Here is a 57,671-nt window from a genome sequence, read left to right on the forward strand (position 1 = left end):
CTCCGCAATTGGAAGTGGTTTCCTCTCCAAAATAATCCAGGATCAATCGGTTCTTACAGGTTTTATTGTCCTTTATATAATGTAATACAGATAAAAGTTGGTCTTTTTTAAGCTGATTCTGTTTTTCCAGGTATTTTGCAACTCTGTTTATGGTTAGATTGTCTTCGCGAACTTCATTAAATAATATAGTAGCGTCGTTATTTTTTGATTTGTATTCGATAATTTCTTTCTCTTTTAGTTTTTCTAAAACAGCTGCAACCTGTGCCTCGGTATGATTTGATTTTTTTGCAATCAATGAGATATTAAAAGGGGTTTTCATTTCGTAAATCCCCGGGTATGTTCTCAAAATCGCCAGAATAATTTCTTCATCATTCGAATTCAGGCTTGTGTATCGAATCACTTCTTTTGATTCAATTAAAAACTGCATGGTGATCTTTTCAGAGAATTCCTGAGACATTGTAATGATGCCTTGTTGATTCAAAAACTGCAACGCATTATATGTTTTAAGGGTAGGGAAGTCGTACTTCTGGCAAAAATGATTGAGCTTAAAGGAAAACGAATCATCTAAACCTTCGCCGTAAGCAATCTGAAAATAGTTGCAAAGTTTAATATACATTGCATTCAGAAATTTTTTATCCGGCAGAATGCTTAAAAATTGTTGGTCAGTTTGATTGCTGTCTGAAGAATTAGTTAAAACAACCGAAAAAGCTTTTTCGCCATTTCGTCCCGCTCTTCCGGATTCCTGGTAGTAGTTTTCTATGTTCTCAGGCAATTGGGTATGAATAACTGTTTTTACATTGTCTTTGTCGATTCCCATTCCAAACGCATTAGTGGCTACAATAACCTGTACTTGTTCAGACATCCACAATTGCATGTTTTTATCTTTTTCTTTTGATGAAAGTCCCCCGTGATAATACGTCGCTTTGAACCCTAAAGATTGCAATTGCGTCGACATATTCAGACATGATTTTCTGTTTCGTACATATATAATAGAAGGCTGCGGATTTTTCTTTAGAATTTGTTCTACACGATACAATTTGTCTTCGACTTCGAAAACCATGTACGCGATATTTTTTCTTTCAAAAGATTGCTGAAAAAGTATGGGATCTTTTAACCCCAATTCCGTTTTAATATCTTCTATCACTCTTGGAGTTGCCGTTGCAGTCAAAGCTAGAAACGGAATCTTTGGAAAGTGTTTTTTAAGTTCTGAAATCTTCAGATAAGCCGGGCGAAAATCATGTCCCCATTGCGAAACACAGTGTGCTTCATCAATAGCAATTAAATTTATTGGAAGATTTTTAATACGTTCCAAGATCCAATCAGACTGAAGTCGTTCAGGAGAAAGGTATAAAAATTTATAATTGCCGTATTGGCAATTGTCCAGAAGATCTATGATTTCCTCTGTATGAATTCCTCCTGTAAGTGCAATTGCTTTTATATCTCGCTTTTGCAAATTCGCTACCTGATCTTTCATTAAGGCAACCAAAGGTGAAACCACTAAGCAGATACCTTTTTGCATCATTGCCGGAACCTGAAAACAGATTGATTTTCCGCCTCCGGTTGGGAGCAGGGCAAAAGTATCCTGACCGTCCAGAACCGATTGAATAATTTCTTCTTGTAACGGTCTGAAACTGTCGTGTTTCCAGTATTTTAAAAGAATTTCCTGAGCTTCCGGCATTGGTCTTATTTTAAAGTTAAAAAATTTAGAAATCAGTTTCTAGTTTTACAACTTTAAAACACGCCTAAATTTTATCTAAGATATAAAGAATTCTGTTCTCTACTGTATCTTTCGGTACTTCAATTAAGTCGTAACCGTATTTCTTGTAGGTTTCAACAAGATGTTTCTGGATTTTTAATGCTTGTTCAAAATTCTCATAGCGCTCTGTATCACATTCGTAAATTTCTTCCCAAGGAGGTAAAATAAAAGTTTTAGAATATTTAAAATCTTCACAAGCTTTTATAAAGTGCGCCGGATAATCATCGCCAATATAATCCATATAAGCAACAACATCTGGAATTCCGCGATCTATAAAAACTACCTCGTCAGGTTCTTCAAGAGCATCTTCAAATTGTTTAATGCGACCTTCCAGCAACATTTCGCTAAACAATAGAGGTTGTTCAAGAAACAATTGATCGATTCCTCGCTGTTGTGCTTCGAGTGTAACTTGTCTTGAAATTTCAGGATAACAACAGTAGCCACGCGCTACTAATTCGTTGATAAGAGTAGATTTTCCCGTTCCCGGGCCACCAATGAGAACTATGATTTGTTTTTGCACTTTCTTAAAATAAAGCGCAAATTTACCTAAACTTATTGTATTTAAAAAGATTATTTTGCCTTGAGCGAATGATTTCGCAATTATTGAACACATCACAAGTTTTTCGGACCTTTTATTTCATTCATTTTTTTTGTTTAAAATAAAAAAGCGGTCTCATTTTAATCTCTTTTTAAAGATTGCATTGACATGATCAAATGGTTTGTAATGTAAAAAATGGACTAATATGAGTCATGTGTTTTTAGTAGTAATTTTCTTTTATTTAAGTGTAATACTTAATTATTGTAAATATAATCCTATATTTGTAACTAAAAGATTCTCGGTATTTCCCTACTTAAAAATAAAAATCTCTTTTTTAAATTAATTTTTAATACTAATAGTATTGCAAAATGATAATCTAAACTATTTTATTATGATAAAAACAATTAATTTTTTTTTGCTATTGTTCTTAATTCTAACAGTAAGTTGTAGTAGCGATGATGATAACAACTCTCACTCAAATACGAATCAGGCTTATCCGGTAACTGTACAAAATAAATATCCTATAATATTAGTGCATGGCATGCTTGGATGGGGACGTAACGAAATGGACGGATTTCATTATTGGGGAGGAAAAGGTGATATTCAGGAAGACTTAAAAAAAGAAGGATATCAGGTATATACCGCCTCAATGGGGCCGATATCGAGTAATTGGGACCGAGCCATAGAACTTTATTATTATATCAAGGGAGGAACGGTAGATTATGGTGCTGTTCACTCGCAAAAATATGGACATAGTCGTTATGGCAAAACGTTTGCAGGAGTTTATCCGCGATGGGATGGGGTAAGTAAAGTACATTTAGTGGGCCATAGTATGGGTGGTCCAACTCCTCGTTACCTTATAGAACTTTTAGAAAATGGAGATGTTCAGGAAACTGCTTACGTTCCGGCAATTGGAGAGGCGCCAACGGCAGATTTGTTTAAAGGAGGAAAAAAATGGGTACACAGCCTTACAACTGTTGCCGGTGTACATAACGGGGCTTTGACAGCAGATTATTTTGAGTTTAGAGAAACATTAGAAAAAATGTTTTTTGGATTGGCAGGACTTGCAGGAGTGACAAATGAAAATTTTTACGACTTTGATTTAGAGCAATGGGGTATTAAGCGCAATGCCGGAGAGACAATTGTGACTTATTTTGAGAGAATAAAGGGTAATGATTTTTGGAACAGTCAGGACAATTGTATGTATGATCTTTCTGTAAAAGCATCTGATTTGCAAAATAAGAATGCAAAAGCATCTTCAAGTGTGTATTATGCTTCGTATAACATAGACGGCACCGAAGACGATAACAATGATTGTATCAGGAAACCTCTTAAGTCAATGATGGAAATGTTAAAACCAGATGCCATAAAAGTTGGTTCAACAACAATATCTCTTCCTTTTGGTTACATGGCTTGGAGGCCAAGTGATGGTTTGGTTAGTATTCCCTCTGCTCAATATCCCATAGGAGAGAAACATCAAATGATGGATCCTGTAAAAAGAATGCTGTCGCCAATGGGAACCTGGGACGTACATCCTACTATTATGGGCTTAGATCATATGAGTATTGTAATACCTGATGATAAGGCATCAACGTATAAATATTTATTAGATTTCTATTCACAAATCGCTCAGGATGTATCTTATTTACCTAGATAATTTGAAGTTTATGAATATAAAAAGAACAACCGTAAGGTTGTTTTTTGCTATTAGTGAAATGGGTTTGAATAAAATCAGATTCAAAATATTTATAAGAAGAGAATTTATTAGGCATTTTTAGGGAATAAAGTTCCTGTTGATGAATTCAATCTTTTGCTTTCTAAAGAAAAATGCAAAAGGATTTCTTCCGAAACTTCGGGGTCATAACTGCTAACTAGGAAGTGTGGGTTTGTTTGTGAATTATTTCAATGATTGCGATATATTTAAGATTTCCAGAATCTTGAAATTGGTTCTGTTAAAAGATAAATTGCTGAATTTTCAAAAAGCTTTAGAATGATTTCAAAAAAGTCGATCTCGAAATTTTGGGACACTTGTTATTAAAAAACAACCATAAATTTCTAAAATATTGCTGCAGCTGGACTGGACTAAAGTCCAGCCCTACAAAATAAATCGTTCCTCCGGAACTGAAATAAAAAGAGCCATGGGCTCGGCTAATATTACAGGGCTGGACTTTAGTCCAGTGCTCGAAAATGAATCATTTCCCGGAACTGAAATGAAAAAGAGCCATAGGCTCGGCTAATATTATAGGGTTGGACTTTAGTCCAGCGCTAGAAAATAAATGGTTCCTCCGGAGCTGAGATAATAAAGAGCCATTGGCTCGGCTAATATTACGGGGCTGGACTAGATTCCAGCGCTAGAAAATAAATGGTTCCTCCGGAGCTGAAATAATAAAGAGCCATTGGCTCGGCTAATATTACGGGGCTGGACTAGATTCCAGCGCTAGAAAATAAATGGTTCATCCGGAACTGAAATAAAAAAAGAGCCATAGGCTCGGCCAATATTGTAGGGCTGGACTTTAGTCCAGTTTATATAAGAAGATTATAATATTGACAATTTTATTTTATACATAATTGACTCTCTAGAAAAGTACATGATTTATGTACATTAAGAAAAGCAGAACTAAAATAAATGAACTAGAAGATCCGTATAAAATTCCCCAACCTGTATGGTTTAAATTAGTATTTCGGTTTTTGAAGAACAGTTTAATTACTAATCCAATTATTGCAGATATAAAACAAATGATTAGAACTGGATTAATATTATCCAGAATTTTTAATTTAACGATAATTACATATTGAATAATGAGCGTGACTATAAAAGAGATAGTTTTCATTTTTTGATTTAAGCTTGATTAGTCACAAAACAAGTATTTTCCAGAACCCGAAATTTTCTTCTCCGAAGGAATAATAATATGCGATTCAAATCTTTTTCCTTTCAAAACATCGTTTACAAAATCCAGAACATATTGTTGTCCCTGATGGAAAAGATAACCCGAGAATTCATGTCCGCCACCACAAAAAGTAATTAGTTCAATATCTTTATGTAAATCATTCATATGATTGTAAACCGCATAAGATCCAAAAAGAATCAGCCAGCCGGAAGCATTTGTTGGGCAGGAACGATGAGAACCCGCCGCATAAGGAACCGTATCATCATTATTTCCGTGTGCCAATAACATCGGAATCGCTTTTTCTTTTGTGATTAAATTGATATCCTGAATAGCGCCTGATCCGCCGATGAAACCAGCGTATTTAAAATTTTGAGGTAAGTTGCTTTTGTATAAATTCATCAGTTTATAATCCCAAAAAGAGGCGTGAAAACCAATTTCTGCACCGGCACTAATTCCTGAAATGAATATTTTAGAGCAATCAAGATTGTATTTATTGGCATTTTCGATCAAAAATGAAGTTGCCTGCCACATATCGCTCACGCCAATCTGGATAGCCTTTATTTTTTCGGTCAAAGTTCCTTTACAGCCAAAATCTTTTCCTTTCATATATAAACTGTACGAAATGCTGGCAACTGCATAACCGTTTTTCGCCATAAAGATTCCAAAGTCTTTTTCGTTTGTGCGTTCCCCACCGGAAAATCCTCCTCCAAAAGCAAAAATAATAAGCGGAGTTTTTTCATTGGTTTTCTTTTGAGGTAAATACAAATCTAAATCAAGTTTGATAGTATCATTCTGAAAATAAGTCATTGTTTTAATTTCCTGTGCTTGAGTATTGTGAAAAGTGAGAATTGTAAAAAGTAAAAAGATATTTTTTTTCATAATTAAGTGTTTTTTTTTGAATAGCGCAAAGCCGCAAGAACGCAAAGCCCAAAAAAAGCAAAACTTAAAAAACTTTGCGACTCTGTACCTTTTCGTGCATTTTTTGGGCAATGTTCTTCAAATATAAGAGGAAATTTTACAAAGAAATAAACTTGTAAAGCTTTTTTCTTTGCAGGTTTGAACCTCTGTAACTTTGCACCTTTAAAACAAAGTTTTAGAATAAAAAAAATCTAAAACCTAAAATCTGAAATCTGAAATCAAAAACGTATATTTGCCTTCTATTTTAATATACGAATGGAGAGCGATAAAGAAAAAAACAGTGCTGAATTTTACGAAAGATTAAAGGTCGAGTTAGATAACTCAAATACTTGGCCTGCAGAATATTTGTATAAATTTATAATGCCTTCAGTAGGCGATAATGTTGAGCGGGTTGAAAAAGCTTTTGACAGTATGGGCGCGGTGATTAAAACAACAAAATCTAAAACAGGTAAATTTACCAGTGTTTCTGTAGATGTTACAATGCATAGTGCTGATCACGTGATTAGCAAATACATTGAAGTTTCTACAATAGAAGGTATAGTTTCATTATAAGTTATGGTCGAAAAATATAAAAAAGAAGTCGCGAATGACGTTGTTTTTAATTTAGAATATAATTCTGAAAGACAACGTTTACTAATTCCGGAATATGGTCGTCATTTGCAAAAACTAATCGATCAGGCTACTATTATCGAAGATGCTGAAACGCGCAACAAAGCTGCGAAATACATCATTCAGGTTATGGGAAGTCTGAATCCGCATTTGCGTGACGTACCCGATTTTCAACATAAATTATGGGATCAGCTTTTTATCATGTCTGATTTTAAATTAAATGTAGAATCCCCATATCCAATTCCGTCGAGAGATGTATTACAATTAAAACCCGATGTTTTACAGTATCCGCAAAACTTCCCGAAATACAGATTTTATGGTAATAATATCAAATATATGATTGATGTTGCCAATAAGTGGGAAGATGGTGAAATGAAAAACGCATTGGTCCTCGTAATTGCCAACCACATGAAAAAATCGTATTTAAGCTGGAATAAAGACACCGTAAAAGACGATGTGATTTTTGAGCATTTATACGAATTGTCAGGAGGTAAAATCAATTTGTTGCAAAGTACAGAAGAGCTTTTGAATACGACAGATTTATTGCGTACCAACAAACGTATGTCGAATAAAATTACACCGGCCGGCCCGCCTAAAATCCAAAGTAATAAAAACAATAATAAAGGAGGGAAGCCAAAACCTTTTCAAAAAAACAATAATCAGAAGTAAAAAAAGTCGCTAAGTGTCTAAGGTGCTATGTTGCTAAGGTTTTTTTGCAAAGAGAAAAACTTAGAAGCTCATTAGCTTAGTAACTCAGAACCTAAAAAATAAACAATCAGAAATAAAAAAAGTTGCTAAGCAGCTAAGCTACTAAGAGAAAAAACTTAGGACCTCAGAACCTTAGTAACTCAGAAACTCTAAAAAAAGAATATGGGAATTTTTAAAATCGAGGGAGGAATTCCTTTAAAAGGAGAAATCACTCCGCAAGGAGCAAAGAATGAGGCATTACAAATTTTATGTGCCGTGCTTCTAACGGGTGATAAAGTTAGAATTAATAATATTCCCGATATTATTGACATTAATAAATTAATCACATTGTTGGGTAATTTAGGAGTAAAAATTCAACGAAATGAACCAGGTTCGATTACGTTTCAGGCCGATGAGGTTAATGTTGGATATTTAGAAACAGAAGCTTTCAAAAAAGAAGGCGGAGCATTACGTGGTTCTATTATGATTGTTGGACCGCTTTTGGCACGTTTCGGAAAAGGATATATTCCAAAACCGGGAGGAGATAAAATAGGTCGTCGTAGATTAGATACACACTTTGAAGGTTTTATTAACCTTGGAGCAAAATTCAGATACAACAGAGAAGATCACTTTTATGGAGTAGAATCTCCAAAAGAAGGGCTGAAAGGTACCGATATGTTGCTTGATGAAGCATCAGTAACCGGAACAGCAAATATTGTGATGGCGGCAGTTTTGGCAAAAGGAAAAACTACAGTTTACAACGCAGCTTGTGAACCTTACTTACAACAATTGTGTAAAATGTTGAACTCTATGGGAGCTAACATTACAGGCGTTGGATCGAACTTATTGACTATCGAAGGTGTTGAAAGCCTTGGAGGATGTGAGCACACAATTCTTCCGGATATGATCGAAATTGGTTCATGGATTGGTCTTGCAGCGATGACAAAAAGCGAAATCACAATCAAAAATGTAAGCTGGGACAACTTAGGTTTAATTCCAAATACATTTAGAAAATTAGGTATCACAATCGAAAAGCGTGGTGATGATATTTACATTCCTGCTCACAAAAATGGGTACGAAGTAAAAACAGATATTGACGGTTCTATCCTGACAATTGCAGATGCACCATGGCCGGGATTTACGCCTGACTTATTGAGTATTGTTTTGGTTGTGGCTACACAAGCAAAAGGCGATGTTTTGATTCACCAGAAAATGTTCGAAAGCCGTTTGTTCTTCGTAGATAAATTAATTGACATGGGAGCAAAAATTATGTTATGCGATCCGCACAGAGCGGTGGTTATGGGGCATAATTTTGAATCTCAACTAAAAGCAACCACAATGTCTTCTCCTGATATTCGTGCGGGGATTTCATTATTAATTGCAGCCTTGTCAGCAAAAGGTACAAGTACAATTCAGAATATTGAACAAATCGATCGTGGATACGAGCGTATCGATGAGCGTTTAAGAGCAATTGGAGCAAAAATTGTGAGAGCATAAAAAGTTTGCCACAAATTTCACCAATTACACCAATTCTTAATTTTTAAAATTCAATTACTCAAATTTTATTAAAAAAAATTAGTGTAATAATAAACAATCTTAGTTTTTGTGTAATTCGTGAAATTTGTGGCGAAAAAAAATAGTCTAAATGACAAATGAACAAAAAGCTATAAAAGCTACTATTTTTAGTATAGTTGGAAACACCTGCCTGGCCATTATAAAAGGCTTAGCAGGTTTTTTTGGCAATTCTTATGCCCTGATTGCAGATGCGATCGAATCAACGACGGATATTTTTTCGTCTTGTTTGGTTTTATTCGGAATCAAATATTCAAACAAACCGCCGGATGAAAACCACCCTTACGGGCATGGTCGTGCAGAACCACTAATTACCTTTTTGGTTGTTGGTTTTTTAATTACTTCGGCAACAATTATTGGATACGAAAGTATTGCGAACATTCAGAATCCGCATGATCTGCCAAAATCATGGACCTTGTATGTTTTGGGTGCTATTATTGTCTGGAAAGAATATTCGTTTCGTCTAGTAATGAAGCGTAGCAAACAAACGAATAGTTCATCATTAGCAGCTGATGCCTGGCACCATCGCAGTGATGCTATTACTTCTGTAGCAGCATTTGTGGGGATTTCGATTGCGCTAATTATGGGAAAAGGATATGAATCAGCAGATGATTGGGCGGCACTTTTTGCTGCTTTTTTTATCTTATACAATAGCTATAAAATTTTCAGGCCAGCGCTTGGTGAAATTATGGACGAAAATTTAAACGATGACTTAGTCGAAGAAATCCGCATAAAATCTTTAACAGTTATTGGTATCCTGGGTACAGAAAAATGCTTTATCCGTAAAGCCGGAATGAAATATCACGTTGATCTTCATGCTATCGTGTCAGCTAAAATTTCAGTAAAAGAAGGACATGATTTATCACATAAACTACAGGATACCCTAAGGGAAAAAATACCTCAATTGGGGAATGTTTTAATACATATTGAACCGGATGATTATCATTAGAAAAAGGTTCAAAGTGGTAAAGGTGCTATGGTTTTCTTTGTAACGATAAAATCTTTAAATCCGCTTATTCTTTTGAGTAAGCGGATTTTTTTGTGGGCGTTCCCTTCGGTCGGGCTATTCGCTATATCTTTTTATTTTTAAAGGAAAAATAAAAAGGATATCGCTTCTATCCCTAACGCAATCTTGAGTAAAAAGGAGTTTTAGATTCTGATTTTTATACGATTACATTGTAGTTCGGGCGGAGTAGGGAGCCTGTTAAGCATTTCGACTTCGCTCAATATGACAAAACAGAGAGTTTTTTTTATAGTATGTTCGACAAGTTTCTCAGTTCGAGTGGAGTCCAGAACCGCAAAAGCATTTTATCTTAGTAGCATAGAAGCTCAGTAACTTAGGAACTTTTTCTCTAATTCAAAACATTCAAAATCTTCAAACCAAACACAACCCCATTTTGCTGAATTCCGCCTTGATACGAATGCACATAATCCAATCTGAATATCTTGAATTTTCCAAACCCCAGATTGTCTAAACCAACGGTAAATTCAGTGTATGGCTTTCTGTCGGGAATGGCAAGTGAATGAAACCCAATATTCATTGTCGATTTTAAAAGATTTAACAATGGAATTTTATTCATGATAAATCCCGTGTCATTATGCTCCAAATGCATTTCAAAATAACTATCATTGGTACTGTTGGCATAATACGGCATTAAATTGAAAACGTTCAGATAGCGATCACTTGTACCGATGTGAGTCTGATTTCCGTTGAAATGCCTATAATCGATAAAAGAAATATTTTCAGCATTAAAGAACTTTCCGGCTTTAAAATTCATTCCCAAAGTTCCTTTGTTATCTAAAGATAAATCATAAAGTACGGAAGCTCCGATGCGTTCAAACTCGTATTTTTTTTCACTCGCAGCAAAAGCTTTTTCAAAAGCTAAAAGTATTGTTGGATATTTATCATCTTTAAAATTATATCTTCCGTCAGGTCTTGAAATGTATTTGTTCCCAAAGTTAATTCGGGCACTCAAAGCGGTTTTGAATAAATGATGAGGATCAAAAGCCGGTGTTGTGAAATCATTTGGTGCTAACGGATTATTCGATGAATACATATCGTCTCTTTTGAAGAAAGAATAATCTGTGGTGTTAAAAAGAGGTTTTCGTTGCTCGTACGCTACTTTTGCATTTAAACTCACTCCATTTAATATGTTTTGCGAATAGTTGATTTGAGCAAATTCCAGATTGTACAATTTCATATAATTGTCTTTAAAAAATAAAGAACTGACAGAATTAATGAGCTTACTGATGGGTTCTGCACTATTAAATTGTGCGACTTTAGTTCCTCCGGATGCCCCTATAGTGGCATAATTAATAGTATTGAATTTATGGCTGAATTCTCCAACTACGCGAAAACGTTCGTCCGAAAAACCATAATTAAAAGTGGTGCTTATCGATGTGCTTTTTCCTTTTTCTTCATTCCATTTTTTAAAAGAAAAACCGGAATCTAAATTAAAACCCTGAATGGTATTAAAGCTCAGTGAAGTAAGATTTAATAAGCCTTTATAATCAAGCGAATATTTTTTGAAAGTATTTTTATAATCATACCCCATTAGGATATCTGTTACTTTAAACTTGTTGTTTTTAGCATCTAGAGAGTCTGTGTATTTCTGAGATTTTCTAATGATTTGCAGGCTGTCTTTTTTAGTATAGTCCGTACTTTCTTCAAGGGTTAACGGAATCGGGCGGATTTCGTTCCAAAAAGAATCGTCTTTTTTGTTTGCGTCAAGTTCAAAAGCAACCACTTCATTCCCAAACGTTTTCTTTTCGAAAGACGAAGGGAATTCATAATTAGAATATACATAATTAAATTTTCCGGAGAACTTTATTCCAAAAATACCGGCAATGAATTCTAAAGTCTGTGCATTTTTGGTCCAGATTTTATTTTTTGCATTGTAGCTAAAGCTCTGTTTTAGGTTCATCACTTCAGTAAATTCATTTTTCATTCGGTATCCTTTTATGTCCAGATCTATGGCGTAAATGGCAAAACTATCGTCGACAATATAGATGTAACCTTCAAAAACGGGTTCTTTATCACGTTTAGGGATTACTTTGATTTTATAGATTTGTTGATTGTTATCGTCATAAAAAGTGCCCTCCAGTTTGTATTTGTAATAACTGAAAGCATTATCTGCAATAGGAGAGATGAGTTTAATATCAAAATCCAGTGTATTGTCGTAAAAATCATAAGTCGACAAAGATGCGGTGTTGTAACTGTATCCTTTATTGTTTCCTGAAATTTTGGAAGCAATAATTTTCTCTTTTAATTTGTTGGGTTTTTCAAAAGTAATTTTCGAAATGGTTTCAGATAAATATAAAATTCCTGTTCCCGTAGAATCCAGATTTGAGGTCATATCAGCGCCAAGATCTACTTTTTTTCCAAGGATTTTTTTGGGTAAATCTTTGACTTTAAACATTCCTTTCGAGTAGAAATCGGCAGTATATCGTGCCGTTTTTTCTGAATTGTCTTTTTTTTCTTTAATCGCACTTCTTATGATAGCATCGGCGGGATTTTTTTTCGGATCGATTACCACTTCGTTTAAGTCAAAGCTTTCTTCAAGCATTTTTACGTTCAGCGTAATTGCTTTTGAATCACGAGAAACGGTTATCTTTTGGGTTTTAAATCCTAAATACTGAAATGTGATTTTGTTTTTGCCCACTTCTTTTACAGTAAGCTGGTAGTTCCCCTGTTCGTTAGAAGTAGTTCCGCTATACGTGTTTTCTTCAAACACAGAAACAAAAGGCAAAGGATTACCTTTGTCATCCGTTATGGTTCCCTTTATTTGGGCAAAATTGGAGATCGAAAAAAATAAAAAGGCGAGTAAAGTATAGTTTCTCATGAAAGTGGTTTCTCTAACAAAAATAGAATAAGTTAAAAATGAGCTTATTAAAAATTTGTTAAATAAAGACCTACAAGAATGATTGAATAGCTAAATCGTAACTTTTTAATCCAAAACCTAAAATAACCCCTTTGGCATTTCCCGACAAATACGATTGGTGTCTAAAGCTTTCGCGCGCATAAGTATTCGAGATATGCACTTCGATAACAGGAGTCGTAACAGCTTTTATAGCATCGCCCAGGCCTATTGAAGTATGTGTATAGGCACCGGCATTCAAAATGATTCCTTCATAAGTAAAACCATATTCCTGAATTTTTCCAATCAATTCGCCTTCAATATTACTCTGATAGTAAGAAAGTTCAATGTTTGGGAATTTTTTTTGCAACGTTTCAAAATAATCTTCAAATGTTTGACTTCCGTAAACTTCAGGTTCTCTTTTTCCTAAAAGATTTAAATTGGGGCCGTTGATGATGCAGATTTTCATATTTAAAGTTATTTTTCGCGAGTTAAAGCATTTAGTTTTTAAACCATATAAGGAATATAAGTTCAATTAAGCTAAATCAATTTTATGGATTGAAATTGTTATTGACATTTGATTTTGCAATTGATTTTTACAATTGTCATTGAACTTGGTAAAAATAAAAAAACCGTTCTAATTATTAGAACGGTTTTTATAAAAGTATGTGATATATTTTCTAGAACAACATTATTCCGGCTGAAAGTTGGAATACAGAGTTTTTAAGATCAGCTTTAGAAGAAACTTCCGTTAATCCAAAACCATAACGCCCTTGAATAAAGATACCTTCAGTAATCTTTAAGCCAAGTCCTGCATTAATTGCAAAGTCAAAAGTTTTAGGATCCTGAACGTCAAATTCTTTCTTATTGCTTACTAAGAATGATGCCTGTGGACCTACTTCTAAGCTTAGAGATTTTGTTACGTATATTTTAGCCATTACTGGAATAGCAATATATCCTAATTCATTTTTAAATTCTCCAATTGCATTTTTGTATGAAGCCCCTTGAGTAGAGTATAAAAGCTCAGGTTGAATAGAAAATTTTTCTAATAATTTAACTTCAGCAATTAAACCAGCATGATAGCTTGTAATACCGTCTTTGCTATAGTCTATTCCGCTAAAACTTGCGTCTCCTGTTTGATTAGCAAAGTTAACCCCTGCTTTTACCCCAATTTTTAATAATTGTGCCTGAATTGTAGCTGATGTTGCGATGAACAGAACAGCCGCTAAAATTATTTTTTTCATAAAAGTTTTTTTTAAAATTTGGTATTTTAATTTGTTATCTATTAGTCAAAACTACAGAATTAGGAATTTATTGTTTTATATTTTGGTTTAAATAATTACTAAATTTCTCGTCTTTTTCATTTTTTTTTAGTTAAAACACTCTATTTAAGAATGTTGTTGTAGTTTTATTTAAAAATAATTTTTTTTCGTTTAGTCCGAATTTTATTTCAAAATAGGTAAAATAAAGTTTTGTTTTAATAAGGATATTTTGATGTTTAACTTTTACGAGTCAGCTAAAAATCGTTTAGGAGATTTGTTTTGTCAAAAGTTGCAATTTTTAAAAAATCATACTATTTATTAATATCACATGTGTTTGATATCTAACTAATTGAGTTTTTTGGTTTGTTTTTTTAACAAGATTAAGTATCTATTTACCACTTTTTTTATTAAAATAAAAATAGATTTTTATGAAGTAAATTTTTATATTTGATTATTAAATTTAACCAAAAAAAATACGATGAAAAAAATTATTTTAGCTGCTATAGCTGTAATGGCATTTGGATTTACAAATGCACAACAAACAAGATTTGGAGTAAAAGGAGGTCTTAACCTTTCAACAGTAGTTGGAGGAGATGTTGAAAATGCTAAATCATTAGTTGGTTTTCATGTTGGAGGTTTTGCGGAAATCAAAGTTTTTGAAAAATTCTATATTCAGCCAGAGCTTTTATACTCAGCTCAGGGAACAAAAGTTGATGGACCTTTTGGTGATGCCGATATTAAATTGAATTATTTAAATATTCCTGTTCTGGCAAAATATTACATTGTAGATAAATTCAGCGTTGAGGCTGGTCCGCAATTAGGTGTTTTATTATCAGCTAAAGCTGATGGTGAGGATGTTAAAGATGGGACGAGATCAGTGGATTTTGGTTTCAACATAGGAGCTGGATATAATTTTACTGATAATCTTTCAATTGGTCTTCGTTACACTATTGGTTTATCTCCTCTTTCTGATAAAGATATTGATAATTCAGATGATTATTACAACAGTGCTAAAAATAGTAACCTTGCGTTATTTTTAGCTTATAAATTCTAATTGTTGACAATAATAAAATTTAAAAGCCTTCCCTAATCAGGAAGGTTTTTTTATGCTCAAAAATGTTTTACTTTGTAAATATGAACTGGAGCCGTTATATAAAAGATTATCAATCGTATTTACGTATCGAAAGAGGGTTGTCGAAAAATACAATCGAGAATTACGGTTTTGATATCGAACGATTGTGTCTTTTTTTAGAAACGAATCAAATTGAAATTTCCCCTTTGAAAATTTCAGATGAAACGGTACAGCAATTTATATATGCTGTTGCTAAAGAAGTTAATCCACGATCGCAGGCACGAATTATTTCAGGTTTAAAAAGTTTCTTTAATTATTTGGTTTTTGAAGATTATAGAAATGATAATCCTTTGGAATTAATCGAAACTCCTAAAACTGGACGGAAATTACCCGATACTTTGTCGGTTCCGGAAATAGATTCGCTGATTGCGGCTATAGATTTAAGTAGTAACGAAGGCGAACGAAATCGTGCTATGCTGGAAACTTTATACGGTTGTGGACTTCGGGTTTCAGAACTGGTTGCGCTCAAAATATCCGATTTGTTTTTTGAGGAAGGTTTTATCAAAATTACCGGGAAAGGAAATAAAGAACGTTTTGTTCCAATTGGTAAACTGACTCAGAAATACATGCAGATGTATCAAAAAGAAGTTCGTGTAAATCTGACAATAAAAAAAGGTTTTGAAGATACATTGTTTTTAAACCGAAGAGGAGGCCAATTGACACGAGCTATGATTTTTACGATTATAAAAGACCTGGCTGTAAAGGTCAATTTGAATAAAAACATTAGTCCGCATACTTTGCGTCATTCTTTTGCAACGCATTTACTTGAAAATGGCGCTGATCTAAGATCGATTCAATTAATGTTAGGTCATGAATCTATAACAACAACTGAAATCTATGTGCATTTGGATCGAAGTTTCTTAAAGGAAGTAATGCATTCTTATCATCCCAGAAAATAATTATTGGTGAACACCTTTTGTTTTAAGTAAAAAAATAATATATTGTGTGATATTTTGTGTTAATCATAGAATAAAAAACATGAAATAGTTCTTTTTTGTTGAGATATTATTTTTGAATAATGGAATCTACATAAATAAGTGATATATGGTTTTTGATTTGTATGGGAATGAGGATTGCTTAGAGGTGAATAATTTTTATAAGAAGTTGTTTGCAGAAATGCCTGATTTGCTTTTTCAGTTTGTTATTGATTGTGATAACCATTATTCTTTTCCTCTGGTTAGTAAATCAGCCGATGAAATTTTGGAGCTTACGGCTGAAATGTTTTCAAACGATGCCCAACAGATTATTTACAATAGAATTTTCCCTGCAGACCAGAATTTCTTTTTTCAATCTTTAGTCAAGGCAAGAAGAGAAGTAAAGCCCTGGGAGATTGAGTTTAGGGCCCTTTTGCCTAAAAAGGGATTACGCTGGTTTAAAATTTCTTCTAGAACTGAACTGTCCCCTTCAAATGGTTGTGTTAGTTTTTATGGTCATGTCACAGATATTACAGAGCTAAAAGAAAAAGAAGAAAAACTTCGTATATCCGAAGAGCGTTTTCAGTTTGCTCTCGAAGCGTCTACAGCAGGAATTTGGGACTGGGATTTGGTGACTAATACAGTTTTCTATTCTTCTTTATCACTCAAAATTTTAGAATTAGAATCGTCCGATGTTTTTGATGATCCGGAACGTTGGGATAAAATTGTTCATCCTGATGATCTGCCTAAATACTACTCTGATATTCAGGAACATTTTGATAATAAAATCCCTTACTACGAAAATTATCATCGCGTCATGACTTCCAGTGGCAATTATAAATGGATTCTGGATCGTGGCAAAGTGATTAAAAGGGATGAAAACGGAAAGCCATTACGAGTAATTGGTACGCATACGGATGTTTCCCTGCAGAAAGAAAAAGAACTTGAACTTATAAAAACGATGAAATTGTACAGCGACCAAAACAGCCGATTGGTTAATTTTTCGCATATTGTTTCGCACAACCTAAATACGCAAGCCGGAAATATAAAATCGATTTTGGATTTTATTGATGCTGATATCGAAAGACAAACCGTTAATGAAATGCTGGAGCATTTGCGAACCGTTTCAAATGACTTGAATGATACTATTGCAAATCTAACGCAGATTGTAAAAACGCAAAGTAATATTAATATTGCGGTTGTTTCTTTAAAACTGTGTGAATACATCGATAAAACGATTTCAATCATTAAAGGGTTTGACAGGCAATATAATGTAACAATGGTCAATAATGTTCCCAGGTATGTGACGGTTAATTTCAATCCGGCTTATCTGGAAAGCGTTTTGTTGAATTTTGCAACAAATGCGATCAAGTATGCCCATCCGGATCGTGATCCTCTTATTATTTTTGATTTTTCGATTGAACCGGAAGGTTATAAAGCATTAAAAATTACAGATAATGGTTTAGGGATTGATTTAAATGTTTACGGTGATTTGTTGTTTGGGATGTATAAAACGTTTCATAATCACCAGGAAGCCCGGGGAATTGGTTTGTATATTACCAGAAATCAAATTGAAGCTATGAAAGGAAGTATTTCTGTAGAAAGTGAAGTTGGAGTAGGGACAAGTTTTAAAATCGTCTTTAATGATGTTTAAAATGAGAATTTTAAAGGGATATAAAACAATAAAGGCTATCTGTGAAGATAGCCTTTATTATTTATTAAGAATGTGAGATTACTTAGCAATATTCACTGCTCTTGTTTCTCTGATTACAGTAACTTTTACCTGACCCGGATAAGTCATTTCAGTTTGAATTTTTTGTGAAATCTCGAAAGATAAGTTTGCTGCATTATCATCAGAAACTTTTTCGCTTTCTACAATTACACGAAGTTCTCTACCAGCCTGAATGGCGTATGCATTTTTTACACCGCTAAAACCATAAGCTACTTCTTCAAGATCTTTCAAACGTTGAATGTATGAATCAAGAACCTGACGTCTTGCACCTGGTCTTGCACCTGAAATAGCATCACAAACCTGAACGATTGGAGAAAGTAATGATTTCATTTCGATCTCGTCGTGGTGCGCTCCAATAGCATTGCAAACTTCTTCTTTTTCACCATATTTCTCCGCCCATTGCATACCTAATAAGGCGTGAGGTAAATCGCTTTCAGTATCCGGAACTTTACCAATATCATGAAGTAAACCGGCTCTTTTTGCTAGTTTTACGTTTAAGCCTAATTCGGCTGCCATGATACCACAAAGTTTAGAAACTTCTCTCGAGTGTTGCAATAAGTTTTGTCCGTAAGAAGAACGGTATTTCATTCTACCTACTACTTTTATCAATTCAGGGTGTAAACCGTGAATTCCTAAGTCAATAACCGTACGTTTACCAACTTCAATAATTTCGTCATCGATTTGTTTCGCTGTTTTAGCAACTACTTCTTCAATTCTGGCTGGGTGAATACGCCCGTCAGTTACTAATTTGTGCAATGCCAAACGCGCAATTTCTCTACGAACGGGATCAAAACAAGAAAGAATGATAGCTTCTGGTGTATCATCAACAATGATTTCTACTCCGGTTGCAGCTTCCAGAGCTCTGATGTTACGACCTTCACGGCCAATAATTCTACCTTTTACATCATCAGACTCAATGTTGAACACTGAAACGCAATTTTCAACTGCTTCTTCTGTTCCAACTCTTTGAATAGTATTGATGATAATTTTCTTGGCTTCTTGTTGCGCCGTAAGTTTTGCCTCTTCAATCGTATCCTGAATATGAGACATTGCTTTACTTTTAGCTTCGGCTTTTAAACCTTCTACCAATTGTTCTTTAGCTTCTTCAGCAGAAAGCCCTGAAATTACTTCAAGTTGTTGTAACTGACTTTTGTGTAATTTGTCAACTTCAGTTTGCTTCTTGTCTAAAACCTCAATTTTGTTGTTGTATTCTGCTGTTTTAGCTTCAAAATCGTCATTTACTTTCTTGGCTTTAGAAAGCTCGTTTGATATTTGAGATTCTTTATCGCGAACTCTTTTTTCTACTTCGGCTACTTTTTTGTCCCGAGCCAAAATAACTTGTTCATGCTCAGATTTTAATTCAATGAATTTTTCCTTTGCTTGAAGAATTTTGTCTTTTTTAATATTTTCTGCTTCTAAATTAGCGTCTTTTAAAATTGAAGAAGCCTCTTTTTTTGCATTCTTGATTAGATTAGAAATATTGCTTTTTTCGATAATTTTAGCGATTGCAAAACCTGCCGCAATCCCTATTATACCTGAAATAATGATCGTTATTATGTCCATGTTTGTTAAAATTTATATATAAAAAAAGCCTACATTAATTGCTTGAATAAACTCGTAAAGACAAGTTTTGAGCTAACTCACTGTTCAAGTTTCCTTGCCGAAGCATGGCATACTATAGTAGCGAAGATTCACTCACTTTAATTTGTTAGTGTTGAGTTTACCAATTGTGAACTAATGTAGGCAGTATCTTAGTTGCTGTAAAGAACGTTTAATTTTCGAGATATTGATCTAATAGCGAATTTAATCTTTTAATTCTTTCAATGGTTTCTTCTCCATCGATTGCGTTATCAATTTGTTTTTGCTCTACTTGTGATGCAAATTGCAAGGCACACATAGCCAGAACATCTTGTTTGTCACGAACCGCGTAACTTTCTTCGAATTGCTTGATCATAGCATCAATTTTTTTAGAAGCACTTCTAAGTCCTTCTTCCTGAGTAGGGTCTACCGTTAGCGGGTACACTCTGTCTGCAATTGATATTTTAATTCTAAGCTTTCCGTCCATTGTTTTTCTAGTCTGATAGTTGTGCTATACAGTAATCGATTTCGCGAATTAATGAATTTATTTTAAGCTTTGTCTCTCTCTTGTTATTGTCGCTGCCGAGCAACGAATTGGCTATCTTAAGTGTGTCATATTGCTTCTTCAAAGCCTCCATTTCTTCAGATTGTTTCTGGATAATTTGCGCAGCTTTGTCTAGTTCTAATCGTAAAACCTGATTGTTTTTCTCCAGGCCTTTTGATTTCTCAAAAAGCTTTTCGACTTTATATTCAAGAGTATCAATTATTTCTGCAATTACACTCATTGTAAATCCTATTCATTACTTAATCATACAAAGTTAGTATTCCTTTTTATTAATGCAATTTTTTATCGATTTTTTTACATTAAAAATAACCAATTAAATGAAATTCAATCAATTGTATTTTTGTAGCTTTATACTCGGATTTCGGCTCTTATTTTTTTATCTTAGCAAAAATGTTGCTTATGAAATATTCGTTACTTACCCTGTTTTTTTGTCATTTTATTTTTGCTCAGACCCAATATCCTAAAAATGATTTTCGCCCGCCTCTTGATATTCCGATGCAACTTTCGGGTAATTTCGGGGAGTTAAGGCCCAATCATTTCCACGCCGGCTTCGATTTAAAAACGAATCAAAGAGAAGGATTAACTGTGCATGCCATTGCTGATGGGTATGTTTCCAGGATAAAAATTTCAACTTTCGGAAATGGAAAATGTATTTATATCACACATCCAAACGGGTATACTTCAGTTTATGGGCATTTGCAAACGACTGTTGGTCCAATTCAGGATTATGTACTCAAAACGCATTATAAAGAAAAGGCGTATGAAATTGAAATGTTTCTAAAACCTGATGAGTTACCGGTAACAAAAGGACAGGTAATTGCACTTTCCGGAAATACAGGTTCCTCAGAAGGACCACATTTGCATTTCGAAATTCGGGATACTAAAACGGAGTTTGTGATTAACCCGATATTTTTTGGATTTGATAAAGATATAAAAGATACTAAAAAGCCTACTATTTCCAGTGTATATGTTTATCCATTAGAAAATGCATCAGTCAATCAGTCCAAACAGCCTTTGTTGCTGAATGTTGCGCTTCAAAAAGACGGAACGTATTTGGCCACTAAAGTAAAAGCGAATGGAAAAATTGGTTTCGGAATTTCGGCTGTAGATTATGATGATGTTTCATTTAATAAAAATGGTGTTTTTAATGTTGCTACTTTTTTGAACGGAAATCAAAATTACAATTACCAATTCAATACTTATTCATTTGATGAAATGCGATACGTTAATGCCTTGATTGATTATGCTAAATATAAAAAATCAGGTCAGCGCGTTCAGAAACTTTTCATGAAAACCCCTTATGCTTTAAGTATTATCAAGACAGATTCGCTTCGCGGAATTATTCCGGTCAAGCCAAATTTAGCTTCAACTTACAGAATTGAAGTTTCTGATTACTTCGGAAATTTAAGTGCTATTACAGTCCCGGTTGAATATGATGCTGCAACAGCAATTGTCAAGGCAGAACCTGTAACATCAAAGTATTTTATTAAAGTCAATAAAGATGCTAATTTTGAAAAAGATAATATGTCGGTATTTTTTCCTGCGGGAACTTTTTATGATGATTTTAATTTAAATTTTGATGTAAGAAATAATCGCATTTACATTCATGATGATACTGTTCCGGTTCATTCGAACTTTACCATTACAATAAAAGACGATTCGTACCCGGAGACCCTGCGGGATAAACTTTTTATCGGAAGGTTCAGCGGAAATGGTTCCAGTTATAATGGTACAGTGAGAAAAGGAGATGTTTTTACTGCTAAGTCAAAAATATTGGGGCAATTTGGTTTGGTATTAGATACAATTAAACCAACAATTAAAATTGCAAAACCAATTGAAGGTAAGTGGATCACGGGTCAGAAAAAAATTGAATTTATTATTAATGATGCTTCATCCGGAATTAAATCCTACAATGGATATTTGAACGGAAAATGGGTCTTGTTTGAATATGAAAATAAAACCAGAAAAATTACACATACTTTTGATGATGCAATTGTTGCTGAAGGAGCAAACGATTTAAAAATTGAAGTGATTGATAATGTGGGTAATTCTGCTATCTTTGAAACTCATTTTTTTAGAAGTCAACCAAAATAAAACCAAAGCGTTTGAATCATAATAAACTATTATTCGTTTTTCTTTTTTTATTTATTACTTGTGTTTCATTTGCTCAAAATGCTCATGTTAAAGGAGTTATTTTAGACAATCAGAATCATCCGGTAGCCGATGTCAATATCACCTCTTTGGGTACTATCACACAATCAGATGCAAATGGTTATTTTGAAATTGTCGTGCCTTCAAACAAAAAAACTTCCTTGATTTTTACTCATATTGCTCTTAAGATGATGAGTCTTACAGTGATTTTAAAGCCAAATGAGATTTTTCTTTTTAATCCGGTAATGAGTAGCTCTGAGGAACAAATGGGAGAGGTTTTTGTTTCTTCTAAAAATAAAAAGCGCGTTCAGGGAATTACGACTGTCGATGCTGCTACGATTAAAAAGATTCCGGGTGCTAATGCCGGAATCGAAAATATTCTGAAAACATTGCCCGGTGTAAATTCAAACAATGAATTGAGTACGCAATATGCAGTCCGTGGCGGGAATTATGATGAAAATTTAGTTTATGTAAATGAAGTTGAAGTCTATCGTCCATTTTTAATTCGTTCAGGTCAGCAAGAAGGTTTGAGTTTTACGAATACGGATCTGGTTCAGAATGTTGATTTTTCGGCCGGAGGGTTTCAGGCTAAATTTGGGGATAAATTATCTTCTGTTTTAGATATTACCTATAGAAAACCTACCCAGTTTGGGGCTTCATTAGAGGCTAGTTTGTTGGGAGGAAGTATTTCTGTCGATGCTGTTTCTAAAAATAAAAAATGGTCAGCCGTTACTGGTGTGCGCTATCGAAATAATAGTTTGCTGGTGAATAGCCAGGATACTCAAACCAATTATACGCCTACTTTTGCAGATATTCAAACGAATGTCAATTATGATATTTCTAAAAAATGGCAAGTGAGCTTTTTAGGCAATATTTCTCAAAATAAATATTTGTACCAGCCTCTTACGCGTGAGACAAAATTTGGAACTATTGATCAGCCAATGGCGCTTGCTGTATATTATGAGGGAAAAGAAAGAGATCAGTATGATACTTATTTTGGTGCCCTAAAAACGACTTATAAAGTATCTTCAGGTTTTACTTTAAAATTTATAGGGTCGTTGTTTCATACGATGGAGCAAGAGCATTTTGATATTTTGGCCCAATACCGTTTAGGGAATGTAGGGGAGGATAAAACAACTCAGGTTGACTTTACACGGGGGATTGGTTCGCAATTGAATCATGCAAGAAATGATTTGGATGCTTTGATTGCCAATGCAGAGATTAAAGGATTTAAAGAGTGGAAAAATGAGAGCCAATTAGAGTTTGGCTTAAAATATACAAGAGAATCAATTCGTGACAGAATTGTAGAGTGGGAGATGATTGATTCGGCTGGATTTTCTATCAATCCGCCACTTGTTATTTTGCCTGAAAACAATCAGCCTTACCAACCATATACAGGACCATTATTACCGTATCAGGATGTTCGTGCTACGAACTTTAATACGATAAACAGATTTTCAGGTTATGCACAATACAGTAAAAAATCAGAGTTAGGATCTAATCAGGTTTGGTATAATTTGGGGGCTCGTTTTCAGAGTTGGAATGTTTCCGGTGCTGCCGTTGAGGGGAAGAATCAAATTGTTTTTAGTCCACGTGCTCAATTTGCCATAAAACCGGATTGGGATATGGATATGGTTTTCAGGCTTTCTGGAGGATTATATCATCAGCCACCTTTTTATAGAGAACTCCGTGATCTGGACGGAGTTGTAAATCCAAATGTAAAAGCACAGGAATCGGTGCATATTGTATTGAGTAATGATTATAATTTTAAAATATGGAATCGCCCTTTTAAATGGGTAACAGAATTGTATTATAAATCACTTTCAGATGTAAATGTGTATTCGATTGATAATGTTAGGATTCGTTATATTGCCAACAATAATGCAAAAGCCTACGCGCAGGGGCTTGATTTTAGACTCAACGGAGAGTTTGTGCCCGGAACAGAATCGTGGATTAGTTTTGGTTACCTGAAAACCGAAGAGAATTATGCAGATAAAGGGTATATTGCCAGACCAACCGACCAGCGTTTAAAATTTGCTATGTTATTTCAGGATTATATGCCGAACATTCCAAGTGTGAAATTGTACCTGAATTTAGTGTATAATACAGGTTTGCCTGGCGGAGCTCCGGCCTATTCTGATCCTTATTTGTATCAAAGCAGGTTGAATGATTATCGTAGGGCAGATGTTGGTTTTGCTAAAGTTTTTGTAGATAACAGTACCAAAGTAGCGAAAGCAAAGTGGTTAAAAAACTTCAAAGAACTGTCTGTTGGATTAGAAATTTTTAATCTTTTCAACAATCAAAATGCGATAACCAATACCTGGGTGCGTGATGTGTATTCTAAAAATCAATATGCAATCCCAAATTATATGACTTCGAGAGTTTTTAATGTGAAGCTGAATGCGAGGTTGTAAATATTGATTTAGTCTTTCTGCAATAAGAGCAGAGCTATTTGCGTTGAAGGTAAGTGTGTTTTTACTTTTAGTAAAATTCAATAAAACGAGATAATACAATCAAAAATACTATATTTGATATCCTAATATAATTAGCATACATGAAAAATTCCTTAAAATATATAGCCTTAGCAATCATCGGAACACTAGTGAGTTGTAAAGATGAAGTTCAGAAACCTAAAGTGATTTATGATGCTGCCAATAAGGCGAGTGTTGTAACGAAAACGGATTCAACACAGATTGAAGTGGCAGATTTACCTATTCAGATGGAAGGAACGGGTTATTTAATCCATCCTGTTGGAGATTTGCGTGTCTTTGAAAAAGGGACCAAATCACGTTACGGATCTTCGAGTGTCAATGATGTAAGTTTTACAATTTCGAATTTAGGAGAATATGAAATTACAGGATATTTGCAAAATTTGAAATTTCAAAAAGTCGATTCAGATTCTATTCGTCCCCTATCAGATAAACCTGTTTTAATTTTGACTGCTACTTATTTAAAAACAGTTGCTGACAGGACTCAAAACCAAATTATGGTCTATACTTTGGCGGATTCAGATACCAATAAAGATGGTAAAATTGATGCCAGCGATATTAAAACCTTGTATTTAAGTAGCATTAGTGGTGAGCATTTTACGAAGGTTTCTGAAGACTTTCAGGAATTGGTAGACTGGAGTTTAATCGAGTCTAAAAATCGTTTATACTTTAGGACTATTGAAGATACCAACCAAAACGGGCAATTTGATAAAAATGATGTTTTGCATTATAACTATATAGATTTAGCTTCTAAAAAATGGGAAGTAAAAAGTTATAAGCCTATTTAAAGTTTCTAAGCTGCTAGTGTTTTAGCTGCTAAGATTTAAAATCAAAAGAAAAAGTCCTTTAAAAATTAAATCAATTAATTTAAGGGACTTTTTCTTTTAAGGCGGTGTTTGAAATCCTTTTAATCTGTGTGATCTGTGACAAAAAAAACTCAAAAACTCTTAGTGCCGATAGCTATCGGTATAGCCACTTAGAAAAAAATCTAAATCAAAATGTCGCTTTCGAGATCAGATTTTTCAATGTCAAAATCAAAGCCTAAACGATCTACTAAGTCGATTACAAGTTTTTTATACCAGTTTTCAGATTTGGGATGAATGTATATCTTTTCAATTAATTGTTTAAGATCAACATTGATTTTTAAGCCGTCATTTAGTTTTATGGTGCTTTTTGAAGTGTCAGTAATAATACGGACTTCACGCTCGTACTGAAAACTTTTTCGTTTGAATAAAAACGGGAAGAACAAATCATCAAACGGAATGTATTCTTTTTTGTAGTCGATATAATTGACTTCGCCAATATACTGGTCAAAATTATTCTCTGGATTTAATGCTTTTTGCAATCTTCCAATAGTCGACTGAATGGCTAATCCTTCACTGTTTTGTGTAAAAATCTGCCACATGGCAAACGATTCATATTCGTTAATATGCCAGCTGCTTATAGCTACTTTTTCACGATGTGTTTTGTAATAATTTAAAAAGTCAGGATTGTCAATAGCGAGTTTTTTGATCTCTTCAAAAGTGGGCTCGCTAAAAGTACCTTCATACTGATCTTCAAATTTATCAGAACGGGACATAAATAGTTTCTTGGAAAATAGTAAGTCCAGAAATTTAGACAGGTCCAGGTATTTCCAAACAATTGTATCTGGATCATCTGGAAGTTTTATGTTCGGATTGTTGAGATACATTTTTGATAGTTTTAAAGTTGTTCTAATAAAAAGCCACAGATTGCACAGATAAAAGTATGATTTTATTTCGTTTGTAAGAAATATAATCCGTGTTATTCTGTGTAATCTGTGGCTAAACCCAGATTCTTTTATTTAAGATTCAAAAGATTGCATCGTTACCAGTTTGTTATAGGTTCCGTTATGTGCAATCAATTCGTCATGTGTTCCTTGTTCTACTATTTTTCCTTTTTGCATTACGACAATCAAATCTGCTTTTTGAATCGTTGAAAGTCGGTGTGCAATTACGATCGAAGTTCTGTTTTGCATCATATTCTCCAAAGCGACCTGAACAAATTTTTCGCTTTCCGTATCCAATGCTGATGTAGCTTCATCTAAAATCATAATTGGAGGATTTTTCAATACCGCACGAGCAATTGATAGACGTTGTTTTTGTCCGCCTGAAAGCTTGTTTCCACTATCACCAATATTAGTATAAATTCCTAAAGGTAAATCTTTAACGAACTCAAAAGCATTGGCGATTTTCAGCGCTTCAATAATTTCATCGTCTGTAGCATCTAATTTTCCTAATGAGATATTCGCTTTTATGGTGTCATTAAACAAGATACTGTCCTGAGTTACTAATCCCATTAAGCTGCGAAGCGACTGTAAGTTCATGTCTTTGATGTTGATTCCGTCGATTGAAATTGTTCCGTCGTTCACGTCGTAGAAACGGGTCAATAAGTTGGCAATCGTACTTTTCCCACTTCCGGATTGTCCCACAAGTGCAACTGTTTGGCCTTTTTTGATAGAGAGAGAAAAGTCTTTTAAAACGGTTTCATTTTCGTATTTAAAATTTACATGCTGAACACTGATGTTATCGTCAAAAGAAGTTTTTTCGATCGCATCCGGTTTAGATATGATCGTGTTTTCTTGTTCAAGAACTTCAAGAACACGTTCAGCTGCGGCGTTTCCTCTTTTTACTCCGTAAGAAGCTTTAGAGATTGCTTTTGCAGGTGTTAGGATATTATATGCTAATCCCATATAGGCAATAAATGAAGGACCACTTAAAGTCTTGTCAATTAAAACCATTTGTCCTCCATACCATAATAAAATAGCAATAACGGTAATTCCCATAAACTCACTTGCAGGCGAAGCTAAGTTCTGGCGATTGCCTATGGAGTTGGATAAATTGAAAAAGCGTTCTGTTGAATTTTGAAAAACAGTATTAAAATAGTTTTCTGAATTGTATCCTTTTACGACTTTCAATCCACCAATAGTTTCTTCAATAGTAGATAAAAAAGCACCTTGTTCCTCTTGCGCTTTTGTGGATTGTTTTTTAAGCTGTTTTCCAATTAATGAAATAATGTAACCTGAAATCGGAATAAAAATAAAAACAAATAACGTTAATTTGGTGCTAATAATCAGCATTGTTGTTATAGTAAAAAGTATCGTTAATGGTTCTTTTACAATAAGTTCCAATATGGCTAAAAATGAGTTTTGAACCTCATTGACATCAGCAGAAATTCTCGAGATAACATCTCCTTTTCTTTTCTCGGAATAAAATGCCAAAGGAAGTTCCAGTGTTTTTTTATACATAGCATTTCGCATGTCTTTTAAAACGCCATTTCGTAAAAAAGTGATGAAAAACATAGCCAGATAATCTGCTAAGTTTTTTAATAAGAAAATCGAAATTATAATTGCTACCATTATAGCTAGAATGTAACCAGGATCATGATCGCCTTTTGTTGTAGTGATATAATAGCTCAGATAATCTTCTCCATACTTCTGGAGATTTAAAATTCCCTGATAGACCGGTTTTATTCTTTTTGCCTTTGTTTGGTCAAATAATACCTGAAGCATTGGTATTAAAGCAACAAACGAAAGTGTGCTAAAAAGCGCATACAAAATATTAAAAAAGATATTTAAGAATGCGTATTTTTTATACGGATATATAAAAGGAACTATTTTTTTGAAATTACTCATTTATTATGGATGTTATTTTCTGCTATGGCAATGGCTCTTTCGAGTTTTTCCAGCAATAATTTTTTTTCTGGTAATTGGGTTAAATAAGCTGAAACTTTGATTTGTTCATCATTGTCAAGCATTAAATAATTAATTTGTTCAGGTGATTTTTCACTGCACAAAATTAATCCAATTGGTTTGTTTTCGCCTTCTTTTTGTTCGTTTTTCTCCAACCAACGTAAATAAAGCTCCATTTGACCTTTGTAACCTGTTTTAAATTTACCAAGTTTTAAGTCGATGGCAACTAATCGGCGTAGGCCGCGATGATAAAAAAGTAAGTCAATGTAAAAATCTTCATCATCAATCGTTATTCTTTTTTGACGGGCAAGAAAAGCGAATTCGCTGCCCATTTCAGTAATGAAATTTTGTAATTGAGCTAAGATCGAACTTTCCAGATCTTTTTCAGAATAAGTGTCGTGTAATCCTAGAAAATCTAAGAAATAAGGGTCTCGAAAAGTTAAATCAGGGCTAATTTGTTTTTCGTTTTTTAATGCGGCTAAATCATTAAGTATGGTTTGTTCGGGCTTCTTGCTGATTGCGGTTCTTTCAAAAAGCATACTGTCGATGCGTTCTTGTAAAGTTCTGACACTCCATCTTTCATGAATACTCATCTGGATGTAGAATTCACGTTTTATATCGCTTTCAATGCTTAATATAGAGTACAAATGTGACCAGCTCAATTGTGCAGACAGTGTCTGCACAATTGTAAAGTCTTGAAAAATAGTATTTAGTTTTATGAAACTATGAATGTTTCTTTTACTAAATCCCGTTCCGTATCGTTTTGAAAGTTCTGAGCTCAGGATTTGAATTGTTTTCTTTCCATAATCAGCACGATCATTTTTTAGAATCTCTTCATTAATGGTCTTTCCAATTTTCCAATACAAAAGGGTTAATTCCTGATTAACCGTTTTAGCAACAAAATGACGGGTCTGATCTATTAATCCTATAATCGAATTTAATAGTTCAGGCTGATCATTTGTGTGCGGTTTGTCACTCATTTGATCTATTTCAAATGCATTCCTGCAATGATGTTTTGTATTTTTTCGTCTAAGAAACTTTCTGCAGCATCAAAATTAGCAACCGAATCTAATTCTGCATTAACGCTAATATAGAATTTGATTTTAGGCTCAGTTCCGCTAGGTCTTGCACAAATTTTAGAACCATCCTCGGTATAATAAATCAATACGTTAGATTTTGGAATAGACATGGCAGATTCTTCTCCGGTCAATAAATTTAAAGCAACTGACGATTGATAGTCTTCAACCATAATTACTCTTTGACCACTAATTTCTTTCAAAGGATTTTGACGTAAATCAATCATCATCTGATTGATTTCCTGTAAGCCTTCCATTCCTTTTTTGGTCAAAGAAACTAAGGATTCTTTGTAAAAACCATTTTCAACATAAAGCTGTAAAAGTTCTTTGTAAACACTGCTTCCTGCTGCTTTTGCCTGAGCTGCAACTTCGCAAATTAATAAGGTAGCTGCAACAGCATCTTTATCTCTTACAGCATCACCTACCATAAAACCAAAGCTTTCTTCCCCGCCTCCAATAAATTCGAGTTCAGGAAAATCCTTGATCATTTTGGCAATCCATTTAAAACCGGTTAAGCCCACTTTGCATTCAACGCCATAACTGGTCGCTAATTCCATCATCATTGGAGTCGAAACGATAGTAGAGCCTACGAATTGTTTTCCATTTATTTTTCCTGCTTTTTTCCATTGTTTCAATAAGAAAGAAGTCATAAGGATCATGGTTTGATTTCCGTTAAGTAAAATCATTTTACCATCATTATTTCTAACGGCAACTCCTAAACGATCACAATCGGGATCTGTTCCCACCACAATGTCAGAGTTGGTTTTGTCAGCCAAAGCCAAAGCCATAGTCAAAGCTTCAGGTTCTTCAGGATTTGGAGATTTTACCGTTGGAAAATCACCGTTTGGTTCTGCCTGTTCCGGAACGATATGAACATTTTTATAGCCCGCTTGATCTAAGGTATCAGGAATTGATTTTATAGAAGTTCCGTGCAATGAAGTAAAAACAATCTGTAAATTATCTTTGGCTGCAGTCGGAGTATTAAAACTTGCGTGTTCTATAGATGATTTTATAAAAGCTTTATCGATCTCACTGTCAATGTACTCGATCAGGCTTTCGTTGGCATTAAATTTAATTTTATCGTAACCTAAGTTTTCGATGATATTGATAATCGCAGCATCTTGCGGAGGTACAATTTGTCCACCATCTTGCCAGTATACTTTATAACCGTTATACTCGGGTGGATTGTGTGAAGCTGTTAATACGATTCCGCATTGACAACCTAAATATTTAAGAGCAAAGGATAATTCAGGAGTAGGTCGTAAGTCAGAAAACAAATAAACATGAATTCCGTTTGCCGAGAAAACATCCGCAACAACCTTGGCCAACGTATTACTGTTATGGCGACAATCATAAGCAATAACCACTTTTAAAGGCTGGTTTGGGAAAACCTCATGCAAATAATCAGACAATCCCTGAGTGTTTTTTCCAAGGGTATATTTGTTGATTCTATTGTTTCCAACGCCCATAACACCGCGCATTCCGCCAGTTCCAAATTCGAGGTTTTTATAAAAACTTTCCTCAAGTTCCTTTGGCGACGTTGTCATTAATTCCTTAACGGCTGCTTGTGTTTCTTTGTCAAATGTAGGAGTCAACCATTCGTTTACAGCATTCAAAATATTAGGTGCTATATTCATCATTCGTATATTTTTATGTTTAAAATAATAATAATTTTCAGGAGCTATTCCTGCTGTCATTCCAATCTTTTTTATTGTAGAAAAAACAATAAAAAAGGATTTTCCCTTCAAATGAAATTCACTGAACTCTAATAAAAATAGAAGTATAGCGACCTAATCAGGGCTGGGGCTTCAGGTTAAAAATTAACCTCTCGGGCAACTTTATAACGGGCTTCATTGCTTTTAGTTCTCAAAATAATCTCCCCCAAAAAGCCGGCTAAGAATAATTGAGTTCCTAATATCATAGTAGTTAAAGCGATAAAAAACCACGGATTACTGGTAATTAAGCTGTATTTCATTCCGTTATACATATGGTACAATTTCGAAATACCAATATAACCTGCCAATAAAAAACCGATAATAAACATCAATGAACCCATTGCGCCAAATAAGTGCATTGGTCTTTTTCCGAATCGGGATAAAAACCAGATCGTAATTAAATCCAGGAATCCGTTTATGAAACGTTCCATCCCAAATTTAGTTTCACCATATTTACGGGCCTGGTGAATAACTACTTTTTCGCCAATTTTATTAAAACCCGCATTTTTTGCCAGAACAGGAATGTATCGGTGCATTTCGCCGGAAACTTCAATGTTTTTGACCACGGTATTTTTGTATGCTTTTAATCCACAGTTAAAATCATTCAATTCAACTCCGGACGTCTTTCTGGCTGCCCAGTTGAATAATTTAGACGGAAGATTTTTTGCCACAACAGAGTCGTAGCGTTTCTTTTTCCAGCCTGATACCAAATCAAATTTTTCTTTGGTAATCATTTCGTATAATCCCGGAATCTCGTCAGGACTATCCTGTAAATCGGCATCCATAGTAATAATAACGTCACCTTTTGCTTTTGCAAAACCGGCATGCAAAGCCTGAGATTTTCCAAAGTTCTTCATGAAACGAATTCCTTTTACATTGGGGTTTTCGTTAGAAAAACTTTCAATAATATTCCAAGAATCATCCGTACTTCCATCATCTACAAAAATGATTTCATAAGAGTAATTGTTAGATTGCATCACTTTGATAATCCACGTATAGAGTTCTTTCAGTGATTCCTCCTCATTAAGAAGCGGTATAAGTATAGATAGATTCATTTATATTTTTATTCTTGTATAGTAGTTTTGCTTTTAAAAAATGCTGCGAAAATTAATCCAAAAATGGAACTGACTACTATAGCAAAAACAGATCCTTTCAGTAATTCTACGGTAGAGTACGGATTTGTTTCTTTCATTTTAGCAATAGTTTCATTAATGGCTGAAGCCGGTGATCCGAATTTTTGCATCATTCCTGCTGTGTATTTAATGATCAATTCATTCAAAGTATCTTTTGCAGCCGGATCAATAAAATTGAATAAAATAATATTAAAAAAAGTAGAAATCAGAATTCCGGTTACGGCAGCTATAAAATAGGTAGTAAATGCCTCCTTAAAAGGGAAAATACCCTTTAAATCTTTCTTAGTTTTAGAAAGTAAAACAATACTTATAGTAAGATTAATTGCCAAACTTAATAGCCCAATCCACCATGAAGTGAATAAGTTTAAATCAATCGCATATATAGTAGTTGTAACTAATGCAGATGCAATTCCAATCATTACACCATAAGTAATACCATTCTTTTTTATAACTTCATTAATCATATTTCTATATGTTTTAAAATTAATCCACAAATATAGCAATTCCCAATATAATGAGAGAGAAAAAAAGCTTTTTGAATTTTGCTAAAAAAAGTGTACTAAATGTTTGTTTATTGAAAAAGAATTGTAAATTTGCACACTCAAAAATAATTAAATTTTTAAACAAAAAAGAGTATCCTTTTGTTTACACCTTTTTCTAACCATGGAAAAGCTTCAAAATAAAAATGCTCTAAACAATAAATAAAAGAAAAGATGAAAAAAGGAATCCACCCGGAAAATTACAGATTAGTTGCATTTAAAGACATGTCAAATGACGAAGTTTTTATCACTAAATCTACTGCAGATACAAAAGAAACAATTGAAGTTGACGGAGTTGAGTATCCAGTTGTAAAAATGGAGATTTCAAGAACATCTCACCCTTTTTATACTGGTAAATCTAAACTTATCGATACTGCAGGACGTATTGATAAATTCAAAACTAAATATGCAAAACACGCTAAATAATAAAAGCTGTTTTTACTTATACAGAGCCTTCCAATCGGAAGGCTTTTTTTATGTGTAAAATTTAACCGCAAAGTGTGCAAAGATTTTTTATCAGATAGTATGTTTAGAAAACACAAAGTTCGCAAAGCTTTGTGTCCATTTAGCTTTGCGAACTTAGCCTTTCTTTATAAAAAACTAATAGTAAAAATCTTTGCGCACTTTGCGGTTAAATAATTATCAATATGAAGATCATGCTTCTTCATATTATTTAGCCTTAAATCTAAAAAAAAGCAATATTTTCTTATTTTGACTAAAAGGCTTTTTAATCAAACCCATAAATATTTGTAACTTTGATCTCGATAACCAAATCAAGATTTTAACAAGTATCAAATTTAATATTTATGAATTACATTCTTTTTGACGGTCCCGTCCGGAATGCTTTGTTACCTTTTACTTTTACAAGACCTGTTGCTGATATACTAATCGGAATAATGACGATTCGCCAAAAATGGGAATCGCGTTTAGGTTCGACCATAACAACGATTACCGAGGAATATCTGTCTGAAAAGTTTCCAATGGTAGAATTAGAAGAAAATGTCATGATCAGTGCAGCGTATTTACCAAATGATACGCTTGCTGAAATGGTCTCTGATCTGACAACCAATCAGGCAATTTTTAAAGGCGACGATGTAATTGCTTTTTTTACAAATGAAAATCAGGAAGAAGTTGATTTTGATTCGTATGAAATTATTCAGTACAGCGGAGAGGCTTTAACAGTAGAACATACATGGGATATTTTTTCTAAAAATGATGCCGCTATTCGTGAAGACTTTCTTTATTTGACTGAAGATAGAAAATCACAGCCAATCCCAAAAAGTGTCAATGTTATTGCACCTGAAAATATATTTATTGAAGAGGGAGCAAAATTAGAATTTGTAACTTTAAATGGTTCAGCTGGTCCTATATATATAGGTAAGAACAGCGAAATCATGGAAGGAACTGTAATTCGTGGTCCTTTTGCTTTATGCGAAAATGCACAAGTAAAATTAAATGCCAAAGTGTACGGAGCTACAACAGTTGGTCCCGGATCCAGAATAGGTGGAGAAGTTAAAAATTCAGTGCTATTTGCCAATTCAAATAAAGGGCATGATGGATTTTTAGGTGATTCTGTTTTAGGTGAATGGTGTAATATTGGAGCAGACAGCAACAATTCAAACCTGAAGAACAACTATGAAGAAGTAAAACTGTGGAGTTACGAAACCGAAGGTTTTGCCAAAACCGGACTTCAGTTTTGCGGTTTGATGATGGGAGATCATAGTAAATGCGGAATCAATACGATGTTTAATACCGGAACTGTAGTGGGAGTAAGTGCTAATATCTTTGGAAGTGGTTTTCCCCGCAATTTTGTTCCGAGTTTTTCCTGGGGAGGGGCAGCAGGTTTTACCACTTACGTAACCAAGAAAGCTTTCGAAACGGCAAAGTTAGTTATGGGCAGACGAAACATAGATTTCGATGAAATAGAATCCGGAATCTTAGAGCACATTTTTGAGGAAACTAAAAAATGGAGAAAAGATTAATTCAATTAGATAATTAGTCCATTTGATAATGAGATAATGTAGCAAACCCGACAGTTTTTTTAAACTTGTCGGGTTTTATATTTAAAATTAATTGTTATTTATCAATCTTAGTAAAATCTCCTTTTAGGTTGAATTTTAATTCTAAACCGTTGGTTAGTTTAATTTCATAACCAAAAGTTCCTATTTCTATTTTGGTTATTTTTTCTTTAGGGAAATTTGTTTTTACATAAGCAGCAATTTTTTGTGGAATAATAGATTTTGGAATGGTGTTGCTTTTTCCATCAACTTCTTTCCAGTTTCCTTTTTTGTCAAATTCAATTTCAAGTTTATTATCAAACTGAACTTTGTATTCTGTAGAGAGGACTTCTTTGTCCTGCAGTATGTAGCTGGGTTTTTTTGATCCAAAGTGAGTCTTTAAGAAAGTTTGTGCATTGGCTGGTAAAGCTTCTTTTTTGATCACGGTTTTTTGTGCATTGGCAGAAAGTCCAAATATTAATCCTGCAATTAGGCTGGCTATCAAGTTTAATTTCGTTCTCATAATTTTTATTTTTTTTTGAATTCTTAATAAAGATAGCAATAAAATTCCGTGAATATGTAAGAGTAATTATATGATTTAAAAAACTAAGAGGACTGTAATCTAAATTATATTGTCTAATACTCTAATTAATCTATCTTTGCGCTTTCAAAAAAAAATACTTGCTGAGAAGTCTAAAAAATCTAAGCGGTCTAAAATCTAAAAATCTAAATGATTACAGTTAACGATATTTCGGTTCAGTTTGGTGGAACTACACTATTTAGCGATGTTTCTTTTGCTATAAATGAAAATGATAAAATTGCCCTTATGGGTAAAAATGGTGCGGGAAAATCGACACTTTTAAAAATAATTGCAGGTCAGAGCAAACCTTCTACCGGAAGTATTTCGGCTCCAAAAGAAGCTGTTATTGCCTATTTGCCTCAGCATTTATTGACTAAAGATGGTTCAACTGTCATGGAAGAAGCATCCAAAGCTTTTGGTGAGATTTTTAAAATGAAAGCTGAAATCGATGAAATCAACGAACAATTAACGGTTCGTACTGATTATGAAAGTGATGCTTATATGAAATTGATCGAAAGAGTTTCTGACTTAAGTGAGAAATTTTATGCAATTGAAGAAGTAAATTACGAAGCTGAAGTTGAGAAAATATTAGTTGGTTTAGGTTTTGAGCGTGAAGATTTTACGCGTCAGACTTCTGAATTTTCAGGAGGATGGAGAATGCGTATTGAACTGGCTAAAATTTTATTACAAAAACCGGATCTGATTTTACTGGATGAGCCAACCAACCACATGGATATCGAAAGTATTCAATGGTTAGAAGAATTCCTGATTAATTCAGCAAAAGCAGTTGTGGTAATTTCGCACGATAGAGCATTTGTAGATAATATTACCAATCGTACTATAGAAGTTACAATGGGAAGAATCTACGATTATAAAGCAAAGTATTCTCATTACTTAGAGCTAAGAAAAGACCGTCGTATACACCAGCAAAAAGCGTACGATGAGCAACAAAAAATGATTGCTGATAACAGAGCTTTTATCGACCGTTTTAAAGGAACATTCTCTAAAACCGATGCGGTGCAGTCTCGTGTTAAGATGCTTGAAAAACTGGTTATCGTACAAGTTGATGAAGTTGATAATTCAGCATTAAAATTAAAATTCCCACCGGCAGCACGTTCAGGGCAATATCCTGTTGTGGTCAAAGAACTTTCTAAATCCTACGGAGATCATGTCGTTTTTAAAGATGCAAATGTTGTCATCGAAAGAGGTGAGAAAGTCGCTTTCGTAGGTAAAAATGGTGAAGGAAAATCGACTATGATTAAAGCGATCATGAAAGAAATTGGTATTGATGAAGGAAGTGTCGAGATTGGACACAATTCTCAAATTGGATATTTTGCCCAAAATCAGGCTTCATTACTAGATGAAAACGCTACCATTTTTGAAACTATTGATGCAATTGCTGTTGGTGATGTTCGTACACAAATAAAAAATATTCTTGGAGCATTTATGTTTCAGGGTGATGATATTACCAAAAAAGTAAAAGTACTTTCGGGAGGAGAAAAAACGCGTTTGGCAATGATCAAATTATTGTTGGAACCCGTTAACTTATTGATTCTGGATGAACCTTCAAATCACCTGGATATGAAAACCAAAGACATTATTAAAGATGCATTGCGTGATTTCGACGGAACCCTGATCCTGGTTTCTCACGATCGTGATTTCCTTGACGGATTAGCCACAAAAGTTTTTGAGTTTGGAAACAAACGTGTCAAAGAACATTTTGAAGATGTTGCAGGTTTCCTTGCTCATAAAAAAATGGATTCTATGAGAGAGATTGAAAAGTAATCCGGCTAAAAGAGCTTTAAAAAAAGACATAAGTCGATTCTTATGTCTTTTTTTTATGGGATAAAAGTAAAGATTTAAACTTCTTTTAAAATGCTTTTCTTTTTAAAATATAAAGCGATATAAGCTGCAATAGCACATACTATACCTATAATGACCATGTTCCAAACAGGTCTTGTGGTTTGTGAAAATGTTCCGTTTTCAATAATTAATATTCTAAAAGCTTTCAGGAAGTGGGTCAGCGGAATCACGTTGGCAATTGCCTGAACTGCTTGAGGCATTTGGCTTAAAGGCCAGGTAAAACCACTTAAGATAAAACTTGGCGTTGCAATTACCATTAAAATTTCGGTAGCTTTTAATTGATTGGGAACTAAAATACTTACCAGAATCCCGATGAAAGATACGGAGAGTACAAATATTCCGGCTATAAAGGTAAGTGGAAGTAGATTGTCATAAAAAGGAAGTCTGAACCATAAAGTAAAAAGCCAATATATAAACCAGATACCAAAACTCATTAATAGATAAGGAATAATTTTTACCGCCAGCAGGTTTAAAATCGAAGGGCATTTTTTTACTAATTCTTTAAAAGTTCCATTCTCAAATTCTGAAGCAAATGAAAGTGCCAGTCCTAACAAAAGAACTTGTTGAAGAACTGTAGCTAAAACACCCGGCCAAAGAAAATACATATAGTTAGTGCTTCGGTTGTATTTTTTTATAAAAGTGGTTTTGAACGGTTCGTACTGCGAGGCCAGTAGGTTTTCCGGAACACCTTGTTTTCTTAATGTTTCAATCTGAACACCTGCTTTTAAGGTTCCGAGACAAACCTGTATGGCTGTTGAAGCATAATTAGCCGTTAAGACATTGGATGTGTTTACGATAGTGGTAATTTCCGGATACTTTTTTGTGAGCGTCATTTTTTCGAAATCTTTCGGAATGATAACAACGCAGGTTGCTTCTTTTTCGATAGCAATCCTGGAAAGATTGTTCTGATCGTACAAAATTGAGGCAATGGATAAAACTTCATTGTCCTCAAACATCTGAATGGCTTTTGAGCTTAACTCTGATCGGTCCTGATCTACAATAATGATGGGCAAATCAGTTACCTTACCTTTACCATACACATATCCCAATAAAACACCATATAGTATGGGGGCTCCAATGAATAGCAAACGGAGTACTTTATTACTCCAGAATAATCGGAATTCCCGTTTCAGCAATGAAAAGAAATTTTGCATAGTCAAAGAGATAAAGTAACAGTTGTTTTGGTAATGAGGTCTTTTGTTTCGTCACTGTTGGCAGGTGTTATTTTTATTTCAAATAAGCTCTCCTGCATTTCGTAATCCGGGTATGCTGTTGCAATATTGCCATAAGCGCCCAGTTGTTTTATGGTAGCAATAGTTCCTTTTATATCTTCTTTTTTATAAGGAACATGAACTGTAATTTCTTGTCCTTTTTTGAATTTTGCTAATTGGTTTTCAGGAATTGTAAAACGGAAATACGTACTGTTGGCAATGTACCCATTAAATAAAGTATAACCGGGTAGTGCGAGTTCCCCAAGATTTAAAGTAATAGTTTCTATACTCATATTTTGTGGTGCAATAATATACCGTTCCTTGTCTGCAGTTTCTACTTCCTGTAATGCACCAAGAGCTCTGTCTTGTTGGCCCAGCGCCATTGTTTGTTGTTCGATACGTGCTCCTTTTTTGGCATCATCCAATTCTGCAACGACAGCATTGTATTGCGCTTGTGCTCCCTGATATTTGGCAAAAGTTTCATCATATGTTTGTTGCGATATCAGGGAATCTTTAAGCATATTGGTCAATCGCTTAATCGATTTTTGAGCGAACTCATATTGTTCCTTTAATCCCATTTTTTTTGCTTCAAGCTGCTTAATTTGATTTTCCGTTGCTCCTTTTACAGCCATTTTATATTGTGCTTTAGCAGATATAACAGCTCCTTCTGCCTGACTTTTTTTAGCGTCTACTTCCGGAATGTCAAGAATAGCCAGGGTATCTCCTTTTTGAACAATGTCCCCTTCTTTGACAAAGATTTTTAAAATCTTGCCTGGTATTTTGCTGACAACGGCAATTTGTTCCTTCTCTATTTTTCCCTGAATTACATTTTCCTTTTTTGCTTTTTTGCAGCTTATAAAAATGAAAATTAAACTGATTATGATAATTGCTTTTTTCATAAAATAGAACTTTTATTTAGATAATTTTTTTGATAAATCGCCCGTAGCAATTATAGTTTCTATAGCAGATAGTCGTTGTTCGATTAAAGTAGTGGTTTTGTTTACAGATGCCTTATAAGAATCATTTTCTGCTTCAAGACGTTCGGATATATTGATAAGGCCTTCTTTGTATTGTTTGATTGCGAGATTTAAATTGTTATCTGCTACTTTTTCCTGTTGTTGGGTAATGTCAATTTTTTGAGTTAGAACACTATAATCAACAAGGTTTTTTTCAAGAAGTAATTCCAGTTTTTCTTTGGCGTCATCAATCTGGTTTTGAGCTTGTTCGATATTAATTTTGGCTTCATGTACTTTATGTTTCCTTTCAAAGCCCGAGAATACTTCCCATTTTATTGCTGCGCCCACAACCCAGTTGTTGCTTATGGTTACTTCGTTTAAGCCTAAGTATAAAGCTTGATTGATTCCGGTAATAATGGGTGTTGTAGCATTTGCATCAAATAAACTCGAATATGACACGCCTCCAAATGCGCCTAAGGTGGGTAGGTAAGTGCCTTTTTCCTTTTTTAATAAATACTCGTAAGCAGTCTTAAAAGACTCCAAAGCTTTTATCTCCTGTTTGTTTTGCGTACTTAATTTTTCGTCTGTAATTAAATAAGGAACTAAATTATATTGAACATTCTGGATTTCAGTAATCGAATAACCTGTCAGGTATTGGATTTTTTTATAAACTAACTTTCGTTTCCCGTCTAATTCGATTTTTTTAGTGGCTAATTCTAGTGAAGCTAACTTAATTTTATCTCTGTCGTAAGGAATTGCGAGCCCTTGCTCTATCGCTTTTGTTACACGTTTGGTTTCTGTTTCTAACCGGTTTTCACTATCTTTTATAAGTTTATCTATTTGTTTTAATAGTTCAAGCTGATCAAATGTATTGATAACATCTTTTATGATTTGATCTTTCTCGGATTCCTTTAAGAACTCTGTTCCTTTTGTTTTCTCGTGTATGGCTTTGGCTCCATTGGGAATTTGCATTCCGCTAAACAGAACTGTTTTTGCCATGACGCTTCCGTTAAAGATATTTCCGTAGTTTTTAAAAGCAGTTTTCCCGTCAAATAACGGATAGTTTACAATAGGTATGGTAGCCGTAGGAAGATCGACGGTTAATTTATTGTCAAAATAAGAGTAAAGTGCACTCGCTTCAACCGTTGGGATGTATTTATTCCAGACTCCTTTTTCCTGAAGATTTAGTTTTTCAATATCTAAATCTTTGTTTTTTAAGGAGACGCTTTTCTCAATTGCTTTTGTAATAGCATCTTCTAACGATGTTGAGATTTCAATCTGACCATAGCTGTAACTTAATGAAAGAAAGAAAATAAAAAAAGATAATTGTTTTCTCATTGTAATTTTGTTTCTATAGTTGTAATAAATCTTAAACGATTTTTTGTAAGATATTCCAAAAAAGACAAGTATATCCTGAGATGGGGTATTTACAAAGTTAAGAATATAAATCTTACATTATTGATTTTAAAATTATTAAAATCCTGAAAATTTTTAAAAAACTATTTTTGTATTTTGTAATTGTAATACAAAAAGTTACATAAAATAAGGTAGTAATGTTAAAGCTTGTAAGTTTTTTTATACCTTAGTGATACCATTTATGAATTAACTAATTATTAATATGAAAAAGATTGTATTGTTTTTTACTATTTTGATAAGTAGTTTGTTTTGTATTCCTACATTTTCTCAAACGGATAATGAACCAGTTGCTTTGGGCTTGCCGGGAGATAACCTTAGTTTGTATGCGGTATTGGATATTTTTCAAAAATCTAAAACTTTAGAGGATTTTGAAAAAGCGTTAAATGATCCGGATAATAAGGTTAATAACATGGATTTAAATAATGATGGAGAAATCGATTATATTGAGGTAGAGAGCCATAAGGAAGGTAATACGCATGTAATTGTACTTCAGGTTGCGGTCAATGATAAGGAAACACAGGATGTTGCCGTTATCGAAGTTGATAAAGATAAGAAGAACAATATTCATGTTCAGGTTATTGGAGATGAAGATCTGTATGGTAAAAATTATATTGTAGAGCCTGCAGATACCAATGTTTCAGGAACTCCGAATCCCGGTTATAAAGGAAGTACTACTGTGATCGTAAATAATAATACAACCAATAATTATAATACTACAACCAGTCCGGATTATGCAACTGCGAGTGTAAGTGCTTGGCCGGTAGTTTTGTTTTTGTTCTCTCCCATATATGTTGCGTATAGATCACCTTGGCATTGGGGATATTATCCTCCTTACTGGCGTCCTTGGCGTCCTGTTTATTATCATGATTATTGGGGGTATCATGGGCATTATTATAGAAATCCTTATTATCGAAGAACGGCTGTTATAAGAAATCCAAGGTATTATAATGATTATGCAAGAAGAAGGAATACCTCTGTAATAGTAAGAAATAATAGAACCAACGGACGTTATAATACAACTTATAATGGAAGAGAATATAAAAGGCCGGCTCCAGTAACAAGGCCAACCAGACCTGGAAATACAACCAGACCTGGAACACGTCCTGTGAATCCGTCTACCAGACCCGGAAATACAACCAGACCAGGAACACGTCCTGTGAATCCGTCAACCAGACCTGGAAATACAACCAGACCAGTAACGCGTCCTGCAAATCCGTCTACCGGACCCGGAAATACAACCAGGCCGGTAACACGTCCTGTGAATTCATCAACCAGACCCGGAGGCACAACAAGACCAACGACGCGTCCTGTTACTCCTGCGAATCCTTCAACACGACCTGTGCAGCCTGTAACAAGGCCAACTACACGTCCGGTTACTCCAGTCAATCCTTCGACAAGACCTGCTGCTGTGAGACCTGCACAACCTCGTCCTGCGGCAAGACCGTCAACGCCAAGACCTGCAAATGGCGGCTCTGAGAGAAGATAGTTAAATAAGAGATAAGGAGGTAAGGCTAAAAGAGCAAATAGCGAACTAATTTTTATTTACAAAGCTTATGAATAAATCTTTACTAGTAAAATTTGTTTTTATTTTCTTTATAACGCCATTTTTTATAAATGCTCAAGATGTTAATGCGCAAATACCAACAGATTCCGATAACAGTATTAAGTATCCGCAATTTCAGTTTAAAGGTCTTTTACAGGCAAGATATTTAGAAAGTTTTGGCGAAAATGTTGATGTTTTGGGAGTTCACCATTCTACGGGTGAAGTGACTCAAAGTTCGTTTGACATTAAAAGAATGCGTGTTGGTCTTAATACTAAATTAAGTACTACTACTGAAGTTGTGATTTTAGTAAATCTGGCTGATTTTAAATCTGACCCTAAAGGGAAGGTCCTTGAAAATGCTTATGGAAAATACACTTTTAATAAATATATTGCATTAACCGGAGGACAATTTCGTCCGGCATTTGGTATTGAAGAATTGGTTCCGGTAGATATTATAAAATCATTTGATTTTTCGAATCAGTATTATGAATTTGGCAAAAATGGCTGGACGAGTTTTCAAATCGGAGCGTCTGCAACAGGAGCGTTCGATATTGGTAAGATCCCTGTAAATTATGCAATTTCAGTTTTAAACGGAAACGGAAGAAATCAGGAAATGGATAATGATAATGGAAAACAATATGCAACAAGATGGGTTTTTGAATTGTCTAAAGTTCATAAAATAAATCTAGGATTAAACGGAGGTATAGGAAAAAGAGCTGATCAAAAAGTATTTGCTGTAGGTGCCGATATTACCAGTGATTTTAAGCTTACCGATAGATTTAGTTTTGATTTGCAAATTGAATACAAACAAGGAAGTAATCAAAACTTATATTTCTCTTTACCTGTTGATGGCAGAACGTCAAATGTTGACGATTATCAAATGAGGGGAGTTTATTTTTTACCGAATTTAAGATATATAGTCGATTATAAAAAATTGTCTTCTCTGGAATTGTCTTGTCGTTTTGAATCTTTTGATAATAATTTTAAGGTCAACTCTAATGTGCGAAAGACATATACGCCAATGATAAGTCTTGAATTTGGTAAAGCTTATTTAGGCCGTATAGAAATGGGATTTGAGATCGATCGATATGATAAAAACATTCCCGATACGTCTTTTTATAATGATGATTTGTTTCTCATCCAGTTACAACTTCGACTTTAGTATAATTTAATTCTTGTTTTTTATGAAAGAAGTAAAAATTTCTCAAACCCTAATCACGCTTGCCGTTGGAATTGCGATTTGGTTAATTCCAGCTCCGGATGGTGTAAAAATTGAAGCCTGGCACTTGTTTGCCATTTTTGTTGCTACCATTCTGGGAATTATTTTGAAGGCGGCTCCAATGGGAACAATGTGTATGATTGCCATTGCATTAACGGCTTTTTCACAAGTTCTGGCTCCCGGTGAGGCAGGTAAATCTATTACTTTGGCTTTGAGAGGTTTTGGAGATAAGGTAATTTGGCTTATCGGAATTTCGTTTTTTATAGCAAGAGGTTTTATTAAAACAGGTTTAGGAAACAGAATTGCTTTTTTATTCATTAAAATATTTGGGAAAAGTTCACTTGGTTTAGCGTATGGCTTGGGATTAGCTGATTTGGTTTTGGCTCCGGCCGTACCAAGTAATACTGCAAGGGGAGGAGGTATTATTTATCCTATTATGAAATCTATGGCAATGAGTTTTGGTTCAATGCCGGATCAGCCTGAAACACACAGAAAATTAGGTTCATATCTTACTTTGAGTAGTTATAATGCTAACTTAATTGCTTCGTCTATGTTTTTAACGGGTACGGCGAGTAATCCAATGTGCCAAAAATTTGCGCTTAACTTAGGAATCAAAATCACTTGGATTTCCTGGGCAACGGCAGCGATTGTTCCCGGTTTGGTTTCCTTTTTTGTGATTCCTTTTGTATTATATAAAATTTATCCGCCAGAATTAAAGAAAACAGGAGATGCTCCTCAAATTGCAATGCAAAAATTGAAAGAAATGGGAGCAATCACTCGTAACGAATGGTTGATGTTATTGACTTTCTTTATTTTGTTATTTCTTTGGATGACCGGAGATCTTTTTTCTATTGATGCTACAACAACAGCATTTATTGGCCTTGTCGTTTTATTGCTTACTTCGGTTTTAACCTGGGAAGATGTAAAAGCAGAGAAAGGTGCGTGGGATACCATTGTATGGTTTTCGGTTTTAGTAATGATGGCAAGTTCGCTCAACGAGTTGGGGTTTATAGGCTGGTTTAGTAATTTGGTAAAAGTTCAAATAGGAAGTTTAAGCTGGCAAATGGCTTTTCCTATTATTATACTGGTGTACTTTTTTAGTCACTATCTTTTTGCGAGTGCAACCGCACACGTAGCCGCAATGTATGCGGCTTTACTGGGTGTGGGTGTTTCGCTTGGAATTCCGGGTTTATTGTTAGCTTTTATGCTTGGTTTTGTGGGATCGCTTTACGGAACTTTAACCCATTACGGACACGGGCCGGCTCCGGTTTTCTTTGGTAGCGGCTATGTTGATTTAAAAAGCTGGTGGGTCAAAGGCTTAGTCACCGGAGTAACAATGTTGTTTATTTACATGGTTATTGGTGGGCTTTGGCTAAGAATTATTGGATATTTTTAATATTAGATTCTAATTCCGGGAGGAAGTAATTCCTTGTACGTAGGATTTTTTTTAATGAATAATACAATCCTTGGATGAATAGGCATTAATTTAAATTTCTTTTCGATGATAATTTCCATGATGTTTTTAAGTACTACATCAATTAATGCTTGATTGTCAAAACCTTCAGGTTTGTTGATTTTAGTCAGGAAGATTTTCTTTTCCTGAAATGAATATTCAACTGAAAGTAATCCTTCAGGGACTATGGTTTCAAATTGTCTTGCAAAAGTGTTGTCTTTGATTTCCATAGTTTCAATAGGTTCCATATTAGTCATGTTTTTTGGGGTATTGATTAAAAAAATAATAGAAAAAGAACGTCATCAGTATGATATAAAGATCTTGGAGGGATCATTTATATAATGCTTATAAAGACTGCAAAGGTAATCATTTGATTTTCAATATGGAATTATTTTTTAAACAGGTTACAAGTGCTTGTAATTCCTGGGTTTTTTGTAATCTTGTTACTCCTAAAAAAGAATTATGGTGTAAGATTTGCGGTGTATATTATTAAAAAAAGTAATTTTAGCTTCAAATTAATTCTGTAATCATAATTCCTTCTCTGACAAATGAGTAAAATTCCTGTATATTTTATGCCTGGTTTGGCAGCCAGTCCGGCTATTTTTGAAAGAATCAAATTAGACGAATCTGTTTTTGAGGTCTGTTTGCTGGAGTGGGAAATTCCGCGGCCCAAAGAATCCTTGTCTGATTATGCATTGCGAATTTCGAAAAATATCAAACATGAAAATCCGGTTTTAATTGGGGTTTCGTTTGGGGGGATCCTGGTTCAGGAAATGGCAAAACACATTCAGGCGCGAAAAGTGATTATTATTTCTAGTGTTAGAAGTAATGCAGAATTCCCGAGAAGAATGAAAATTGGAAAAACTACAAAAGCATACAAGCTGATTCCGATGAAGTTAATCTTAAATATCGAGAATCTGGCAAAATATTCTTTTGGAGAAAAAATCAATAAACGCATTAAGTTATACGAGAAGTTTTTAGCGGTTCGAGATCTCAAATATTTGCAATGGGCAGTAGAATCAGTTATTTTATGGGACAGAAATGAGATCGATTCAAAGGTGATTCATATTCATGGTGATCAGGACGATGTTTTTCCTATAAAGTATATTAACAGTTGTATCGTTGTAAAAGGCGGAACCCATATCATGATCCTGAATAAATACAAATGGCTGAATGAAAATTTGCCATCGATTATATTGGAAGAGTAAATTCTAATTTTCAAATTCCAAATTTCAAAAAAAAATCTAAAGTCTGCAATCTAAAATAAAAAATCCCAAATTCACGATTGGAATTTGGGATTTCAATATTATAATTTAAAGAAGCTTAGATTTTCTTCATTTGATCTTTCATCATTGTAATTTGCTCTTTCAGCATTCCTTGTTTGTCTAATTTCTTAGCTTCGTTGAGCAAATTAGTTGCTTCAAGTTTTCTACGACGTGACATCGCAACTCCGGCAAGGTTTAATTTTGCTACGGCTAAATCCATATCCATAGATAATCCAAGTTCGATTGCTTTTTTGAAATGTTTCTCGGCTTGATTGATATTGGTTTGTGATAACATGATTCCGTGCAGGTAATTAAAGTATCCTTGTTGTTTTCTTACCAAAGCAGCTTCGGGGTTTTTGATGTATGCCAGCCATTTTTTAGCGCCTTCGAAGTCTTGTTTTCGTAATTTAAGGAAAGCTAAAAGGATAAATTCGTTTTTAAAGTAAAGAAAAATAGGAATTGCCGTCAATAATATAAGGAAAATTCCATTCCCGATATTACTTTCAGTAAATTGCCAGATGCCAGCAACTACAAGAAGTCCGGCTAAAATAAGTTTAATATTTTTGTGAAACATAATAGATGTATATTTATGATTGCAAATATAGTAAAATGAATTAAAAATATTTTTATAAAACTACTTGCGAGAAAAAAAAGTCTTTGTATATTTGCACTCGGTTTTGGAACAACGATATTCAAAACAGAAAAACAGAAAATAGACACCATTTTAAAGATACAAAGCAATGAGCAAAAGAACATTTCAACCATCGAAAAGAAAAAGAAGAAATAAGCACGGATTTATGGACAGAATGGCTTCTGCGAATGGAAGAAAAGTTCTGGCGCGTAGAAGAGCAAAAGGAAGACATAAATTAACTGTTTCTAGCGAGCCTAGACACAAAAAATAATGTTTCTATAAACATAAATAAGGCGTTACTTTTTTTAGTATCGCCTTTTTTTATACCTTGTCGGTAAAAAATTCTCAACGTTCTAGTTTAGAATAGACTAAGAATGTTTTTTAAAGTACTTTATATAACTACACAATACAAATAAAATGCCTAAAGACACATCAATAAAATCAGTTTTAATAATAGGGTCAGGACCTATTGTTATTGGTCAAGCTTGCGAATTTGATTATGCAGGTTCTCAATCTGCACGTTCTATTCGTGAAGAAGGAATTGAAGTTATCTTGATAAACTCGAATCCAGCGACTATCATGACCGACCCTACAATGGCCGATCACGTATATTTGAAACCACTAACTACAAAATCGATTATTGAAATTCTGAAAGAACATCCACAAATTGATGCTGTTTTGCCTACCATGGGTGGACAAACGGCTTTGAATTTATGTTTGGAAGCTGAAGAAAAAGGAATCTGGCAGGATTTTGGAGTAAAATTAATTGGAGTTGATGTAAACGCCATTAATATTACGGAAGACAGAGAGCAGTTTAAACAGCTTTTAGAAAGAATAAATGTGCCAACTGCACCTGCAAAAACAGCGACTTCATACTTAGAAGGAAAAGAGATTGCTCAGGAATTTGGTTTTCCACTTGTAATTCGTCCTTCGTTTACGCTTGGAGGAACCGGAGCAGCAATTGTTTACAAAAAAGAAGATTTTGATGAGCTTTTAACCCGTGGTCTTGAAGCGTCACCAATACATGAAGTTTTGATTGACAAAGCTTTGATGGGATGGAAAGAATATGAGTTAGAACTTTTAAGAGATAAAAATGATAATGTTGTAATCATTTGTTCAATCGAAAATATGGACCCAATGGGAATTCATACCGGAGATTCGATCACGGTTGCGCCAGCGATGACATTATCTGATACTACTTTCCAAAAATTACGTGACTATGCCATCCTGATGATGCGTAGTATTGGTAATTTTGCAGGAGGTTGTAACGTACAATTCGCAGTTTCACCAGACGAAAAAGAAGATATCGTAGCGATCGAGATTAATCCTCGTGTGTCTCGTTCATCAGCTTTAGCATCAAAAGCAACGGGTTATCCAATTGCTAAAATTGCTTCTAAACTAGCTTTAGGATACAATCTTGATGAATTGCAAAACCAAATTACAAAATCTACTTCAGCTCTTTTTGAACCCACTCTTGATTATGTAATCGTGAAAATACCACGTTGGAACTTTGATAAATTCGAAGGTGCTGACAGAACTTTAGGTCTTCAGATGAAATCTGTTGGTGAAGTTATGGGAATTGGACGTTCGTTCCAGGAAGCGTTACATAAAGCAACTCAATCTCTTGAGATTAAGAGAAATGGCTTAGGTGCTGACGGAAAAGGATATAAAAACTACGAAGAAATTATCGAGAAACTAACTTTTGCAAGTTGGGATCGTGTTTTTGTAATTTATGATGCAATCGCAATGGGAATTCCGTTGAGCCGTATTCATGAAATCACAAAAATAGATATGTGGTTCTTAAAACAATACGAAGAGCTTTATACTTTAGAGAAAGAAATTTCGAACTATAAAATTTCGACTCTTCCAAAAGAACTTTTGCTTGAAGCGAAACAAAAAGGTTTTGCCGACAGACAAATTGCTCACATGTTAAATTGTCTTGAAAGTGAAGTACATACTTTGCGTATGGATAAAAATATTAACCGTGTGTTTAAACTGGTTGATACTTGTGCAGCTGAGTTTAAAGCAAAAACACCTTATTATTACTCCACTTTTGAGGCTGAAATCGAAAAAGCAAATGGTGAGCGTTATGTAGATAACGAAAGTATTGTAACAGATAAAAAGAAGATCATTGTTCTGGGTTCAGGACCCAACAGAATTGGACAAGGAATTGAGTTTGATTATTCTTGTGTACACGGAGTCTTGGCTGCAAAAGAATGTGGTTACGAAACGATCATGATCAACTGTAATCCTGAAACGGTTTCGACAGATTTTGATACAGCGGATAAATTGTACTTCGAGCCAGTTTTCTGGGAACATATATATGACATCATTCAGCATGAGAAACCAGAAGGTGTTATTGTGCAATTAGGTGGTCAAACGGCTTTGAAACTGGCTGAAAAATTATCTAAATACGGAGTAAAAATCATCGGAACTAGTTTTGATGCACTTGATTTAGCGGAAGACAGAGGTCGTTTCTCCGATTTATTAAGAGAATTACATATTCCTTTCCCACAATTCGGAATCGCTGAAACTGCTGACGAAGCTTCTGCACTTGCAGATACTTTAGACTTCCCATTATTGATTCGTCCTTCTTATGTATTAGGTGGTCAGGGAATGAAAATCGTAATCAACAAAAAAGAACTGGAAGAACACGTGATCAATTTATTGAAAACTATTCCAGGAAATAAATTGCTTTTAGATCATTATTTGGCCGGAGCAATCGAGGCCGAAGCGGATGCAATTTGTGATGCTGACGGAAATGTATACATCATAGGAATTATGGAGCATATCGAACCTTGCGGAGTTCACTCTGGAGATAGTAATGCTACTTTGCCTCCTTTTAACCTGGGAGAATTTGTAATGCAACAAATTAAAGATCATACGGTAAAAATTGCGAGAGCGCTGAAAACGGTTGGTTTAATCAACATTCAGTTTGCGATAAAAGACGATACGGTTTATATTATCGAGGCAAATCCTAGAGCATCTAGAACGGTACCGTTTATTGCGAAAGCGTATGGGGAGCCGTATGTAAACTATGCTACGAAAGTAATGTTAGGGCATAATAAAGTAACTGACTTTGATTTTAACCCGCAATTAAAAGGATATGCGATCAAACAACCGGTTTTCTCTTTCAGTAAATTCCATAATGTAAACAAAGCATTAGGACCGGAAATGAAATCGACAGGAGAAAGTATCTTGTTTATTGATGACTTAAAAGATGATCAGTTCTACGAATTGTATTCAAGAAGAAAAATGTATTTGAGTAAATAATCTCAAATCCTGATATAAAAAAGCTCCATGAAAAATGGAGCTTTTTTTGTTTTAGTACTGATTAGTTGTCTAGTTCATTAAAGTTTTGATCAAGCTTTTTGATTAATTTCAAATATAGAATTTTGTATAGCAACCATATTGTATAAGTAATCAGTGATAACAATAAAATTAGAATACTATAAAAAAGGGTCTGAAAAATAAGTGGGCTGTTTTGTGAATTACTATGGCTGATGAAGTTTTGGTAAGAGGAATTGGTGTTTAAATATAAATAAGCAAAAGCAATAGCGTTTAAATTAAAAAAAATTAAGCTGACATGGATATAATTATAAACTGATTTCCTTGTTTTTAAAATATTATTTGATAATTCTTTAAGATTTGAAGTTGTATTAATTTTTTTAAAGTTGAGATAGAACTGTACTATAAAAAAAACAAAAATGATATAATAGAAATAATCTAAGTATATCATTATCTTATTATTTTGAATATCGAGTATTTCTTTGGTAAAAAGCTTCTTACCGTCTAAGAAGAAAGGTAAGAAAGAAAGTGTAAATTCTATTAAGCTAATAATGAGAATTCTTTTTACAATTGAATTGGAGTTCAAATGTATTATTTTTTTTAATTCGGAATTTTCAACATAAGTGTTTGAGTTTATATTATTCCACGCTATTTTTAAAATATTTAGATGGTTCTGGCTTTTCATAACTAATCTTTTTTGATTAGTCTCTTTTTTTTATATAAAGTTACAAGGAGAAATTAAAGTCAATATTATGTGTTTTTCTTCTGTAATAGTAATCATGTTCAGTTAAAGTAAGGTTATGCTCTTTATTGGATAATAGAGCCTATTAGTGCAGCTTAAATCTTTTCCCTTTTATAAGGTTTGAAAATTCGACATGAAAAGACGGTGAATAAAAAAAGCTCCGTTTTCATGGAGCTTTTTTTGTGGTTTAATTTGGAAGTTGGTTTGATTAATAATTTTTTGAAATATTATTCGTTAGATAATGACATATTATCTCTCGTGTTTTTTTGTACCGAAATAGCACCAAACAAAGCTAATAAAAATGCAAAAGCATAAAACCCTTTCTCGCTTGGTAAAATGGTGGCATTCCAAAGTCCTACTACCAATAATACAATTGATAATAGCGTTCCGAACCAGCAAATTCCGTAGTAGATATCTGTTACAGGAAGTTTTTCAAGTCTGTCTCTAACGCTTTTTTGCAGTGAAACTACTGCGAAAAGACCAAACATTAAAACGGTAAAGTAGTATCCTTTTTCGTTTAGAAGCATTTCAGCTCTCGCAAGTCCAACTATAAAACCAACTGTTCCTGCTCCAAGAGCTACCCAAGATGCCGCTATAAAGGCATTCGATGTTTTTTGTACCATATTATTTAATTTATTTATATTTCGAAAAAATTCCTGAATCCGTAGCTGTCCAATAACAACATTTTTGCCCGCTTGCTTTTAAACCACTGTTGGCCCAGGTGTTACAAGTATGAAACAAACTATAGCTTCCGTTAGCTTCATAGAAAGCATCATTCTTGCCGTAAACTGCATTTGTTTTTATAGGTAAAAAATTGCCTGAATTATCCTTTTGAAAACTTTTGGAGATGTATTGTATCAAACGATCGTATTGCTCTTTGCTGATTGCCATTTTTTTGCAATCATCGCCTTCTTTTAAATTTTTATAATAAGTGGCATGAATGGCAGTAGTGCTTAATCCCGATGCGGCTTTGAAAGCCACAGATGCTTTTAAGTCAGACCATTCAGGTGTTTCTAAATAAAAACCTTTGTCTCCCCAGCCCATTGCCAGATATTTATAAGTGGAATCGGCAGCTTTTGTGTTTTCAAATTTTACTTGTTTGCTCCAGTCGATCTGATCATTTTTAGTTGGCATAACGATATCTGTATGAACACCATTGGTTAAAATATAAATTTCGACTTCGGGTTTTGTATTTGGTTCCTGCTTGACTGTGATTTTAGAAAGAGAAAATACTGCTATTAGGTATATTAAAATAAATCCCAAAAGTACCAGAAATATTCTAAGCGTAATTTTTAATGCTTTTTTCAATGCGTATTGGTTTTTATTTTTTCTTCGAAAGGTTAGTTAATTAGTAAGTTTTAAATTGATAAACTTATTTGGTTGGATACAAATATAATTAAATTAGGTTCAGATTAAAATAAATTGAAGTAAATATTAGGCAGTATAATCTCTCAAATGTTTATAAGAAAATAGCTTAGTAATTGGAATTTTTCCTGAGTTAATATTTATTTTTTGAAAAGAATTAAAATAAAAAAGCTCCAATATTTGGAGCTTTCTCGTTTTAAAGTAAGATAGAGGTATTATTTTATTAATTGTTGTAAGGGTTTCAGTTGTTCCATGTCTATTTTGGATTCCTTTAGAACAGACATTAGCGTCATGATATTGTTTGGATTCATGTTTTTTCCTAATACACGAACCACTGCAAAACCGCTTTCTTTTTTATTGGCGAAAACGACAAACTCTTCAATGTTGTCATCCGTACCAACATAACTTATGGATGCACCGTCTTTACCGGAACCAAAACTCATTAATTGCTGGTATTTTGGATCTTTTAGAATTGCTTTAACTTTTGCTCTTTCCGTTTCAAATAAAGTCTGGTTGGCAGCATTCGCTTTAAAAGCTAAAATATTCATTTTGTCGAATGATTTTAAAGCTTCGTTTTGTTCTGCAGACAATTTTGTTTTTTCCAGGTTCAGAATACTGGGTGAAACATCAAGTGCAATAAAATTTTTATTATCAGTATTCTCTACAAAATATCTTTGTAAAGAAGGAGTAGAGTTACAACTCACTAAAGTTAGTACTGCTAAAAGGGCTGAGGTAAAAACGCTTATTTTCATAATATGTTTAGATTTATTTTTTGCTTTTAGAAGCTTTTTTAAGATCAGAACCTCCGGGAAGTTGCATCTTATCGGTAAGGACTGAAATTTCGTTGATATCGAAATTACCTGTCAGGGATAATAAAACAGTTTCGTCGTTTTTTGCTCCGTCAATAAACATCAGCAATTCTTTTACCTGAGAGTCTGAAGCTCCTGATTTTACTGATATTCTTACGTTTCTGCCGCCATCATTTACGCGCATTAATTCTTCTAAACCGGCTGTTTTTACATACTTGTCAGCAGAAGCTTTCATATCAGCTTCAATTTTAGGATTCTTGGTAGTAAACACTTTTAAGTAGTCTAGTTTTTTAATCAAACTAATGTATTGTGCTGTTTCTTTGTCAGAAGCATCAACTTTTACTTTACTCATTAAATCGAACATTTTTTTGTTTACAATTACTGAGGTTACATCGTCCTGGCCATCAAATTTATCAAATGCTCCTTGTGCATAAAAAGCGTGGCTAACGAATGCGAAAACTAGTGTTATGATGAAATTTTTCATGATTATTTTTGATTTAATTACTGTTTAAAAATTTTGTTTTTTGATTGCTCGTATTCTTTAATGTATTGTACACTTTCTATACCTACATTAACATTGTTTGATAATAAGGCTAAAGCTTTTTGCGTTGCGGCAAGTGCTTCTTCCGGATTGTCGTAGGTTCCTAATTCTGTTTGCGCTACAACCGGAGCTGTATTTTTTTCGCTCACATAAAAGTAGGTTCCAACTCCTAGTAAAACAACAGCAGAAGCCGCAATCGATAACCACGCCACATTTCGTTTATTAGTTTTTAGTGGTATGTCCTGCGTCGATTTTTGTTCTTTTACCTGAGAGAAATAACCAAACATAGGTTTGTATTGTTCTAAATGCTGCGCAACATTTGGTGAAGAAAAATATTCTTTTAATTCTTTTTCTTCGGCAATACTCGTTTCTCCCTGAAAGTATTTTTCTAATATATCTTCTATTTTATTGAATTCCATAACCGTGTGTATTAAGCATTGATTCTCTTATTTTTTTTCTCGCTCTTGAAAGTGCTACCCGAATAGCCGTTTCATTCATGTTGACAATTTTCGCAATTTCATCAAATTCATATTGTTCAACATCGCGTAACTGAATTAGTATTTGTAGTTGTTCAGGCAACTGATTAATGATTTTTTCAACCCATTCTAAACTATCCGAATCTTCTAATTTCTTATCCAATTGTGGCTCCCGATCGGTATAATTATTATGAACAATTTTAAGATTCCCGGCTCTTTTTGATTTTAGTTGGTCCAGACAATAATTTTTGGTCATGGTCATTGCAACTGCTTCAATATTATTATAAGAGTCTAAATTATCTTTCTTATTCCATAATTTGACCATTACTTCCTGTGTAGCATCTTCAGCTTCTTCGGTACTGGTTAATAATCTTTTTGCCAGACGAAAAACTTTGTCTTTAAAAGGATTTATTACTTCTATAAACACATTTTGATTCATAAAATCGGTTGGTTATTCGTTAGCTTATATAGTCAAGACGAGGCACTATTATTTTTGTTACACGAGAATGTGAAATTTTTCTAAAAAAAACACTCTAAAATTATCATTGTTAAAACTAAAGATACTATTTTTACGTTAGTACTACATAGATACCCACTATATGAAAACAATTTTAAAGAGCGTACTACTATTATTTTTACTTGCTTTTTCTTTGCAATCTTGTGAAGATCAGGATGATGTTGCAGCTCCGGCTGACTTGCAGGTGAGTAATTTTATCTGGAAAGGACTGAACCAATATTATTTATGGCAAGCCGATGTGCCTAATTTGGCCGATGATCGTTTTAGCAATCAAGAAGCCTTAAATTCCTTTTTAACAGGATATTCTAAGCCTGAAGATTTATTTCAGGATTTATTAAATAAACCAATTAGCAAATTTCCTAAAGGTCAGGCAATTGATCGCTTTAGCTGGATTGTCGATGATTATACTGTTTTAGAGCAAGAACTTCAGGGCACTTCAAAAAATGATGGTGTCGATTTTAGATTGAGTTATATGCCAGGAAGCACAACTAATTTGGTAGGTTATGTGCGTTATATAATTCCTAATTCCAATGCTTCAACTAAAGAGATTAAACGTGGGGATCTTTTTACGGGCGTAAACGGAACTCCATTAACCGTTTCAAATTATCAGGCTCTTCTGGCAGCAGATAGCTATACGCTGAACATGGCTACTTATAACGGAACTAGTTTTGAATCGAACGGAAAAACCGTTTCATTGGTTAAAACAACTTTAGATGAAAATCCTGTTTTTATTAATAAGGTAATTACATCCGGTAGTCACAAAATTGGTTATTTAATGTATAACGGTTTTTATGCTAATTATGATACACAACTTAACGCCGCTTTCGCCGAATTAAAATCACAAGGAATTACTGATTTTGTTTTGGATTTAAGATATAACGGAGGAGGTTCTATACAAACGGCAACACGTTTGGCAAGTATGATTACGGGGCAGTATACCGGTAAAATTTTTGCTAAGCAAAAATGGAATGCTAAGATAAATGCAGCTTTTGAAATCGATAATCCGGAATATTTAAATAACAGGTTTGTAGATAAAATAGACGCTGCGGCAATAAATAGTTTAAATTTAACTAAAATCTATATTCTCACCACCAGCGGTACAGCTTCGGCGAGTGAATTAGTAATCAACGGATTGGCGCCTTATATTGCTGTAGTTCAGATTGGGGAGACCACAGTGGGGAAAAACGTAGGTTCAGTTACATTATATGATTCGCCAACTTTTGGAAAAGCAAATAGAAATCCAAATCATAAATATGCGATGCAGCCTCTGGTTCTGAAAATTGTAAACGCTGCTGATTTTGGTGAATATACAGATGGTTTAAAACCTACTTTCGAGCAATTAGAGCGCATTAATAATTTGGGCGTTTTAGGAGATGTATCAGAACCTTTACTGAGTGTTGCTATTTCACAAATTTCAGGATCAACTTCTAAAAAGGAACAATTGGATAAGGGTGTAGCTTTAAGGAATTTTACGGATACTAAAGCAATGACAGGAATCAGGGATCAAATGTATTTAGAAAAAGCTCCTGAAGGACTTTTAAGAGCATTAAAATAAGAACAATAAAAAAGGCTTTCAGAAATGAAAGCCTTTTTTATTGTTCTTATATTTGATTCTAAACAAATGATATTTAGTCATTAAAGTAGAAACCGTTTGGCGCAATACCTACAGTTAAGTCTTTTATAAAAATTCCGTTTAAATCGTAGATATAAGCTTTACTGCTTGATTTATAATCACCGCTATCCGCAATATAAAATTTGTCGTTTTTTACTGTAAATCCATATATAGCACCAGTTTCTGAAAGACTAGCAGTAAATAATGGTGTCGTTGACGGAGTTGTTGCAGTAGTATTTATAGCATAAACGGACTTGTTTACGGTATAATAAATTTTATTGCCATAAATATCTAAATTTCCAGAACCGTCTAATGATTCCGGGAAAGGAATAGTAGAAGCAATAGTTTTATCTGATAATTTTATTTTTACAAGTTCTCCTCTGTTTTTGTATGGACTTTTTAAAACATATAAAATACCATCTTTTACATCCATGCTGTCACCGCCGTAGCCAATAGTAATTGGAGTTTCTAATGCTTTTGTTGCCGGATTTACTACTAACACTTTATCATTTGAAGAATCAGTGATGTATAATTTATTATTTTCTAATATAATTCTGTTTGCAGTAGCATTCAGGTCAATTTTAGACTCCACTTTATTAGTAGCTAAATCAATTACTGCAATAAAATCATCCGTATCTCCTGTTTCAGGATTGATATAAGAATAAGTATTTGCATTGGTAACATATGCTTTTCCGTCTTTTACGACACCATATCTTGGTGTAATAAGCCCCGTTTCAATTTTAGAAACTAATTTAAAAGTATATCTGTTTACTACATTTATTACATCAGATCCTCCTGCAATTATGTAAGCGTTATCCCCGTTAAAAAAGATGTTTTGAAGATAAACACCAGCAAAGTCAGCACCATTAGCTGCCTTATAAACGTCCGGAACAACGTTCGTAAAATCATTACTTGAAAAAGAAACTGATCCACCCTTACTAGTTCCTTCATTTAAGATGAAAAAACCATTGTCATAAACTCCTTTTGGGTCATCGTTAGAGTCATCGTTAGAACAAGAAACAAAAAGCGATACGCTTAATGCTATTAATAAAAATCTAGTTAGCTTCATTATATTAAAATTTAAGGTTAATGTATATATTAAAATTTCTTCCCGGCATAGGTCTGTTTTCGAGACTTTCGTAATTCTCATTAAAGAGGTTTAAAACTTGAAAGCCTAATTTAAAAGAGTTTAAAAATTTAAAATCATAATCAATTCCAAGGTTTGAGATTGTGTAATCTTTTACGATTTGTTTAGGGTCATTGTCAGATTGTGTATAGACAAAGCCATTATATAAAAATTGATAATAAGTTGAAAATTTGTTTCTGGAATATGATATCGCTCCGTTTACTTTATGAAAAGGAACAAA

At 33.9% G+C, this 57,671-nt stretch carries 50 protein-coding genes (2 of these 50 cut by a window edge); 21 read left to right on the plus strand and 29 right to left on the minus strand.

Annotated features, from left to right (window positions below; translation table 11 throughout):
• Nucleotides 1-1,678: the 5' portion of a RecQ family ATP-dependent DNA helicase gene (locus tag ACQY44_RS06905; protein WP_428229671.1), read on the minus strand. The gene continues 218 nt to the left of window position 1, outside the view; 1,678 of the gene's 1,896 nt are visible here — the first part of the coding sequence; its start codon is at nucleotides 1,676-1,678; the stop codon falls past the left edge of the window.
• Nucleotides 1,679-1,742: 64 nt separating this feature from the next.
• Complete coding sequence (locus ACQY44_RS06910) at nucleotides 1,743-2,276, minus strand: AAA family ATPase (protein ID WP_428229901.1); 534 nt, start codon at nucleotides 2,274-2,276, stop codon at nucleotides 1,743-1,745.
• 409 nt (nucleotides 2,277-2,685) lie between these two features.
• Between ACQY44_RS06910 and ACQY44_RS06915 the strand changes: the two genes are divergently transcribed.
• On the plus strand, nucleotides 2,686-3,951 hold the full coding sequence (locus ACQY44_RS06915; protein ID WP_428229672.1) for an esterase/lipase family protein: 1,266 nt from the start codon (nucleotides 2,686-2,688) through the stop codon (nucleotides 3,949-3,951).
• Between the two features lie 1,192 nt (nucleotides 3,952-5,143).
• Here ACQY44_RS06915 and ACQY44_RS06920 read toward each other — a convergent pair.
• Nucleotides 5,144-6,061 carry a carboxylesterase family protein gene (locus ACQY44_RS06920; RefSeq protein ID WP_428229673.1) on the minus strand — a complete coding sequence of 306 codons (918 nt, stop codon included), beginning with the start codon at nucleotides 6,059-6,061 and terminating at the stop codon, nucleotides 5,144-5,146.
• 294 nt (nucleotides 6,062-6,355) lie between these two features.
• Here ACQY44_RS06920 and ACQY44_RS06925 point away from each other — a divergent pair, with 294 nt between their 5' ends.
• The 4 genes from ACQY44_RS06925 to ACQY44_RS06940 all read left to right on the plus strand — a co-directional run bounded on the left by ACQY44_RS06925 (nucleotide 6,356) and on the right by ACQY44_RS06940 (nucleotide 9,917).
• Nucleotides 6,356-6,652 (plus strand): DUF493 family protein, encoded by a 297-nt coding sequence (locus ACQY44_RS06925; protein WP_428229674.1) that lies wholly within the window; start codon nucleotides 6,356-6,358, stop codon nucleotides 6,650-6,652.
• Between the two features lie 3 nt (nucleotides 6,653-6,655).
• Nucleotides 6,656-7,378: a DUF4290 domain-containing protein gene (locus ACQY44_RS06930; RefSeq protein ID WP_428229675.1), complete on the plus strand. Its 723-nt coding sequence runs from the start codon at nucleotides 6,656-6,658 to the stop codon at nucleotides 7,376-7,378.
• Nucleotides 7,379-7,579: 201 nt separating this feature from the next.
• A complete protein-coding gene (gene murA / locus ACQY44_RS06935; RefSeq protein ID WP_428229676.1) occupies nucleotides 7,580-8,893 on the plus strand; it encodes a UDP-N-acetylglucosamine 1-carboxyvinyltransferase in 1,314 nt (437 codons plus the stop codon).
• A 148-nt stretch (nucleotides 8,894-9,041) separates the two neighbouring features.
• Nucleotides 9,042-9,917 carry a cation diffusion facilitator family transporter gene (locus ACQY44_RS06940; RefSeq protein WP_428229677.1) on the plus strand — a complete coding sequence of 292 codons (876 nt, stop codon included), beginning with the start codon at nucleotides 9,042-9,044 and terminating at the stop codon, nucleotides 9,915-9,917.
• Nucleotides 9,918-10,320: 403 nt separating this feature from the next.
• On the opposite strand, the gene ACQY44_RS06945 is transcribed toward ACQY44_RS06940, so the two are convergent.
• The 3 genes from ACQY44_RS06945 to ACQY44_RS06955 all read right to left on the minus strand — a co-directional run bounded on the left by ACQY44_RS06945 (nucleotide 10,321) and on the right by ACQY44_RS06955 (nucleotide 14,069).
• Nucleotides 10,321-12,810: a DUF5686 and carboxypeptidase regulatory-like domain-containing protein gene (locus ACQY44_RS06945; protein WP_428229678.1), complete on the minus strand. Its 2,490-nt coding sequence runs from the start codon at nucleotides 12,808-12,810 to the stop codon at nucleotides 10,321-10,323.
• 70 nt (nucleotides 12,811-12,880) lie between these two features.
• Complete coding sequence (aroQ, locus tag ACQY44_RS06950; protein ID WP_428229679.1) at nucleotides 12,881-13,294, minus strand: type II 3-dehydroquinate dehydratase; 414 nt, start codon at nucleotides 13,292-13,294, stop codon at nucleotides 12,881-12,883.
• 211 nt (nucleotides 13,295-13,505) lie between these two features.
• Nucleotides 13,506-14,069, minus strand: a complete 564-nt coding sequence (locus ACQY44_RS06955) for a porin family protein (RefSeq protein ID WP_428229680.1) — start codon at nucleotides 14,067-14,069, stop codon at nucleotides 13,506-13,508.
• A gap of 496 nt (nucleotides 14,070-14,565) precedes the next feature.
• On the opposite strand from ACQY44_RS06955, the gene ACQY44_RS06960 reads away from it, so the two are divergent.
• The 3 genes from ACQY44_RS06960 (at nucleotide 14,566) to ACQY44_RS06970 (ending at nucleotide 17,787) form a co-directional block, all read left to right on the plus strand.
• The gene (locus tag ACQY44_RS06960; protein WP_428229681.1) at nucleotides 14,566-15,141 is read left to right on the plus strand and encodes a porin family protein; all 576 of its coding nucleotides are present in this window, start codon (nucleotides 14,566-14,568) and stop codon (nucleotides 15,139-15,141) included.
• An 80-nt stretch (nucleotides 15,142-15,221) separates the two neighbouring features.
• Nucleotides 15,222-16,118, plus strand: a complete 897-nt coding sequence (gene xerD, locus ACQY44_RS06965; protein ID WP_428229902.1) for a site-specific tyrosine recombinase XerD — start codon at nucleotides 15,222-15,224, stop codon at nucleotides 16,116-16,118.
• A 145-nt stretch (nucleotides 16,119-16,263) separates the two neighbouring features.
• Nucleotides 16,264-17,787, plus strand: a complete 1,524-nt coding sequence (locus ACQY44_RS06970) for a sensor histidine kinase (protein ID WP_428229682.1) — start codon at nucleotides 16,264-16,266, stop codon at nucleotides 17,785-17,787.
• A gap of 78 nt (nucleotides 17,788-17,865) precedes the next feature.
• Here the strand turns inward: ACQY44_RS06970 and rny are convergent, their stop codons facing one another.
• The 3 genes from rny to ACQY44_RS06985 all read right to left on the minus strand — a co-directional run bounded on the left by rny (nucleotide 17,866) and on the right by ACQY44_RS06985 (nucleotide 20,228).
• Nucleotides 17,866-19,428 carry a ribonuclease Y gene (gene rny, locus ACQY44_RS06975; RefSeq protein ID WP_428229683.1) on the minus strand — a complete coding sequence of 521 codons (1,563 nt, stop codon included), beginning with the start codon at nucleotides 19,426-19,428 and terminating at the stop codon, nucleotides 17,866-17,868.
• Nucleotides 19,429-19,636: 208 nt separating this feature from the next.
• On the minus strand, nucleotides 19,637-19,930 hold the full coding sequence (locus tag ACQY44_RS06980; protein WP_395355531.1) for a cell division protein ZapA: 294 nt from the start codon (nucleotides 19,928-19,930) through the stop codon (nucleotides 19,637-19,639).
• 7 nt (nucleotides 19,931-19,937) lie between these two features.
• Nucleotides 19,938-20,228: a hypothetical protein gene (locus ACQY44_RS06985; RefSeq protein ID WP_428229684.1), complete on the minus strand. Its 291-nt coding sequence runs from the start codon at nucleotides 20,226-20,228 to the stop codon at nucleotides 19,938-19,940.
• A gap of 179 nt (nucleotides 20,229-20,407) precedes the next feature.
• Here ACQY44_RS06985 and ACQY44_RS06990 point away from each other — a divergent pair, with 179 nt between their 5' ends.
• The 3 genes from ACQY44_RS06990 to ACQY44_RS07000 all read left to right on the plus strand — a co-directional run bounded on the left by ACQY44_RS06990 (nucleotide 20,408) and on the right by ACQY44_RS07000 (nucleotide 25,436).
• The gene (locus tag ACQY44_RS06990) at nucleotides 20,408-22,102 is read left to right on the plus strand and encodes a M23 family metallopeptidase (protein ID WP_428229685.1); all 1,695 of its coding nucleotides are present in this window, start codon (nucleotides 20,408-20,410) and stop codon (nucleotides 22,100-22,102) included.
• An 11-nt stretch (nucleotides 22,103-22,113) separates the two neighbouring features.
• Nucleotides 22,114-24,573 (plus strand): TonB-dependent receptor, encoded by a 2,460-nt coding sequence (locus ACQY44_RS06995; RefSeq protein WP_428229686.1) that lies wholly within the window; start codon nucleotides 22,114-22,116, stop codon nucleotides 24,571-24,573.
• 140 nt (nucleotides 24,574-24,713) lie between these two features.
• Nucleotides 24,714-25,436 carry a hypothetical protein gene (locus ACQY44_RS07000; protein WP_428229687.1) on the plus strand — a complete coding sequence of 241 codons (723 nt, stop codon included), beginning with the start codon at nucleotides 24,714-24,716 and terminating at the stop codon, nucleotides 25,434-25,436.
• Nucleotides 25,437-25,636: 200 nt separating this feature from the next.
• On the opposite strand, the gene ACQY44_RS07005 is transcribed toward ACQY44_RS07000, so the two are convergent.
• The 6 genes from ACQY44_RS07005 to ACQY44_RS07030 all read right to left on the minus strand — a co-directional run bounded on the left by ACQY44_RS07005 (nucleotide 25,637) and on the right by ACQY44_RS07030 (nucleotide 32,745).
• Nucleotides 25,637-26,338, minus strand: a complete 702-nt coding sequence (locus tag ACQY44_RS07005; RefSeq protein WP_428229688.1) for a DUF2971 domain-containing protein — start codon at nucleotides 26,336-26,338, stop codon at nucleotides 25,637-25,639.
• A gap of 132 nt (nucleotides 26,339-26,470) precedes the next feature.
• Entirely contained in the window at nucleotides 26,471-28,300 is a 1,830-nt protein-coding gene (locus ACQY44_RS07010; protein ID WP_428229689.1) for an ABC transporter ATP-binding protein, read from the minus strand.
• Nucleotides 28,297-29,337 (minus strand): PDDEXK nuclease domain-containing protein, encoded by a 1,041-nt coding sequence (locus ACQY44_RS07015; RefSeq protein ID WP_428229690.1) that lies wholly within the window; start codon nucleotides 29,335-29,337, stop codon nucleotides 28,297-28,299. Before ACQY44_RS07015 ends, ACQY44_RS07010 begins: the two co-directional genes overlap by 4 nt.
• Nucleotides 29,338-29,342: 5 nt before the next feature.
• Nucleotides 29,343-31,070: a phospho-sugar mutase gene (locus ACQY44_RS07020; RefSeq protein ID WP_428229903.1), complete on the minus strand. Its 1,728-nt coding sequence runs from the start codon at nucleotides 31,068-31,070 to the stop codon at nucleotides 29,343-29,345.
• A 176-nt stretch (nucleotides 31,071-31,246) separates the two neighbouring features.
• Entirely contained in the window at nucleotides 31,247-32,203 is a 957-nt protein-coding gene (locus tag ACQY44_RS07025; protein ID WP_428229691.1) for a glycosyltransferase family 2 protein, read from the minus strand.
• Between the two features lie 8 nt (nucleotides 32,204-32,211).
• On the minus strand, nucleotides 32,212-32,745 hold the full coding sequence (locus tag ACQY44_RS07030) for a DUF4199 domain-containing protein (protein WP_428229692.1): 534 nt from the start codon (nucleotides 32,743-32,745) through the stop codon (nucleotides 32,212-32,214).
• Between the two features lie 249 nt (nucleotides 32,746-32,994).
• On the opposite strand from ACQY44_RS07030, the gene ACQY44_RS07035 reads away from it, so the two are divergent.
• Together ACQY44_RS07035 and ACQY44_RS07040 are read left to right on the plus strand one after the other, a co-directional pair.
• The gene (locus ACQY44_RS07035) at nucleotides 32,995-33,246 is read left to right on the plus strand and encodes a type B 50S ribosomal protein L31 (RefSeq protein ID WP_310282721.1); all 252 of its coding nucleotides are present in this window, start codon (nucleotides 32,995-32,997) and stop codon (nucleotides 33,244-33,246) included.
• A gap of 380 nt (nucleotides 33,247-33,626) precedes the next feature.
• Complete coding sequence (locus ACQY44_RS07040; RefSeq protein WP_428229693.1) at nucleotides 33,627-34,802, plus strand: GlmU family protein; 1,176 nt, start codon at nucleotides 33,627-33,629, stop codon at nucleotides 34,800-34,802.
• 94 nt (nucleotides 34,803-34,896) lie between these two features.
• Here the strand turns inward: ACQY44_RS07040 and ACQY44_RS07045 are convergent, their stop codons facing one another.
• Nucleotides 34,897-35,340 carry a PepSY-like domain-containing protein gene (locus tag ACQY44_RS07045; protein WP_428229694.1) on the minus strand — a complete coding sequence of 148 codons (444 nt, stop codon included), beginning with the start codon at nucleotides 35,338-35,340 and terminating at the stop codon, nucleotides 34,897-34,899.
• A 207-nt stretch (nucleotides 35,341-35,547) separates the two neighbouring features.
• Between ACQY44_RS07045 and ACQY44_RS07050 the strand changes: the two genes are divergently transcribed.
• A complete protein-coding gene (locus ACQY44_RS07050; protein ID WP_072959000.1) occupies nucleotides 35,548-37,182 on the plus strand; it encodes an ABC-F family ATP-binding cassette domain-containing protein in 1,635 nt (544 codons plus the stop codon).
• A gap of 74 nt (nucleotides 37,183-37,256) precedes the next feature.
• Here the strand turns inward: ACQY44_RS07050 and ACQY44_RS07055 are convergent, their stop codons facing one another.
• Genes ACQY44_RS07055 through ACQY44_RS07065 form a run of 3 tightly spaced genes read right to left on the minus strand, consistent with a single transcriptional unit; the run spans nucleotide 37,257 to nucleotide 40,765 of the window.
• Entirely contained in the window at nucleotides 37,257-38,414 is a 1,158-nt protein-coding gene (locus ACQY44_RS07055; RefSeq protein WP_428229695.1) for an ABC transporter permease, read from the minus strand.
• 2 nt (nucleotides 38,415-38,416) lie between these two features.
• Nucleotides 38,417-39,370 carry an HlyD family secretion protein gene (locus ACQY44_RS07060; RefSeq protein ID WP_428229696.1) on the minus strand — a complete coding sequence of 318 codons (954 nt, stop codon included), beginning with the start codon at nucleotides 39,368-39,370 and terminating at the stop codon, nucleotides 38,417-38,419.
• Between the two features lie 12 nt (nucleotides 39,371-39,382).
• Entirely contained in the window at nucleotides 39,383-40,765 is a 1,383-nt protein-coding gene (locus ACQY44_RS07065; protein ID WP_428229697.1) for a TolC family protein, read from the minus strand.
• A 280-nt stretch (nucleotides 40,766-41,045) separates the two neighbouring features.
• On the opposite strand from ACQY44_RS07065, the gene ACQY44_RS07070 reads away from it, so the two are divergent.
• From ACQY44_RS07070 to ACQY44_RS07080, 3 genes are all read left to right on the plus strand, one after another.
• Nucleotides 41,046-42,329: a hypothetical protein gene (locus ACQY44_RS07070; RefSeq protein ID WP_428229698.1), complete on the plus strand. Its 1,284-nt coding sequence runs from the start codon at nucleotides 41,046-41,048 to the stop codon at nucleotides 42,327-42,329.
• A 67-nt stretch (nucleotides 42,330-42,396) separates the two neighbouring features.
• A complete protein-coding gene (locus ACQY44_RS07075; protein WP_428229699.1) occupies nucleotides 42,397-43,548 on the plus strand; it encodes a porin in 1,152 nt (383 codons plus the stop codon).
• Nucleotides 43,549-43,570: 22 nt separating this feature from the next.
• Nucleotides 43,571-45,001, plus strand: a complete 1,431-nt coding sequence (locus ACQY44_RS07080) for an anion permease (protein ID WP_428229700.1) — start codon at nucleotides 43,571-43,573, stop codon at nucleotides 44,999-45,001.
• Nucleotides 45,002-45,003: 2 nt separating this feature from the next.
• Here the strand turns inward: ACQY44_RS07080 and ACQY44_RS07085 are convergent, their stop codons facing one another.
• Nucleotides 45,004-45,315 (minus strand): N-acetyltransferase, encoded by a 312-nt coding sequence (locus ACQY44_RS07085; protein ID WP_428229701.1) that lies wholly within the window; start codon nucleotides 45,313-45,315, stop codon nucleotides 45,004-45,006.
• A 291-nt stretch (nucleotides 45,316-45,606) separates the two neighbouring features.
• Between ACQY44_RS07085 and ACQY44_RS07090 the strand changes: the two genes are divergently transcribed.
• On the plus strand, nucleotides 45,607-46,266 hold the full coding sequence (locus tag ACQY44_RS07090) for an alpha/beta hydrolase (protein WP_428229702.1): 660 nt from the start codon (nucleotides 45,607-45,609) through the stop codon (nucleotides 46,264-46,266).
• Between the two features lie 115 nt (nucleotides 46,267-46,381).
• Here ACQY44_RS07090 and ACQY44_RS07095 read toward each other — a convergent pair whose 3' ends face one another.
• Nucleotides 46,382-46,897, minus strand: coding sequence for a hypothetical protein (locus tag ACQY44_RS07095; protein ID WP_035682014.1), 516 nt, complete (start codon nucleotides 46,895-46,897; stop codon nucleotides 46,382-46,384).
• A gap of 166 nt (nucleotides 46,898-47,063) precedes the next feature.
• On the opposite strand from ACQY44_RS07095, the gene rpmH reads away from it, so the two are divergent.
• Entirely contained in the window at nucleotides 47,064-47,225 is a 162-nt protein-coding gene (gene rpmH / locus ACQY44_RS07100) for a 50S ribosomal protein L34 (protein WP_008464848.1), read from the plus strand.
• 146 nt (nucleotides 47,226-47,371) lie between these two features.
• Nucleotides 47,372-50,227, plus strand: a complete 2,856-nt coding sequence (gene carB, locus ACQY44_RS07105; protein WP_428229703.1) for a carbamoyl-phosphate synthase large subunit — start codon at nucleotides 47,372-47,374, stop codon at nucleotides 50,225-50,227.
• 984 nt (nucleotides 50,228-51,211) lie between these two features.
• Here the strand turns inward: carB and yiaA are convergent.
• From yiaA to ACQY44_RS07135, 6 genes are all read right to left on the minus strand, one after another.
• The gene (gene yiaA, locus ACQY44_RS07110) at nucleotides 51,212-51,607 is read right to left on the minus strand and encodes an inner membrane protein YiaA (RefSeq protein WP_213301687.1); all 396 of its coding nucleotides are present in this window, start codon (nucleotides 51,605-51,607) and stop codon (nucleotides 51,212-51,214) included.
• Nucleotides 51,608-51,617: 10 nt separating this feature from the next.
• Nucleotides 51,618-52,292: a TIGR02117 family protein gene (locus ACQY44_RS07115; protein ID WP_428229704.1), complete on the minus strand. Its 675-nt coding sequence runs from the start codon at nucleotides 52,290-52,292 to the stop codon at nucleotides 51,618-51,620.
• 272 nt (nucleotides 52,293-52,564) lie between these two features.
• Nucleotides 52,565-53,101 (minus strand): DUF4252 domain-containing protein, encoded by a 537-nt coding sequence (locus ACQY44_RS07120; protein WP_428229705.1) that lies wholly within the window; start codon nucleotides 53,099-53,101, stop codon nucleotides 52,565-52,567.
• A 13-nt stretch (nucleotides 53,102-53,114) separates the two neighbouring features.
• Nucleotides 53,115-53,642, minus strand: coding sequence for a DUF4252 domain-containing protein (locus tag ACQY44_RS07125; protein WP_428229706.1), 528 nt, complete (start codon nucleotides 53,640-53,642; stop codon nucleotides 53,115-53,117).
• Between the two features lie 17 nt (nucleotides 53,643-53,659).
• Nucleotides 53,660-54,118 carry a hypothetical protein gene (locus ACQY44_RS07130; RefSeq protein WP_428229707.1) on the minus strand — a complete coding sequence of 153 codons (459 nt, stop codon included), beginning with the start codon at nucleotides 54,116-54,118 and terminating at the stop codon, nucleotides 53,660-53,662.
• Nucleotides 54,105-54,614, minus strand: coding sequence for an RNA polymerase sigma factor (locus ACQY44_RS07135; protein ID WP_428229708.1), 510 nt, complete (start codon nucleotides 54,612-54,614; stop codon nucleotides 54,105-54,107). The genes ACQY44_RS07130 and ACQY44_RS07135 overlap by 14 nt, the downstream gene beginning before the upstream one ends.
• A gap of 160 nt (nucleotides 54,615-54,774) precedes the next feature.
• Here ACQY44_RS07135 and ACQY44_RS07140 point away from each other — a divergent pair, with 160 nt between their 5' ends.
• Nucleotides 54,775-56,247 (plus strand): S41 family peptidase, encoded by a 1,473-nt coding sequence (locus ACQY44_RS07140; RefSeq protein WP_428229709.1) that lies wholly within the window; start codon nucleotides 54,775-54,777, stop codon nucleotides 56,245-56,247.
• A 73-nt stretch (nucleotides 56,248-56,320) separates the two neighbouring features.
• On the opposite strand, the gene ACQY44_RS07145 is transcribed toward ACQY44_RS07140, so the two are convergent.
• Both ACQY44_RS07145 and ACQY44_RS07150 read right to left on the minus strand, forming a co-directional pair.
• Nucleotides 56,321-57,373 carry a YncE family protein gene (locus ACQY44_RS07145; protein WP_428229710.1) on the minus strand — a complete coding sequence of 351 codons (1,053 nt, stop codon included), beginning with the start codon at nucleotides 57,371-57,373 and terminating at the stop codon, nucleotides 56,321-56,323.
• A gap of 4 nt (nucleotides 57,374-57,377) precedes the next feature.
• Nucleotides 57,378-57,671, minus strand: partial view of a TonB-dependent receptor plug domain-containing protein gene (locus ACQY44_RS07150; protein WP_428229711.1) — the final stretch only. It continues 1,560 nt past the right edge of the window; only the last 294 of its 1,854 coding nucleotides appear in the window; the start codon falls outside the window, past its right edge; its stop codon occupies nucleotides 57,378-57,380.

This window comes from Flavobacterium sp. (assembly GCF_965277525.1).
Lineage (GTDB): Bacteria > Bacteroidota > Bacteroidia > Flavobacteriales > Flavobacteriaceae > Flavobacterium.

Excerpts from the sequence above, each read along its gene's own strand:
- ACQY44_RS07135 (WP_428229708.1), bottom strand. The coding sequence starts at position 54,614 with ATGAATCAAAATGTGTTTATAGAAGTAATAAATCCTTTTAAAGACAAA.
- ACQY44_RS06970 (WP_428229682.1), top strand. The coding sequence starts at position 16,264 with ATGGTTTTTGATTTGTATGGGAATGAGGATTGCTTAGAGGTGAATAAT.
- ACQY44_RS06945 (WP_428229678.1), bottom strand. The coding sequence starts at position 12,810 with ATGAGAAACTATACTTTACTCGCCTTTTTATTTTTTTCGATCTCCAAT.
- ACQY44_RS07005 (WP_428229688.1), bottom strand. The coding sequence starts at position 26,338 with ATGTATCTCAACAATCCGAACATAAAACTTCCAGATGATCCAGATACA.
- ACQY44_RS07025 (WP_428229691.1), bottom strand. The coding sequence starts at position 32,203 with ATGAATCTATCTATACTTATACCGCTTCTTAATGAGGAGGAATCACTG.
- ACQY44_RS06960 (WP_428229681.1), top strand. The coding sequence starts at position 14,566 with ATGAAAAAAATTATTTTAGCTGCTATAGCTGTAATGGCATTTGGATTT.
- ACQY44_RS07000 (WP_428229687.1), top strand. The coding sequence starts at position 24,714 with ATGAAAAATTCCTTAAAATATATAGCCTTAGCAATCATCGGAACACTA.
- ACQY44_RS07120 (WP_428229705.1), bottom strand. The coding sequence starts at position 53,101 with ATGAAAATAAGCGTTTTTACCTCAGCCCTTTTAGCAGTACTAACTTTA.
- ACQY44_RS07145 (WP_428229710.1), bottom strand. The coding sequence starts at position 57,373 with ATGAAGCTAACTAGATTTTTATTAATAGCATTAAGCGTATCGCTTTTT.
- ACQY44_RS07130 (WP_428229707.1), bottom strand. The coding sequence starts at position 54,118 with ATGGAATTCAATAAAATAGAAGATATATTAGAAAAATACTTTCAGGGA.
- ACQY44_RS07125 (WP_428229706.1), bottom strand. The coding sequence starts at position 53,642 with ATGAAAAATTTCATCATAACACTAGTTTTCGCATTCGTTAGCCACGCT.
- xerD (WP_428229902.1), top strand. The coding sequence starts at position 15,222 with ATGAACTGGAGCCGTTATATAAAAGATTATCAATCGTATTTACGTATC.
- ACQY44_RS07015 (WP_428229690.1), bottom strand. The coding sequence starts at position 29,337 with ATGAGTGACAAACCGCACACAAATGATCAGCCTGAACTATTAAATTCG.
- ACQY44_RS06940 (WP_428229677.1), top strand. The coding sequence starts at position 9,042 with ATGACAAATGAACAAAAAGCTATAAAAGCTACTATTTTTAGTATAGTT.
- ACQY44_RS07040 (WP_428229693.1), top strand. The coding sequence starts at position 33,627 with ATGAATTACATTCTTTTTGACGGTCCCGTCCGGAATGCTTTGTTACCT.
- ACQY44_RS07095 (WP_035682014.1), bottom strand. The coding sequence starts at position 46,897 with ATGTTTCACAAAAATATTAAACTTATTTTAGCCGGACTTCTTGTAGTT.
- ACQY44_RS07140 (WP_428229709.1), top strand. The coding sequence starts at position 54,775 with ATGAAAACAATTTTAAAGAGCGTACTACTATTATTTTTACTTGCTTTT.
- ACQY44_RS07050 (WP_072959000.1), top strand. The coding sequence starts at position 35,548 with ATGATTACAGTTAACGATATTTCGGTTCAGTTTGGTGGAACTACACTA.
- yiaA (WP_213301687.1), bottom strand. The coding sequence starts at position 51,607 with ATGGTACAAAAAACATCGAATGCCTTTATAGCGGCATCTTGGGTAGCT.
- ACQY44_RS07035 (WP_310282721.1), top strand. The coding sequence starts at position 32,995 with ATGAAAAAAGGAATCCACCCGGAAAATTACAGATTAGTTGCATTTAAA.
- ACQY44_RS07010 (WP_428229689.1), bottom strand. The coding sequence starts at position 28,300 with ATGAGTAATTTCAAAAAAATAGTTCCTTTTATATATCCGTATAAAAAA.
- rpmH (WP_008464848.1), top strand. The coding sequence starts at position 47,064 with ATGAGCAAAAGAACATTTCAACCATCGAAAAGAAAAAGAAGAAATAAG.
- ACQY44_RS06930 (WP_428229675.1), top strand. The coding sequence starts at position 6,656 with ATGGTCGAAAAATATAAAAAAGAAGTCGCGAATGACGTTGTTTTTAAT.
- ACQY44_RS07055 (WP_428229695.1), bottom strand. The coding sequence starts at position 38,414 with ATGCAAAATTTCTTTTCATTGCTGAAACGGGAATTCCGATTATTCTGG.
- ACQY44_RS07030 (WP_428229692.1), bottom strand. The coding sequence starts at position 32,745 with ATGATTAATGAAGTTATAAAAAAGAATGGTATTACTTATGGTGTAATG.
- murA (WP_428229676.1), top strand. The coding sequence starts at position 7,580 with ATGGGAATTTTTAAAATCGAGGGAGGAATTCCTTTAAAAGGAGAAATC.
- ACQY44_RS06955 (WP_428229680.1), bottom strand. The coding sequence starts at position 14,069 with ATGAAAAAAATAATTTTAGCGGCTGTTCTGTTCATCGCAACATCAGCT.
- ACQY44_RS06985 (WP_428229684.1), bottom strand. The coding sequence starts at position 20,228 with ATGAGTGTAATTGCAGAAATAATTGATACTCTTGAATATAAAGTCGAA.
- ACQY44_RS07075 (WP_428229699.1), top strand. The coding sequence starts at position 42,397 with ATGAATAAATCTTTACTAGTAAAATTTGTTTTTATTTTCTTTATAACG.
- ACQY44_RS06915 (WP_428229672.1), top strand. The coding sequence starts at position 2,686 with ATGATAAAAACAATTAATTTTTTTTTGCTATTGTTCTTAATTCTAACA.
- ACQY44_RS07085 (WP_428229701.1), bottom strand. The coding sequence starts at position 45,315 with ATGACTAATATGGAACCTATTGAAACTATGGAAATCAAAGACAACACT.
- rny (WP_428229683.1), bottom strand. The coding sequence starts at position 19,428 with ATGGACATAATAACGATCATTATTTCAGGTATAATAGGGATTGCGGCA.
- ACQY44_RS07020 (WP_428229903.1), bottom strand. The coding sequence starts at position 31,070 with ATGAATATAGCACCTAATATTTTGAATGCTGTAAACGAATGGTTGACT.
- ACQY44_RS07060 (WP_428229696.1), bottom strand. The coding sequence starts at position 39,370 with ATGAAAAAAGCAATTATCATAATCAGTTTAATTTTCATTTTTATAAGC.
- carB (WP_428229703.1), top strand. The coding sequence starts at position 47,372 with ATGCCTAAAGACACATCAATAAAATCAGTTTTAATAATAGGGTCAGGA.
- ACQY44_RS07065 (WP_428229697.1), bottom strand. The coding sequence starts at position 40,765 with ATGAGAAAACAATTATCTTTTTTTATTTTCTTTCTTTCATTAAGTTAC.
- ACQY44_RS07045 (WP_428229694.1), bottom strand. The coding sequence starts at position 35,340 with ATGAGAACGAAATTAAACTTGATAGCCAGCCTAATTGCAGGATTAATA.
- aroQ (WP_428229679.1), bottom strand. The coding sequence starts at position 13,294 with ATGAAAATCTGCATCATCAACGGCCCCAATTTAAATCTTTTAGGAAAA.
- ACQY44_RS07090 (WP_428229702.1), top strand. The coding sequence starts at position 45,607 with ATGAGTAAAATTCCTGTATATTTTATGCCTGGTTTGGCAGCCAGTCCG.
- ACQY44_RS07080 (WP_428229700.1), top strand. The coding sequence starts at position 43,571 with ATGAAAGAAGTAAAAATTTCTCAAACCCTAATCACGCTTGCCGTTGGA.
- ACQY44_RS06990 (WP_428229685.1), top strand. The coding sequence starts at position 20,408 with ATGAAATATTCGTTACTTACCCTGTTTTTTTGTCATTTTATTTTTGCT.
- ACQY44_RS06980 (WP_395355531.1), bottom strand. The coding sequence starts at position 19,930 with ATGGACGGAAAGCTTAGAATTAAAATATCAATTGCAGACAGAGTGTAC.
- ACQY44_RS07070 (WP_428229698.1), top strand. The coding sequence starts at position 41,046 with ATGAAAAAGATTGTATTGTTTTTTACTATTTTGATAAGTAGTTTGTTT.
- ACQY44_RS06920 (WP_428229673.1), bottom strand. The coding sequence starts at position 6,061 with ATGAAAAAAAATATCTTTTTACTTTTTACAATTCTCACTTTTCACAAT.
- ACQY44_RS06925 (WP_428229674.1), top strand. The coding sequence starts at position 6,356 with ATGGAGAGCGATAAAGAAAAAAACAGTGCTGAATTTTACGAAAGATTA.